This is a genomic window from Candidatus Nomurabacteria bacterium (genome assembly GCA_023898625.1).
Lineage (GTDB): Bacteria > Patescibacteriota > Saccharimonadia > Saccharimonadales > JAGQNJ01 > HK-STAS-PATE-36.
On sequence record CP060231.1, the window covers coordinates 519,043 to 576,713 of the forward strand.

57 protein-coding genes, 3 tRNA genes and 1 pseudogene (2 of these 61 only partly in view) are annotated in these 57,671 nt (G+C 41.3%); 35 read left to right on the forward strand and 26 right to left on the reverse strand.

Annotated features, from left to right (window positions below; genetic code table 11):
- Positions 1-1,138 carry the 3' portion of a serine hydroxymethyltransferase gene (locus H6793_02690; GenBank protein ID USN95219.1) on the forward strand. It extends 140 nt beyond the left edge of the window, so only the last 1,138 of its 1,278 coding nucleotides appear in the window; its start codon lies beyond the left edge, outside the window; it ends in the stop codon at positions 1,136-1,138.
- Here H6793_02690 and murB read toward each other — a convergent pair whose 3' ends face one another.
- Positions 1,139-2,167 carry a UDP-N-acetylmuramate dehydrogenase gene (murB, locus tag H6793_02695; GenBank protein ID USN95220.1) on the reverse strand — a complete coding sequence of 343 codons (1,029 nt, stop codon included), beginning with the start codon at positions 2,165-2,167 and terminating at the stop codon, positions 1,139-1,141. It lies immediately after the preceding gene.
- Positions 2,168-2,230: 63 nt separating this feature from the next.
- Here murB and H6793_02700 point away from each other — a divergent pair, with 63 nt between their 5' ends.
- From H6793_02700 to H6793_02710, 3 genes are all read left to right on the forward strand, one after another.
- Positions 2,231-2,797 carry a helix-turn-helix transcriptional regulator gene (locus H6793_02700; GenBank protein USN95221.1) on the forward strand — a complete coding sequence of 189 codons (567 nt, stop codon included), beginning with the start codon at positions 2,231-2,233 and terminating at the stop codon, positions 2,795-2,797.
- Positions 2,798-2,872: 75 nt separating this feature from the next.
- Positions 2,873-2,949, forward strand: a tRNA-Arg gene (locus H6793_02705).
- A gap of 94 nt (positions 2,950-3,043) precedes the next feature.
- Positions 3,044-3,397, forward strand: a complete 354-nt coding sequence (locus H6793_02710; GenBank protein ID USN95222.1) for a hypothetical protein — start codon at positions 3,044-3,046, stop codon at positions 3,395-3,397.
- A gap of 215 nt (positions 3,398-3,612) precedes the next feature.
- On the opposite strand, the gene H6793_02715 is transcribed toward H6793_02710, so the two are convergent.
- From H6793_02715 to H6793_02735, 5 genes are read right to left on the reverse strand one after another with little or no spacing between them, the layout of a single operon-like run.
- Positions 3,613-3,951, reverse strand: coding sequence for a hypothetical protein (locus H6793_02715; protein USN95223.1), 339 nt, complete (start codon positions 3,949-3,951; stop codon positions 3,613-3,615).
- Positions 3,952-3,996: 45 nt separating this feature from the next.
- Positions 3,997-4,365, reverse strand: coding sequence for a hypothetical protein (locus H6793_02720; protein USN95224.1), 369 nt, complete (start codon positions 4,363-4,365; stop codon positions 3,997-3,999).
- 3 nt (positions 4,366-4,368) lie between these two features.
- Positions 4,369-5,796: a hypothetical protein gene (locus H6793_02725; GenBank protein ID USN95225.1), complete on the reverse strand. Its 1,428-nt coding sequence runs from the start codon at positions 5,794-5,796 to the stop codon at positions 4,369-4,371.
- On the reverse strand, positions 5,789-6,448 hold the full coding sequence (locus tag H6793_02730; GenBank protein USN95226.1) for a prepilin-type N-terminal cleavage/methylation domain-containing protein: 660 nt from the start codon (positions 6,446-6,448) through the stop codon (positions 5,789-5,791). The genes H6793_02725 and H6793_02730 overlap by 8 nt, the downstream gene beginning before the upstream one ends.
- Positions 6,445-6,837, reverse strand: a complete 393-nt coding sequence (locus H6793_02735; GenBank protein ID USN95227.1) for a prepilin-type N-terminal cleavage/methylation domain-containing protein — start codon at positions 6,835-6,837, stop codon at positions 6,445-6,447. Before H6793_02735 ends, H6793_02730 begins: the two co-directional genes overlap by 4 nt.
- Before the next feature lie 110 nt (positions 6,838-6,947).
- On the opposite strand from H6793_02735, the gene H6793_02740 reads away from it, so the two are divergent.
- Complete coding sequence (locus tag H6793_02740) at positions 6,948-8,186, forward strand: Ig-like domain-containing protein (protein USN95228.1); 1,239 nt, start codon at positions 6,948-6,950, stop codon at positions 8,184-8,186.
- Between the two features lie 13 nt (positions 8,187-8,199).
- Positions 8,200-9,270, forward strand: coding sequence for a hypothetical protein (locus H6793_02745; protein ID USN95229.1), 1,071 nt, complete (start codon positions 8,200-8,202; stop codon positions 9,268-9,270).
- Positions 9,271-9,343: 73 nt separating this feature from the next.
- On the opposite strand, the gene H6793_02750 is transcribed toward H6793_02745, so the two are convergent.
- Positions 9,344-10,069: a histidine phosphatase family protein gene (locus H6793_02750; protein USN95230.1), complete on the reverse strand. Its 726-nt coding sequence runs from the start codon at positions 10,067-10,069 to the stop codon at positions 9,344-9,346.
- Between the two features lie 179 nt (positions 10,070-10,248).
- Here H6793_02750 and H6793_02755 point away from each other — a divergent pair, with 179 nt between their 5' ends.
- The 3 genes from H6793_02755 to cls all read left to right on the forward strand — a co-directional run bounded on the left by H6793_02755 (position 10,249) and on the right by cls (position 14,173).
- Positions 10,249-11,451: a hypothetical protein gene (locus H6793_02755; protein USN95231.1), complete on the forward strand. Its 1,203-nt coding sequence runs from the start codon at positions 10,249-10,251 to the stop codon at positions 11,449-11,451.
- 325 nt (positions 11,452-11,776) lie between these two features.
- Complete coding sequence (locus H6793_02760) at positions 11,777-12,673, forward strand: hypothetical protein (protein ID USN95232.1); 897 nt, start codon at positions 11,777-11,779, stop codon at positions 12,671-12,673.
- A 42-nt stretch (positions 12,674-12,715) separates the two neighbouring features.
- The gene (gene cls, locus H6793_02765) at positions 12,716-14,173 is read left to right on the forward strand and encodes a cardiolipin synthase (protein ID USN95233.1); all 1,458 of its coding nucleotides are present in this window, start codon (positions 12,716-12,718) and stop codon (positions 14,171-14,173) included.
- A gap of 104 nt (positions 14,174-14,277) precedes the next feature.
- Here the strand turns inward: cls and H6793_02770 are convergent, their stop codons facing one another.
- Entirely contained in the window at positions 14,278-14,898 is a 621-nt protein-coding gene (locus H6793_02770; protein USN95234.1) for a fibronectin type III domain-containing protein, read from the reverse strand.
- A gap of 653 nt (positions 14,899-15,551) precedes the next feature.
- Between H6793_02770 and H6793_02775 the strand changes: the two genes are divergently transcribed.
- Positions 15,552-15,992, forward strand: a complete 441-nt coding sequence (locus tag H6793_02775; protein ID USN95235.1) for an SRPBCC family protein — start codon at positions 15,552-15,554, stop codon at positions 15,990-15,992.
- Between the two features lie 64 nt (positions 15,993-16,056).
- Here the strand turns inward: H6793_02775 and H6793_02780 are convergent, their stop codons facing one another.
- The gene (locus tag H6793_02780) at positions 16,057-16,476 is read right to left on the reverse strand and encodes a hypothetical protein (protein ID USN95236.1); all 420 of its coding nucleotides are present in this window, start codon (positions 16,474-16,476) and stop codon (positions 16,057-16,059) included.
- A gap of 123 nt (positions 16,477-16,599) precedes the next feature.
- On the opposite strand from H6793_02780, the gene H6793_02785 reads away from it, so the two are divergent.
- On the forward strand, positions 16,600-17,046 hold the full coding sequence (locus H6793_02785) for a hypothetical protein (protein USN95237.1): 447 nt from the start codon (positions 16,600-16,602) through the stop codon (positions 17,044-17,046).
- A gap of 94 nt (positions 17,047-17,140) precedes the next feature.
- On the opposite strand, the gene H6793_02790 is transcribed toward H6793_02785, so the two are convergent.
- A tRNA-Lys gene (locus H6793_02790) sits at positions 17,141-17,217 on the reverse strand.
- 224 nt (positions 17,218-17,441) lie between these two features.
- Here H6793_02790 and H6793_02795 point away from each other — a divergent pair.
- The 3 genes and pseudogenes from H6793_02795 (at position 17,442) to murI (ending at position 19,434) form a co-directional block, all read left to right on the forward strand.
- Positions 17,442-17,789, forward strand: a pseudogene (locus tag H6793_02795) (hypothetical protein).
- A gap of 179 nt (positions 17,790-17,968) precedes the next feature.
- Positions 17,969-18,787, forward strand: a complete 819-nt coding sequence (locus tag H6793_02800) for a bifunctional 5,10-methylenetetrahydrofolate dehydrogenase/5,10-methenyltetrahydrofolate cyclohydrolase (protein ID USN95238.1) — start codon at positions 17,969-17,971, stop codon at positions 18,785-18,787.
- Positions 18,784-19,434: a glutamate racemase gene (gene murI, locus H6793_02805; protein USN95239.1), complete on the forward strand. Its 651-nt coding sequence runs from the start codon at positions 18,784-18,786 to the stop codon at positions 19,432-19,434. Before H6793_02800 ends, murI begins: the two co-directional genes overlap by 4 nt.
- Here murI and murD read toward each other — a convergent pair.
- The 5 genes from murD to H6793_02830 all read right to left on the reverse strand — a co-directional run bounded on the left by murD (position 19,412) and on the right by H6793_02830 (position 23,654).
- The gene (gene murD / locus H6793_02810) at positions 19,412-20,773 is read right to left on the reverse strand and encodes a UDP-N-acetylmuramoyl-L-alanine--D-glutamate ligase (GenBank protein USN95240.1); all 1,362 of its coding nucleotides are present in this window, start codon (positions 20,771-20,773) and stop codon (positions 19,412-19,414) included. The genes murI and murD overlap by 23 nt on opposite strands.
- A gap of 42 nt (positions 20,774-20,815) precedes the next feature.
- The gene (locus H6793_02815; protein USN95241.1) at positions 20,816-21,187 is read right to left on the reverse strand and encodes a response regulator; all 372 of its coding nucleotides are present in this window, start codon (positions 21,185-21,187) and stop codon (positions 20,816-20,818) included.
- Between the two features lie 67 nt (positions 21,188-21,254).
- Complete coding sequence (locus H6793_02820) at positions 21,255-21,647, reverse strand: response regulator (protein ID USN95242.1); 393 nt, start codon at positions 21,645-21,647, stop codon at positions 21,255-21,257.
- Between the two features lie 228 nt (positions 21,648-21,875).
- Complete coding sequence (locus tag H6793_02825; protein USN95243.1) at positions 21,876-23,279, reverse strand: hypothetical protein; 1,404 nt, start codon at positions 23,277-23,279, stop codon at positions 21,876-21,878.
- A gap of 12 nt (positions 23,280-23,291) precedes the next feature.
- Complete coding sequence (locus H6793_02830; protein USN95244.1) at positions 23,292-23,654, reverse strand: response regulator; 363 nt, start codon at positions 23,652-23,654, stop codon at positions 23,292-23,294.
- A gap of 258 nt (positions 23,655-23,912) precedes the next feature.
- Between H6793_02830 and H6793_02835 the strand changes: the two genes are divergently transcribed.
- Genes H6793_02835 through H6793_02845 form a run of 3 tightly spaced genes read left to right on the forward strand, consistent with a single transcriptional unit; the run spans position 23,913 to position 26,251 of the window.
- Positions 23,913-24,611: a hypothetical protein gene (locus tag H6793_02835; GenBank protein USN95245.1), complete on the forward strand. Its 699-nt coding sequence runs from the start codon at positions 23,913-23,915 to the stop codon at positions 24,609-24,611.
- Positions 24,611-25,096 carry a pyruvoyl-dependent arginine decarboxylase gene (locus H6793_02840; protein USN95246.1) on the forward strand — a complete coding sequence of 162 codons (486 nt, stop codon included), beginning with the start codon at positions 24,611-24,613 and terminating at the stop codon, positions 25,094-25,096. Before H6793_02835 ends, H6793_02840 begins: the two co-directional genes overlap by 1 nt.
- 3 nt (positions 25,097-25,099) lie before the next feature.
- Positions 25,100-26,251, forward strand: a complete 1,152-nt coding sequence (locus H6793_02845; GenBank protein ID USN95247.1) for a hypothetical protein — start codon at positions 25,100-25,102, stop codon at positions 26,249-26,251.
- On the opposite strand, the gene H6793_02850 is transcribed toward H6793_02845, so the two are convergent.
- Complete coding sequence (locus tag H6793_02850; GenBank protein USN95248.1) at positions 26,248-27,171, reverse strand: DUF2156 domain-containing protein; 924 nt, start codon at positions 27,169-27,171, stop codon at positions 26,248-26,250. The genes H6793_02845 and H6793_02850 overlap by 4 nt on opposite strands.
- Before the next feature lie 61 nt (positions 27,172-27,232).
- On the opposite strand from H6793_02850, the gene H6793_02855 reads away from it, so the two are divergent.
- The 5 genes from H6793_02855 to H6793_02875 all read left to right on the forward strand — a co-directional run bounded on the left by H6793_02855 (position 27,233) and on the right by H6793_02875 (position 35,561).
- Positions 27,233-29,431: a hypothetical protein gene (locus H6793_02855; GenBank protein USN95249.1), complete on the forward strand. Its 2,199-nt coding sequence runs from the start codon at positions 27,233-27,235 to the stop codon at positions 29,429-29,431.
- 26 nt (positions 29,432-29,457) lie between these two features.
- Positions 29,458-29,928 carry a hypothetical protein gene (locus H6793_02860; GenBank protein USN95982.1) on the forward strand — a complete coding sequence of 157 codons (471 nt, stop codon included), beginning with the start codon at positions 29,458-29,460 and terminating at the stop codon, positions 29,926-29,928.
- Between the two features lie 101 nt (positions 29,929-30,029).
- Positions 30,030-30,329 carry a hypothetical protein gene (locus tag H6793_02865; protein USN95250.1) on the forward strand — a complete coding sequence of 100 codons (300 nt, stop codon included), beginning with the start codon at positions 30,030-30,032 and terminating at the stop codon, positions 30,327-30,329.
- A gap of 6 nt (positions 30,330-30,335) precedes the next feature.
- The gene (locus H6793_02870; protein ID USN95251.1) at positions 30,336-35,204 is read left to right on the forward strand and encodes a hypothetical protein; all 4,869 of its coding nucleotides are present in this window, start codon (positions 30,336-30,338) and stop codon (positions 35,202-35,204) included.
- A 24-nt stretch (positions 35,205-35,228) separates the two neighbouring features.
- Positions 35,229-35,561 (forward strand): hypothetical protein, encoded by a 333-nt coding sequence (locus H6793_02875; GenBank protein ID USN95252.1) that lies wholly within the window; start codon positions 35,229-35,231, stop codon positions 35,559-35,561.
- A gap of 14 nt (positions 35,562-35,575) precedes the next feature.
- On the opposite strand, the gene H6793_02880 is transcribed toward H6793_02875, so the two are convergent.
- Positions 35,576-36,358, reverse strand: a complete 783-nt coding sequence (locus H6793_02880) for an IS1595 family transposase (protein USN95253.1) — start codon at positions 36,356-36,358, stop codon at positions 35,576-35,578.
- Positions 36,359-37,203: 845 nt separating this feature from the next.
- Between H6793_02880 and H6793_02885 the strand changes: the two genes are divergently transcribed.
- From H6793_02885 to H6793_02900, 4 genes are all read left to right on the forward strand, one after another.
- Positions 37,204-37,599, forward strand: coding sequence for a hypothetical protein (locus H6793_02885; GenBank protein USN95254.1), 396 nt, complete (start codon positions 37,204-37,206; stop codon positions 37,597-37,599).
- Between the two features lie 262 nt (positions 37,600-37,861).
- Complete coding sequence (locus H6793_02890; protein ID USN95255.1) at positions 37,862-39,001, forward strand: hypothetical protein; 1,140 nt, start codon at positions 37,862-37,864, stop codon at positions 38,999-39,001.
- 578 nt (positions 39,002-39,579) lie between these two features.
- Positions 39,580-41,145: a DUF11 domain-containing protein gene (locus H6793_02895; protein USN95256.1), complete on the forward strand. Its 1,566-nt coding sequence runs from the start codon at positions 39,580-39,582 to the stop codon at positions 41,143-41,145.
- A gap of 188 nt (positions 41,146-41,333) precedes the next feature.
- Positions 41,334-41,408, forward strand: a tRNA-Glu gene (locus H6793_02900).
- Here the strand turns inward: H6793_02900 and H6793_02905 are convergent.
- A complete protein-coding gene (locus tag H6793_02905) occupies positions 41,368-42,801 on the reverse strand; it encodes a recombinase family protein (protein USN95971.1) in 1,434 nt (477 codons plus the stop codon). The genes H6793_02900 and H6793_02905 overlap by 41 nt on opposite strands.
- Positions 42,802-43,369: 568 nt before the next feature.
- Here H6793_02905 and H6793_02910 point away from each other — a divergent pair.
- From H6793_02910 to H6793_02925, 4 genes are all read left to right on the forward strand, one after another.
- A complete protein-coding gene (locus H6793_02910; GenBank protein ID USN95257.1) occupies positions 43,370-44,104 on the forward strand; it encodes a replication-relaxation family protein in 735 nt (244 codons plus the stop codon).
- A 104-nt stretch (positions 44,105-44,208) separates the two neighbouring features.
- Positions 44,209-45,675: a hypothetical protein gene (locus H6793_02915; GenBank protein USN95258.1), complete on the forward strand. Its 1,467-nt coding sequence runs from the start codon at positions 44,209-44,211 to the stop codon at positions 45,673-45,675.
- 102 nt (positions 45,676-45,777) lie between these two features.
- Positions 45,778-46,878, forward strand: a complete 1,101-nt coding sequence (locus tag H6793_02920; protein ID USN95259.1) for a hypothetical protein — start codon at positions 45,778-45,780, stop codon at positions 46,876-46,878.
- 118 nt (positions 46,879-46,996) lie between these two features.
- Positions 46,997-47,287 (forward strand): hypothetical protein, encoded by a 291-nt coding sequence (locus H6793_02925; protein ID USN95260.1) that lies wholly within the window; start codon positions 46,997-46,999, stop codon positions 47,285-47,287.
- 37 nt (positions 47,288-47,324) lie between these two features.
- Here H6793_02925 and H6793_02930 read toward each other — a convergent pair whose 3' ends face one another.
- Together H6793_02930 and H6793_02935 are read right to left on the reverse strand one after the other, a co-directional pair.
- On the reverse strand, positions 47,325-49,355 hold the full coding sequence (locus tag H6793_02930; GenBank protein ID USN95261.1) for an ATP-binding protein: 2,031 nt from the start codon (positions 49,353-49,355) through the stop codon (positions 47,325-47,327).
- Positions 49,352-49,930: a hypothetical protein gene (locus tag H6793_02935; protein USN95262.1), complete on the reverse strand. Its 579-nt coding sequence runs from the start codon at positions 49,928-49,930 to the stop codon at positions 49,352-49,354. The genes H6793_02930 and H6793_02935 overlap by 4 nt, the downstream gene beginning before the upstream one ends.
- Before the next feature lie 295 nt (positions 49,931-50,225).
- Between H6793_02935 and H6793_02940 the strand changes: the two genes are divergently transcribed.
- On the forward strand, positions 50,226-50,858 hold the full coding sequence (locus H6793_02940) for an IS1595 family transposase (protein USN95263.1): 633 nt from the start codon (positions 50,226-50,228) through the stop codon (positions 50,856-50,858).
- 127 nt (positions 50,859-50,985) lie between these two features.
- Here H6793_02940 and H6793_02945 read toward each other — a convergent pair whose 3' ends face one another.
- Positions 50,986-51,630 (reverse strand): DUF3800 domain-containing protein, encoded by a 645-nt coding sequence (locus H6793_02945; protein USN95264.1) that lies wholly within the window; start codon positions 51,628-51,630, stop codon positions 50,986-50,988.
- Between the two features lie 290 nt (positions 51,631-51,920).
- Between H6793_02945 and H6793_02950 the strand changes: the two genes are divergently transcribed.
- Positions 51,921-52,136, forward strand: coding sequence for a helix-turn-helix transcriptional regulator (locus H6793_02950; protein USN95265.1), 216 nt, complete (start codon positions 51,921-51,923; stop codon positions 52,134-52,136).
- A gap of 2 nt (positions 52,137-52,138) precedes the next feature.
- On the opposite strand, the gene H6793_02955 is transcribed toward H6793_02950, so the two are convergent.
- The 5 genes from H6793_02955 to H6793_02975 form a co-directional block, all read right to left on the reverse strand.
- On the reverse strand, positions 52,139-52,336 hold the full coding sequence (locus tag H6793_02955; protein USN95266.1) for a hypothetical protein: 198 nt from the start codon (positions 52,334-52,336) through the stop codon (positions 52,139-52,141).
- 18 nt (positions 52,337-52,354) lie between these two features.
- The gene (locus H6793_02960; protein USN95267.1) at positions 52,355-52,750 is read right to left on the reverse strand and encodes a hypothetical protein; all 396 of its coding nucleotides are present in this window, start codon (positions 52,748-52,750) and stop codon (positions 52,355-52,357) included.
- A 76-nt stretch (positions 52,751-52,826) separates the two neighbouring features.
- The gene (locus H6793_02965; protein USN95268.1) at positions 52,827-54,113 is read right to left on the reverse strand and encodes a recombinase family protein; all 1,287 of its coding nucleotides are present in this window, start codon (positions 54,111-54,113) and stop codon (positions 52,827-52,829) included.
- A 123-nt stretch (positions 54,114-54,236) separates the two neighbouring features.
- Positions 54,237-54,593 carry a recombinase family protein gene (locus tag H6793_02970; GenBank protein USN95269.1) on the reverse strand — a complete coding sequence of 119 codons (357 nt, stop codon included), beginning with the start codon at positions 54,591-54,593 and terminating at the stop codon, positions 54,237-54,239.
- Positions 54,578-54,715, reverse strand: coding sequence for a hypothetical protein (locus tag H6793_02975; GenBank protein ID USN95270.1), 138 nt, complete (start codon positions 54,713-54,715; stop codon positions 54,578-54,580). Before H6793_02975 ends, H6793_02970 begins: the two co-directional genes overlap by 16 nt.
- A gap of 203 nt (positions 54,716-54,918) precedes the next feature.
- On the opposite strand from H6793_02975, the gene H6793_02980 reads away from it, so the two are divergent.
- The 3 genes from H6793_02980 to H6793_02990 all read left to right on the forward strand — a co-directional run.
- Positions 54,919-55,707: a replication-relaxation family protein gene (locus H6793_02980; protein ID USN95271.1), complete on the forward strand. Its 789-nt coding sequence runs from the start codon at positions 54,919-54,921 to the stop codon at positions 55,705-55,707.
- Between the two features lie 174 nt (positions 55,708-55,881).
- A complete protein-coding gene (locus H6793_02985) occupies positions 55,882-57,042 on the forward strand; it encodes a Fic family protein (GenBank protein USN95272.1) in 1,161 nt (386 codons plus the stop codon).
- Positions 57,043-57,671: the 5' end (the start) of a hypothetical protein gene (locus tag H6793_02990; protein USN95273.1), read on the forward strand. 3,328 nt of this gene lie beyond the right edge of the window; 629 of the gene's 3,957 nt are visible here — the first part of the coding sequence; its start codon is at positions 57,043-57,045; the stop codon falls past the right edge of the window.

The window sequence follows — 57,671 nt, forward strand, 5'->3', positions numbered from 1 at the left end:
TGAAGGTTATCCTGGTAAACGTTATTATGGTGGGCAAGAAAATACAGATATTGTTGAGCAACTAGCGATAGATCGAGCAAAAGATTTATTTAATTCTGATCATGCTAATGTTCAGCCACATAGTGGGGCCCCGGCTAATATCGCAGTTTATCAGGCATGGCTCGAGCCTGGCGACACGGTTATGGCTATGCGTTTAGATCACGGTGGCCACTTGACGCACGGCCATCCAATAACAAGTAGTTCAAAACTGTATAACTTCGTTAGATACGGAATAAAAGATATTGAAACTGGCGAGATTGATTATGAGGCGATGCGAGAAGTCGCGCTCCGGGAGAAGCCCAAAATTATTCTGGCTGGTTTTAGTGGATATCCTCGTAATTTAGATTACGCTAAATTTGCTGAAATAGGCAAAGAGGTGAACGCAATGCTAATGGCAGACATTGCTCATATTGCTGGATTAATCGCAGGTAAGGCCTTACCTAACCCATTTGACTTTGGATTTCATGTAATGACTAGCACGACACATAAAACTTTGCGAGGACCTCGAGGTGGCCTGATTTTAAGTCGGGGCAGGGTTGGTAATCCACTCAAGGCGCCAGAAAAAACTATTAAAAATCTACCAACACTGATTGATCGAGAGGTTTTTCCAGGATTTCAAGGTGGTCCCCACATGCATACGATTGCAGCAAAAGCTATCGCTTTTGGAGAAGCTCAACAAATAGAATTTCAGGAATATTCTAAACAAGTACTTTTAAATGCAAAAAGTTTAGCCAAAGAACTAATCAAACAAGGATTTAAACTAGTTACAAATGGTACAGACAATCATTTAATACAAATAGACATGATGACTAGCTATAAAATTGACGGGCGTGAAGCTCAAGATTTATTTGATTCTATTGGGCTAACTGCTAACTGCAATGCTATTCCTAACGATAAGCTACCACCTTATCGACCCAGTGGCTTGCGCATTGGAACACCAGCTATTACTACTCGTGGGTTAAAGGAGTCAGATATGGCGACAGTTGCTGAGTGGATGAAGCAAGCTATAGCCTCAAAAGATGACCCCAAGAGTTTATCTAATATTAAGCAAGAGGTTGCAGAATTCGCCATCCAGTTTCCATTACCTAGCGACAAATAGTTAGATTAGTTCTGGTTCTTGTTGAAGCTTAATGTTAAATTCGTGGTAAACGGCGTTCATAATCTTTTGCTTAAAGATTAGTAAATCATTGGTTGTTTTAGCTGTTTCGTTTACTAACACTAACGCTTGATTTTTCCATAATGCCATACCAGTTTCAAGGTCTTGGTGGCCTTTTTTATAGCCCGCTTGTTCGATTAACCAAGCAGAGGATAGTTTTATTCCACTGGCCATTTCCCAATGTGGTGCATCGGGGTATTTAGCTAAAATCTTTTGCGCTTGCGTTTTGTTTATGATTGGGTTAGCAAAGAAAGAACCATTATTGGCGATTTTATCTGGGTTGGGCAATTTACTCTCTCTAATGCTTATGATTGCCTTGCGAATATTTTTTGGAGTGTACGACGTTATCTTTTTGTCATTAAGATATTTTTGTAGGCTTTCGTAAAATGGGGGTTTTTGGTTTTGCTTATGAAGTTTACAAGTGATCGATACGATAACGTAACGACCTTTCTGTGATGACTTAAAACAACTGTCGCGATATGCAAATTCACATTGTTTGTTAGAGAGAGTTCTGAATAGATGTTGTTTTTTATCGTATACCCGAACCGAAACTAACGTATCCTTAAGCTCTGTACCGTACGCACCGATGTTTTGCACTGGACTTGCTCCAACCGTTCCTGGTATGAGAGATAAATTTTCCAGGCCACTATATCCTATTTCAACCGTCTTTCTGACAGAATCATCCCAATTCTCTCCTGCACCCATGGTAAAAAGAGCAGTGTTTGATCCGCCAATTTCTTGTACCTGCCATTGCCTTATTCTATTAACTATAACGAGACCACCAAATCCACTGTCGCGCCACACAATATTGCTACCGGCGCCGATTGTTATAGTATCTAGGATATGTTGTTCGGCCCAAGTAAGGGCTTCGGTTAGCTGATTAATGCTGTTTATTTGTACAAGGTAGCGCGCATCTCCGCCAAGACGCATAGAGCTAAAATTCTTAAGACTTACATTAGATTGAATATCCATACGGGTATATTATAGACGGTTTTGCTTGCATTTTGTACGATCAACAGCGTAACATAGTAGCGTATGGGAGAATCTACGCCTTATAAAGTTATTGGTCTGCGCCTTAAGAATCTGCGAGAACAAGCAAAAGAAAGTTTGCTAGAAGTTAGTGGTGCTGTTGAGGTCGACTTAGATCTACTCAAAGATATTGAGGCCGGAAAACGTTTACCAGATGAGGATGTGTTATTAATGTTGATTAATCACTTTAAAGTATCAGATCAAGAATCAATGAAGCTCTGGGAGTTGGCAGGATATGGAAAAGATGCTGACAAAGAACCATTGATTGATGAGCAACTCTTAAAACAGATAACTATGGTTATACCGATAGACAATAAAGTTGCTTTTACAGACTCTGCTAGAGTTAGCTCAAATATCAATGGCGTGACAATTGACTTTACTGTCATGGCAGGCAACACAAAACCACAAACAGTTTCAAGAGTGGGTATGAGTCTGGATCAGGCAATACAACTTTCAAAACTCATAGAAATGGCAGTAAAGGTAGCAAAACAGCCCAGAGCGCCACTACAATTACCACCTGGCGATAATAAACGCGAGCTTCATCAAAAAACAGATAAGAATAATCCTAAATAATCTGTTATAATATACATTGTTATTTTGCCATGTGCTAGATAACTTTAGGATTGCATTACGATTTTGCGCCAACTCGCACCGGTAGCTCAGCGGATTAGAGCACTTGTCTTCGGAACAAGGGGTCGGGGGTTCGAATCCCTCCCGGTGTACCACAACGAAATCTTTCAAGAAATGCCACCCTCTAGGGTGGTTTTTATGCTTTGATAAAACTTGAATCACACTTGGTCGTTCATTATACTGGCCAGTATGAGAAGAAAAAAATACCTAGAGATGGTGGTAATTCTGGTGGTATCCTTGGGGTTGTCGATTTTTCTATATCGGAGCGAAGTAAGCTACAACTCTAATCCATGCATTAGCCCTAGTGCTTGCGAAGAAACAATTCTAGGCACTAAGACAGAGAAATGGCTAGGCTTTCCGGCATATTATAAAATTCATGTAACATTTGTGCCAAACGAAGACACTAATCAAGGTTTTGAGAGCTTAGGAGGAGATACTCAATACAATATGATTTTAATCAATACTCTATTTTGGGCTTTTGCTATATACGGTAGTGCACAAATTGTATATTTCTTAGTTAAGAAAAATAAATCAAAGAAATAAGTTTGATAATTATTTCAAACTGTTGTTTTGTTTATTTAAGGCACAATATAGGGTTGAGTGCATAGCATACATTTGGTAGTTTTAAAAATTATGATCAATCAATTAAGAGTTTACCAAACTAAGCCAGATCTTAATCCATGGCATGGTATCAGCTTTCTTGATGATATAACATCATATGAACTGGGAGTATCAGACTCGAATATGTACTGAGATAATCATTGTAAAGGTGGATTCTCTGGAGGTTGTTGATTATTTGTGTGGTTTTCTCCTATTTGTGTTGGTGTATTTGACTGCTGTTGGTTTTGCGATAGAACATTTGATGCTGGGACTTGAGGCTGTGGTGCTGTTTGTGGGGTGGTAGTCTCATTGAACTGGGCTTTGACTTTCCTGTTCTTTTTCTTTTGCATAACAACTACAACAATAACGGCGATTAGAATACTTATTGTTCCTAGTATAGCTACTGATATAAGGGTGCTATTTGATTTTTGCTTAGTTGGAGGAGTATAAGGTATTGTTGTATCAATGGTATTGCTTGTTTGCGCTAATGTATCCATGTATCAAGAATAACATTCGTATATCATAAAGCTCAAGCGCAGAAACTATTCTTGGTCTTTGAGGTCTTGGACTTCTTTTGTGGTATCTATTAACTGTTTTACAGTATCATCGTTACTGGTCTTTTCTGCACCAGATCCACTCAATATAGACCTGGAAATAAATAAACCAATAATACTAACAATAAGTGATAGCACGATGTAAATTAATGTTTTTTTGGAAATGAAGTGTTTAATTTCTGGTTGTTGTTTCTCTTGCATCTTGGAGTCGAGTAACGCCATACTGGCAAGTGCCTGAGCGTATTTATCGTCCTTTTTGTTGTCATGAACGTTAGAAGTTTGCCCTAATGTACTGTTCTCGTTAATAGGAGCTGAAGAAGGGGTATCTGTTTTGTTGGTTGGGTAACTTGGCTCCATGATTTAATCCGGGAATGACTCTTGATAACTACTGATAGTCCAAGTTCGGTTTCCTGATGATAATTCAGTTCCAAAGGTGACGGTTCCAGCGCCGCTTAAGTCGATGGTTTGGCCAGCGGCTGCACCGATATTTCCACTACCGCCAATGGTAATTTTTCCCCAGTAAGATTGAAAAATCATGCCAGGCAAGTTAGCTGCACCACCTACTGAAACAGTTTGTAGGGTTTGACTATTCTTTAGATCGTTACCCGATAAGCTAGTACAGTTTGGGTTACAGCTAGCATTTGTCTTAAAACTAATAAAATGTGCTCCAGTACCCGAGGAGTTAGATATTATCTGCGCCGAACCACCTGTAGTTATGTTGCCATCAGTAATAATCATTGGTCGGGTTGTGCCAACTCCGTCGGCAATTCTTACCTTTGCGGCGCCATTGATTGTCAGGTTTCCAGTGATGTATACATTGCCATTAATGGTTACATCACAACTGCCTCCTATGGTTACGTTTCCTGTTAGCTCTAAATTAGCAGGCCAGGTTCGAGTGAACGGCCAATTTTTACAAACGTAAGTGTTGCTATTACCGGATCCTGTAGTTGTTACTGATGCAATTTGTCCCGCTCGGTCATAACTCGGTGGCTGTACTGGTGGTGCGGTACAGCCAGTTTTAAGGCCTTCACCGGTGCTTCCTGGCAAAATGTTTCCGCTAGGGTTTCCGCTAGGGTAATTATTACTAGTCTGGTTGGTTGCACAGACCGTTCCGTAGATAGCCGTACTCCAAGCTGTAGAGATTGGCTGACCAGAAGAACAAACCGTTGGATAGGTTGGTCCAGGGTTGTTTCCGGCAGGACAAGAATTATAGGCCACATTTACATTAACGGGTTGCGCATAAGTCCCAATTTTAGCAGATCCATTCATTGTTATGGTACCGTTAACGTAGACATCTGAGTTTGTGATATTTGCACTACCTCCAAGTATTAGCCCTCCTGGCCCAGAATGTACTGAATATCCGGTTGAGCTTGTCCCAACTATGGTTACTTTAACAATACGCGTTCCAATTGGGTTTGTTGTTTGATTGTAGCGATAAACTTTTCCTGTTGAAGTAATAATCTTAGCGTTAGTATCACCAGGATCGTCGGTCACCGTTGAGGTATAAACTCCTCGACCCTGGGTAGTGTTATTGAAGAAAACCTGTTCAGTTGTATCACCAGTAAAATTCTCATTTTGATTTAACTGAAGCATTGCTTGTTCTACTCCAGCTTCGGCTACCATCAAAGAGTTGGCGGTGTAAACTTTGTTGTTGCTGATGGTAAATTGACTAATAGATAGGCTAGCTATCGAAAATCCTATAATAATCAGAACGCCCGCAATAATCATAATACTAATGAGTAGCATTCCATTTTGGTTTTTGTTAAGGCTGTTTGCTTTCTTAATCATTTCTAAACACCATTCTTGTTGAATATTCTACTGATAGTGGTTGACCATAAGAAGTCTTTTGTAGTTTAACAAATAATTCGACAGACCGTGCTTCTGTGGGTGTCACTTCTGCGTTTTGGTCGTTATAGTATTTGACCTGGAATGTCTCAATATTACTTAACAATTTTCTGTCAGCGGGACATGTTTCGGTCGCCTGGGGTGGTGGGCAGGTAGTTTTTGTGGTATTTCCAGAAACGTCATTTGCTAAAGTGCGCTTATACAGAGTGCCGTTGTCTAGATAGTAAACATTGTTATCTTTTTCAGAAATATACAGTGCGGGGTCTGCAAAAATAATATCACCATTAGTATCTTCTACTGCTGTGGCTAAAATTAATGTATCAGAGTCTGAAAGCCAGCTTAGTTTATCATCAGGGGCTCCAGGTGCATTATCATCAGATATTCTGTTATTAAGATCGGCATTGCCCGATAGCCTTATATCATTGTTAATAACATCTAAACCTGCTTGAGCTTCGTTGAGCAGATCCGTTCTTACTTCAGTCTTAGCATATTGAACCAAGCTGTTCATAGCAAAAGTCAACACTACTCCCATAAGTAAGGCTGTCAGGCCGATCGTTATCATAAGCTCTACCAAGGTAAATCCGTTATCTTTCATTGCGCGATTCCGATTACTCCTATTAATGAGCTTAAGTTTACATTTTTAGTTTGTCCTTCATAACTATATGTAACGGTTACGTCGACTCTTTTTAGTCCCGGTGAAGGCTCAGTAACGGCTACACTTCCTGTGCTTCCGGTTGGCAGATCAACTAGCTGGTCACTAAAGTCAATGTTTTGACCAGCGGTTAAATTGTTATAGTTAATATTGCGTAATGATTCGATTTCTTTTTGCGCTGACCTAGTCGCACTTTCTAAATAGGCTGTTTTGACTTGTATACGCTGAATGCTGATGAAAATACTACTAAGCCCCATAAATACAATACCGATGACTACTATTGTCACTAAAAGCTCGGGTAGTGTAAAGCCATGTAAGTTTGCGCGAATCATGCTTAAGGTATAGTATAGGGCAAATATTTGAAAATTCAGAAAAAAACAAATATTGACAAATGAATATAAGCATATAAACTATGAAATAAGGTAAGATAAAGTTATCAAAGATGTATATAAAAATACTTAAATCAACAAAATTACAGATGATAGTACTACTCACGGCTCTTCTTTTGTCGGTGTCGCTAGTTTTATCATTACACAAGGCACAGGCAGCAACGGAGTGCTCAGACGAATCTTTAGGTAAAGTTACCCAACAATATACCGTACCATCAGGACAAGAGGGAGAGTATAAGCTTTGGGTTAGGATGAGTGCTGAAACAGCAGGAAACGATTCAGTATGGTTTAAAAATGACGACGGTGGCTGTGTTGCCATCGGGGACGTTAATGTGCCCGTGGGGTCATGGAAGTGGGTCGACTATCATAGCGGAAATGAAAGTTATAAAACAGTAGGCGTTAACCTTTCTGCACGAACCTATACTATGAGTTTGATAGGAAGGGAAAGTGGGGTCAAGGTAGATAAAGTACTGTTCGTAAAAGACACCGGATGTGTGCCTACAGATGCGCAAGGAAATCCTTGTTTAACGGTTATTGATACTACTCCACCACAAGTGTCGGTATCTGCACCCACATCACCATTAAGCGGAACCAAGCAATTAACTGCTCAGGCAAGTGATAATGACGCTATTAAGAGTGTTACATTTCTACTCAACGGAAGTCCACTTACTCCAGCAGATAGCATGTCGCCGTATACCTACGACTTAGACACTACTAAATATACAAATGGAACATATAAACTCACTGCGATGGCCGAAGATGTATCTGGAAATAAAAGAACAAGCACTGAAATCAGCATAACAATAAATAATGTTATACCAGATACTACAAAACCGAATGTTAGTATTACCAATCCACCAAACTCGAGTACTCCAATTCCCGAAGGATCATTTACCTTCTCAGCAAATGCATCCGATAATATAGCGATACAAAGAGTTGTATTCAAACTAGATGGACAAGAAATTGGCTCAGACAATTCTTCGCCATATTCCGCTACGACAACTGTAACTAAAGGTACCCATACATTAGAAGTAACGGCTGTGGATACATCCAACCTGGAGGCAAAACAAACCATGAGCTTCACAGTAACTGCGCCATCTTCTGGAGGTAAGGCATGTGACTTTGATTCAAGTGGTACAGTTGACTTGCCGGATCTGGCTAGATTGCTGGCAAATTGGAAGAAGTCAGTTACGAGCGGAAAGGATGGAGATTGCAATGGCGCGAATGGGCAACCCGATGGCATGGTAGGCATTGAAGATCTAGGTAAGTTATTAGCATTATGGAAGAAATAATATGAAAAATAATATGAAGAATATAAAGAATAGCACAAAACAAACTCACGGACGTCACTATCGCTCGTTTAAATTAACACCAATGAAACTAAGCTTTATTGTATTGATTAGTGCGTTTATGGCTTGGATTGTGTTTGCTACTTATGCAGCGACTGGCGATTTTAACCTATCTACGAACACTAAGACCGTTACACAAGGCTCTGATGTTTATGTAACTTTGTCATCAACTACTGATTCAGGTGTGACAGTTGCTCATGCAGTTGTGAACTATGACAGCACCAAGTTGTCTTATGGAGGTGCAGATTACACGGGATCTCCAATAAGTAATGATGTTCCTGAATCAACTTCTAGCCCAGGTTCAGTTACAATAAGTAGATATAATGTAGCCAATTATCCGAAAGGCACGGTATTTATTGCAAAGCTCAGGTTTACAGCAAAAACTAGTGGAGGGAATACAAATATTAGTGTATTGGCCAGTCCATCTTCAAAATTATTCACAGAAGCATCAAATGGTGATGTGGTGTCTGTGGGCGCAAAAACGCTAACATTATCACTAGTTCCACCTCAAGTTCCTGCGTCACCCACTCAGCCAACGGTATCTCCGAACCCAGCCACCCCCACACAACAACCGGTACAGAGCGTTACCAGGCCTACGCCTACTCAAACTCCAGCACCAACCACCCCACCGCAAAGTTCTAATACTACGACTCTAGTTCCTGATGCGACAACACCAGCGCCAGAAGTATATTATCCGCAAACAAGTATACCTAAGCCAGGGACGTCTTATGTATCTACAAAGCCATCTCTTTTTGCCAGATTGTCCAAGTTATTAAAGGTAATTATTCCGATTGTTGTAATTTCGGGAATTACGGGAGGCGCTGTTTGGTTTGTTATGTCGAGAACGAATCATAATTCCATGCATGGTTTCACGGGTGCAATGCACTCATCGCCTACGCCCGGTACAGTGACTTCTGTAACCCCTCCCTCAAATAACGGTTCATCTCCAAATAATTACGTTAATAAACCTAGCGTTGGCTCAAACAACATTAATGATAATACACCCAAGACATTTTCTGGCCTTTAATATTGCTGATATTGTAAAAATATAACAAATATTTCTCGATGACATTATAGTGAAGCCCTTTTTGATAGCTAACCTAACTGTGAAGTTTCCTCAACTCTGAGTCTGAGCTTTTCCAGGGTGTAGTAGTTTGTATCCATAACAACTCAGTCGATTCGACTTTTCTTGTATGTGGATTAACATTTGTACAATAAGTAATTTGGCTATTTTCAATTTTTTCGGTGTCCACGCTTTCTATATTTTCAACCGATGTGATCATTAAAGGCAGATAGGATGACCAAATCAAGTCACGATGTGTCATAAATATAGCTGAATTTGCATCACTTTCCATAAAACTATTTATCAATTCCCCAATACGCATTGAAACTCGTAGCAATGATTCACCATTTGGTGGGCGCCAATAGTATGGATGTTCTTTCATTTCTGTGAAACTGTTTGGATATTCTGCTTGATGTTCTGCTCTTGTCATTCCTTGAATCAAGCCCCTATCTCTCTCAAGTAGTTTAGGTTCTTCTATCCATGGTTTATTAAGTGAGAGCGATTCTGTAGATTGAATTGTGCGTATTAGTGGTGATGTCATTTGCCAATCAAAACACTCAATATTGTTTCTTTGTAGGATATGTTTTAAAATCCACCTACCCGTAATTAAAGATTGGCGATGCCCTAGTTCTGTTTGCTCCTCATCTCTAGGGTGTTTTTTCAGGACATTTCTTGTGGGTTGGTCCATCTTTGATCTTCTAACATCGCCTTCGCTTTCTCCATGCCTAACAAGTACTAGATGTTTTGGTCGGATATTATTCACTTGAAGTATTATACACAAGTATCGTACCCGTTAAGTTATATTTTCTTGAAACAAAAATATACAAGTTGGTGGTAATTAGAATTTCTTTTACTGGTTTAATATATTTAGGGTAGTTCTTAGTATGTGGTGTGGATCCGTATTTGTCGGTAGTTAACTAGCTTATGTTATGCTAGTGATAGATGAAAATATTAAGGACTAGAAATCTTAGACCTGGACGTGCAACTATTACAATAAGGCAATCTAGTATTTATGTTATTGGGCTTATTGCAGTTTTGGGTATCTCTATGCTTGTAATTTCTAAGGCCTCAACAATATCATTACAGATAGAAGCAGAGAATGGGGCAAGCGATGGTATAGCAAAAGTTGTTAATGATCAGACTGCTTCAGGAGGTAAAGCGATAATTTTTGGTAGTGTCAACAGTAAATGTCAACAAGGCGGGGCTTATTTATGGTCTCACCTAGAAGATTGTGGATGGGCAGGACCGAATAATACTGGCCCAAAATTAAGCGAATGTTCAGGTGGTGTTCTAATAAAGAATTCAGGGAGCCTATCAAGAGTTATTGATGTCAATAAAGATAATACAACAATAAGTTGTCAAGATATTTCTGGATGTATAAGGGCGACCGGTAACAATATTGTTATAAAAAACGTAAAGATTACATGTAATACTGGACTTGTTGGAACTGCAGCTAATGGTCGGGGCTCTATATATATCGAAAATGGCGCAAGTGCCACTATATCAAATGTGGAGATTAATGGATCTAAAGGCGTTCATGCTTGCATTTGGCATCAAGGTAAGAGTGTTAATATAGAGTCAATAAATTGTTACGGAGCCGATGATGGGGTGTTTAGTTGGGCAGATGTGGCATATTCGCAGACGACTGGCGATAATTTTACTATTAAAAATAGCTATTTCCATGATTTTACGAACAAAACATCCAATGGTCATATTGACGGATACCAGACGGAAGGTGCGAATAATGGCATGATTGATCATAATACATTTTATATGACATCAGATGACAGTAACTACACCGATTCTGCTATTGCAATATGGAACAGCTTACGGTCAAGTAATAACATTACAGTGCAAAATAATCTTTTTGCAGGTGGTGGCGCTACTATATATGCTGAAGATTATAGCCCTTCAGAGTCGAATAATTTAGGTGGGTTTAGTACTTCTAATATTATTTTCAAATACAATCGCTTCAGTACTATATTCAATCCTTGTGTGGGTTTTGGCCCTGGATGGGACGGCATGACATGGTTTAGGGTTGGTCCCACAGATGGCTGGAAACGAACTGGTAATACTGTAATCGAAACAGGAGAAAATATCGATAATGGTAATCCGCATCTATCTAATGGATCGGTTTGTGGTTAGCGCTTGAGGTAGAGTGGTATACTAATGTATATGCAAACAACAAAACTTAAAGACACGAAGAAAAGAAAAACTACTCTTATTGTCATAAGCTTGTTTGCGTTGGTGGGTACAATAGTGCTGGCGTTTTCTAAAGCATCGTCAATGTTGTATATCTCTAGAAGCTGAAAATGGTACCAGGACAGGAAATGTAACCATTGCTCACGATGATTCTGCATCAGGAACTGGCAATAATTTTGTAAAGTTTGGTAATGATGTTAGTGCTGAATGGACCTGGCCGGCCACCCTGCAAAACACTGGTCCAGCTAAGGGAACAAGTTTTACTACTATGGCACAGCGAGACTTTACTACTTCGGATAATGGCAAAACTTTTGATGGTATTCAAATTAACGCCACAGATCCCAGAGGTATTTATATAACTGCCAGTAATGTGACCTTTAAAAATTGTAAGATTTTATATACTGGTTCAGCCACTTCAGAGAACGGATTTTTGTTTATCGGTGATGGTTCAACTTCTCCAAAGAATGTAAATTTTGACCATTGTATCATTGATGATGGTAATAGATTTGAATACAATATCAGGGCGCGTTACGGGCAATTTAATCTTAAATATTCTCAGGTAAGAGGGGGGTCGCATAATATTGATGCATTCGGAGATACTGACCCTGGTGGAACGATCAATATTTACAGAAATTACATTTATGATTATGACGATAAGCCATTCCATTCAGATACTCGTTATGAAGGTCATGCAGCAGACGTATACTTTTCTAGCAATAACGGCACGGTTAATATAGAGGAAAATACAATTATAGGAAACCGATGGGAAGCATGCACAAATGGTGGTTTCTCTAACGGTCCGGGTGCAGGCTGTCGAGATAATTCAAGCTCGCCACCGTTTAACGGTACTGGATCAGTTGTGGTTTATGCTGACGAAGATAGCTATCCAGATAAGAATTATATTGTAAAACATAATCAAATATCAGGCGGTAGCTATTATCCAGTAAGATTTTATGGAGGATCATCTGGGATCGGATCAATCCAAATAATTGATAATGTATACACAGCCCAATCCGGATATCCAAAATTTAGCCTAGAGGGTGGTATTTATGCATTTGATACAGGTGCAAAAAATAAAACATTCTCTGGAAACTCTTGGGGAAAGGACACTGTTTGTTATTCAGCACCGTCATCATGTCCTGGCGACCCAAATTCAGCGAACTAGTAGCATTTTCTGATGGTTCCTGCATCTGATATAATCACCTCTATGATTGACAATTTAACGTGGACAGCAGTTGCATTATTTATTATTGATTGGATTATTCGGATTGGATTTATTATCTATATTCCCAGGAAGAGAAATCCAAATTCAGCTATTGCATGGCTACTACTATTATTTATATTGCCGGGCTTAGGGATACTTTTGTTTTTGATAATCGGTAACCCAAGGTTATCAAAAAACCGAAGAAATATGCAGAGGACTGCCGATAAGCTTATATCAAACATAACAGATAGCATGAAGGATGATATAGGGAGTTTATCTGAACAACAAAAGGCCCGAGCAAGGTCATTGATATCCTTAAACAGATCACTTGCTAAATTCCCGGCTAGTGGTGGCAACTCTGTGATAATACAGCCAGAATATAATGATTCGGTCAAGGATCTTATTAATGAAGTGAAAAAAGCTAAGGAATTCGTACATATAGAGTACTTTATTGTTGCATTAGATAAGACCACAAAACCTCTTTTTGATGCTATGAAGGAGGCAGTAGATAGAGGAGTAAGGGTTCGGTTACTTTTTGACGGTATGGGATACAGAGCATATCCAAAACGCAAAGAAATGAAAAAGCTTCTAACAGAAATTGGTGTTGAATGGCACGAAATGTTGCCAATTAAGTTTAGGCCAAGCCAGTATAATCGGCCTGACCTTAGAAACCACCGCAAGATTGTAGTTATAGATGACAAATATGCCTACATCGGTTCACTTAATATGATAGACAGGACATACCATAGAAAGGACGATATATATTACGATGAATTGGTTGTTAAGTTAAGTGGGCCAATAGTTAGACAATGCTCGGCGGTATTTGCATGTGATTGGTATTTTGAAAGTGGAGAACGACTGCAGAAAATCATTAGCCCTAAGTTTAGGAAAATGCCCAAAAAAGCAGGAGATGTAGTTGCTCAATTAGTACCAAGTGGGTCAGGGTTTGACAACTCAAATAACTCAAGATTGTTTGCGTCATTGATGTATAAAGCTCAAAGCAAGGTTGTAATAACAAATCCATATTTTGTGCCAAATGAGGCTATGTTGGAGGCGGTAACCTCTGCGTCTTTGAGAGGTGTTGATGTAAAGATAATTAACTCTATGGCAATGGATCAATGGATGGTTGGACATGCCCAGAGGTCATTTTACGACCAGTTAATGAAGGCAGGTGTGAAAATATACTTATATAAGTATCCAAAGTTATTGCATTCAAAACACATGACAATAGATGATGATATAGCAGTGATAGGCTCGAGTAATATGGATATTAGGTCGTTTGAGTTAAATCAAGAATGTGTTGTCGTGGCTTATGATAAAAAGGTGGTAAGCGATTTAGCTAAAGTTCAAAAACAAAATCTTAGCAACTCTAAAAGAGTGGATGTTAATGAATGGGATAGAAGAAAATTATTTGACAAGTTCTTAGATAGCCTTGCTCGTTTAACATCTGCTTTGCAGTAACTCCGTGTTCCTCACTCAGCAAACTCAACTAGAGTGTTAATATTTATCTAACCTTATGATCTAAGCAATGGCAACAAAATAATATATGATCTATTGTCAGAGTTCTATTTTACAGCCACAAAGCTTGCTACTGCGCTTTTCTGTGTTTCTCCATTAATCGTTGCTACCACGCGATAATAGTAGGTATTGCCGGGCTCTAATTCGGAATTACTAACAGCAACACTATATCCTTGTGTATACGTATCCGATCCCATTCCAAGTTCTTTTGTTAGTTTTGATGACGATTTATCAAGATTACTTGGGTCAGTTCCATACTCCATCCATACTTCAGTAGGTTTTAGGGATTGCTTCCAAACGAGAGTTATTAATGTTCTGCCATCGTCTCGGTGAGTATCAGCGTCTCCTGGAATTAGGTCAGGGTTTGGTGTGTTGCTAGTCTTGGGTTGATTAACAGTCGTTTGCGGTTTTTCTTTTTCGTTGGTTAACTCGGTTAGCTTTTGTTCCAACTGATTTATTTTTGATTGAGATTCGTTTAGCTTTACAACTGAAGCATTATTTTTTGATTTTTGCCAAAAATAAGTAGCACCAGAGGCAATTAAAGCAGTAGCTATTATTAACAAAACGATAAGTAAAATAGGTTTTTTTGATTCTTTGCTTGTATTCGTCGTGTTTAATTCTGGTATATTTGCTTGAGGTAAATTTTGATTTTGTTCTTGATAATCCATGTAATAAGCATAAACTAAATGCAGGAATAATGATAGTGCTATTTGCTAGTATAGCGAACTCGAAAGCTAACAACTGAAAACAAGTTTTAATCGGAAGATTTCCTTGCAAATTGCCTCTGACAATTCGCACCCCTCCACCACACGAGTGTCACGGGTTCTAGCCATTACTGTGTCAATTTAAAAGTCACACTTTGGTGGCTTCATGAACTTGATGGACATCGTGGATGCTACTACAACTATGTTTAGAGAAAATAAAGCGCATATTTAGTATTCATAGAGCAACTAACATTTGTAGGTGGTTCAACATCGCTATTTTTGATTTCTTGTATTGAATCCCTAAATATTAAATGAAGTCTTTTGGTAGGAGTCGGGTCGACAGGGCATCCTTTTGTAGTTGTATAACTTCCTAATGGCAAAAATAAACCAACAAGTATTAAAACAATTACGACACCGACTTTAATATTTTTCTGTTTTTCATTATTTTTTATTGTAGCAAAAACGTTAAAAAGAAACTCAGTGTACTAGAGAATTTGGATGGTATTAGCAGAGGCTATCGCAACCAAAATATGGCTATTTTATGGACTTAGATCAACAGTTTTGGCTCTTTAAAATATTTGGTTGGTTTTTTTGAAAAAATAGTTAAAATCAATACTATGATTAAATCTAGTGTTGAGATTAATCGAAAACCCGATGACGTGTTTGCGTACATAGCTCAGCTCGACAAACACGGCGAGTGGCAAGAAGCAATCATAAGTTCTAAAAAAGAACCTAAAGGCCCCACTAGAGTTGGTACGCGTAATACTGAACTCCGAAAAATGCCAGGTGGCCCTAGAGAAGTTACGTCGGAGGTGATTGAGTATAATCCACCGAAGAGAATTTCTGCTAAGGGAATAGACAATGGTCCAATGCAGGCTCTTATCTCAATAAGTGTCAAACCTGTGCAGGGTGGGTTACACTCGAAAGTTACATTTGAACTTGAACTCATAGGGCGTGGTATTGGTAAGTTATTTGTAGGATTTGCCAGACGTAAGAGCAAAAAGCAAGTTCCAAAAGATCTCTTTTCCCTCAAGCAAAAACTCGAAGACAAAGCTTAGAGCAAAGTATGTAGCCCACAGATTAAAATTCAGTACTAGAGGGCCATCGTGTATGATGCGGTAGCTATTTTTCAGAGTTCTTATAGGTCAACCAGTCGTTAATCGATTTAGTTTTGAGATAACCAATTTTCTTAGCAAAAGCAGTTGCATCAGCTTCAAGCTTATCGCCGTCATGCATTTGCCAATTTCTCCCCTGCATTACATGTCCTAGCTCGTGTGCAATAACCCATCTTAGAACATCGTTTGGTATGTCTTTTGGAATGTAAAGTTGCATAACTGCAAAGTTATCGTTTCTTGCCTCAAAGTGCATTACTTGACCAATCGTTCCTTCATGAAAAGCCATAATTATTAGATACTTACGCATTCTCTCGAATTGCTCTTTGGGTAACTTGCTTAGCACATCAATAAAAGCGTTTTGCAGTTCTTTATATAAATGCAGGCTCTTCTGCGACTCTATATAACTAACTACTTCTGCTTTATTCACTCTTGTATTGTAGCAAAAAGGAAGACTTTCATATATGCATCGGCGAGATAGAATTAGCTGACATAGCTGATCGTACTACAACTAAAATAATGTTAGATTCTGTGATTAATATATGCTTATAACATGAGCAAAGAATACACAATCTCAATTCCTATCTATACCTTTAACGATAAACTAGATCTGGAGAAAGTTGGTAAGTACATTGATGGAGCATTGCTCGCTAACTTTAAGGGCAAGGATTTAATAATACGTGGCATTCAGTCTGAAAAACATAAATTGCCCAAAAATGAACTAATCAATCAGATTATAGCCACAGGCACGGATCGTTACAGTCAGAACAGCAAAAATGAGGTAAGAGTAAGCGACAAGCATATTGATCTTTTTGGATATGCCCGCAAGATCGATGTTGCACCAATTGTACTGCCAATACTAGAAGGTTTTCATAAATGGAAACCAAAGTCACTGGAAAGACCTAGGTGTCGCGTAGACTTATGGATGGTCTATGATGTGAACCTTCTTGAAAATGTTGAATATACTCATATGAAGTACAAAGTAAAAAGTAAAAAGTAAAAATGGTTATAGATTTAGAATGACCGAGAACAAGACAGATGCTTTGCTTGGGTTAATAATCATAGAGTAGTAGATATAAAAACATAAACAATAATGGAGGGCCAGGAGGGGCTCGAACCCTCGACACCCTGCTTAAGAGGCAGGTGCTCTAACCAACTGAGCTACTGGCCCAACACGCTAGATATATTAACAGATATATAGTGGTTTGTAAAATGTTAGATTGCGCAAAAAAAGCATTTTATTTTTAGCAAAACAGGTATATAATTCGAGCATATTAATTAAGAGCATAGGAGGGGAATATGCTTGATGTTTTAGCACAAACATACAGTACTACATATAATTCAACGGCTAGTCCAGAGGCAACTGCTGGGTTGCTAATATTTTCAGGGTTTTTTATGATCATATGGCTTGTCTTTGTGGTCGTTGCTATTGTTGCATTATGGAAGGTATTCACAAAGGCCGGGGTAGAAGGCTGGAAAGCTATCATCCCAATTTACAACGGATGGGTGTTGGCCGAAATTGCTGGTAAGCCTGGATGGTGGGCAATTGTCGGTTTAGGGGGTGTTATCCCAATAATCGGATTTGTTTTTGGAATAGCTGCCTTAGTCTTGTATGTGTTAATAGCTTTAGAATTGGCTAAAAAATTTGGCAAAGATACTGTTTTTGCGGTGTTTGGATTGATAATATTTTCATTAATCGGATTATTGATTTTGGGCTTTGGCGACGCAAAGTATGAAGGGTCTGTTCCTGCAAAGGCAACTCCATCAACTAGCGGAGGAAACTCTCAGACGCCACCAGCGCAAAACAATAACACAACCACTCCACCAAGCGCATAGAAATTCAATATATAAGTATATCAGTTGATAACGACCTATTTAGAGGATGGGTCGTTATTCAATTATGCTAAAATAACAAATTAGATATGAAAGAATTAAATGGCGGTGAGTTGGCTGGATTTATTAAAGAACGTCAGGCAAAACAAGTTCGTACTTTGCGTCAATCACATAAAATTAGTCCCAAGTTGGCGATTATTCGAACCAACCCTGACCCTATTGTTGATAGCTATATGAGATTAAAGCAGAACTATGGTGCAGATATTGGAGTTGAAGTTGATGTTCATACTATTGATCAGTCAGAAGCGACCAGGCTTATAAATAGCCTAAACAAGAACAATGATGTTCACGGAGTTATCGTTCAAATCCCATTGCCTGATAAATCACAGACCTCAGAAGTTTTAGATTCTGTCACGCCAGTTAAGGATGTCGATGCTTTGGGCAAAAACGCCATCTATGACCCTGCTACACCAATGGCTATCAGTTGGTTGTTGGCTGGATATAACGTGAATTTTACAGATAAACAAGTAGTTATTGTTGGTCACGGCAGATTGGTTGGTAGGCCTTTGGCAAAGATGTGGCTACAGTCGGGATACAATATTCATGTTGTTAACAAAAAGGTCAACAACTTAACAGAAGAGGTACAAAAAGCTGATATTTTAATTTGCGCAACAGGGGTTCCAGGATTAATTACTAAAGATATGATAAAAGAAAAAGCAGTCGTAGTTGATGCGGGCGTCGCAACTGATAGTAATGGATTAGTTGGTGATGTAGCAGAAGAAGTTAGGAACTTGCCCAACATAACAATAACGCCCGTTAAGGGTGGGGTTGGTCCATTAACTGTGTGTGCATTGTTTGAGAATGTAATTAGAGCAACAAGGGCTCAGATGTCCACAAGCAATTTATGAAGATAGGGGTTTTTGATTCTGGTGTCGGTGGGTTGTCAGTTGCCAAGGCTATAGAAGAGGCTTTCCCGAAAGACAATATTGTTTTTATGAATGATCCCCAAAACGTACCTTACGGGACGAAGACAAAAGCAGAGTTGATAAAACTTGTGCTACCAATTCTAAAAAAAATGACTACCGATGGGTGTGATGTCATTGTGATAGCTTGCAATACGGTTACAACGACGTTAATAGATCGACTGCGGAGTGAAATAACAGTTCCTTTAATAGGCATGGAGCCAATGGTTAAGCCAGCTTGTGAGAGTACAAAATCTAACAAAATTGCTGTTTTGGCAACCCCATCAACTCTATCTAGCGATAGGTATCAAGGTCTAAAGAAGTCTTATGCGCAAAATATTGAGGTGATCGAGCCTGATTGTAGTGACTGGGCGAAAATGATCGAGGAAAGTAAAATTGACCAGGAAAAGATATCAATGATCACTAACGATGTTTGCAGTAAAGGAGTTGATGTAATTGTTCTCGGGTGCACACATTATCATTGGATTGAAAATCGAATAAAAACAGTATCAAACGGTAGAGCTAAAGTTTTACAACCAGAAGAACCAGTGATTAAACAACTACAAAGGGTTATGCAAGGTTTTGGGCGTTAACCTCTGCCTTAAACTGCTCGCCACGGTCTTTATAGTTTTTGAACATATCAAAGCTGGCGCAAGCTGTCGATAGTAATACTACATCTCCACTTTGAGCAAAGTGTATCGCGGTGGATACTATGTCCTTCATTGTTTGAGAGGAATTTATGATCGTATATGGTGTGTTTTTATTGTTAGGCGAGTTTTTCAACATTTCTATAATACGTGGGCCCATTTCGCCAATTGCCACAATGTGGCGAATGTTACTGTTATTGATGGTTTCTATTAGGTCGGTGAAGTCGTTATTTTTATCTGAACCACCAATAATTAATACTTTTGGTTGGTCATATGCTTTGATTGCTACTTCTGCGGTTGCTGGATTAGTGCCAAACGAGTCGTCCACAAAAGTTACTCCATTTAGAGTGCCGATTTCCTCAAGTCTATGTGGCAAGCCAACAAAACCGTCTAAAGCTTTTTTGATAATTTTTGGTCGTTTTCCAATCAAGTCCCAAGTCGCGCCAATCGAAGCGCAGACGTTTTGTAGATTATGACGACCCTTGAGGTGGATATCATGCAGACTGACAACATGCTTACCAAAGGCCTTGATATGGTTGCCGTCAACGTAAATTCCGTCAGTAGATTCAATCGGTTCATGTTCGTCTATGGGTGCATCGTAGCCTATCTTGTAGTGTGCTGGAGATGCCGTAGCTATCTCAGTGGAGTAAACATTTTTGGCGTTGTATACAGCAACATCGTTGACTGTCTGATGTGCAAAAATCTGTTTTTTTGCATTAATATACTCGTACATATCAGGGTGCCAATCAAGGTGCTCTTCTGTAATCATCAAACAGACTGCAATATGCGGACTGTATCTAAGGTCGATTAGTTGAAAGTTTGCTAGTTCAAGAACAACAATATCATTCTCGGATATATTGTTTTTTAATAGGTCAAGTGGGGGTGTGCCAATATTACCGCCAAGATGTACGTTTTTACCCGACTCTTCTAATATGCGTGTAATTAATGTTGAGGTGGTTCCTTTACCTTTACTACCAGTTACCCCAATTATCGGTGCTTTGCATACTTTAAAGAACTCTTCTGTATTCGAGGTGATTTTATCGATAATTTCAGGGTGATCTGGGTTTGCTTCAAGGATTGTTCTTGGATGTACTGCAGGACTCCTAACTATGAGATCAAATTCATGGAGATCATCCAGATAACTGTAACCAAGTTTATCGATAGCGCCCGCTGGAAGCTCTAGGTCACGTTTTTTATCACAAATAACCACTACGTCACCTTTACTAAACCAATAATTAAAAGATGAGCGACCTTGTTCGCCAAACCCAACAATTGCAATGTTCATAAGTATTATTATCAGTTAAATCAATGGTTAAAACAAATTTTTTTAAGAAGACAGGAGTTTTTTTACTAGATCGGCTACTTGTTTGGGCGTCATGTCTGCCTTAAGGATTACTGCTGAAACGTTCAGTTGTTTGATTTCTTCTGGTATTTCTTGTTCACCCATATTTGTAAGAACAACAACTTTGATATTTCTACCCCAGGAGGTTGCTCGGAGTTTGGCAAGCATTTCTGAGCCATTCATCTCAGGCATCATTAGATCAAGCAGAATAATATCAGGTTTCATGTTTTCGGCAAGCTCTAAACCGAGCAGACCATTTTCGGCCGTGTCAACGTCGTACCCTTCTGCTTCGAATTTTATTCTGTACATCTGGGCTATTGCTTGATCGTCTTCGACAATTGCGACCTTGTTCGCCATATATGTATGTTACGGCAAAAGCCTAAGTTGCACAAGCAAGAGCACAAATATTATCTAATAATAAGAGTTAGATAATCTCTTGAACAATTTCTAATACTTGTGACGGAGTATGATGCGCCTTAACTATGTATCGATCAATGTTTAAAAATTGCAGATTGCGTGGAGCTTCATCTCTACTAATGTTCGTCAAGACAATTACGCGAATCTCTGCACCCCACTCTGTTTCTCTAAGCTTAGCTAACATTTCGTCGCCACTCATAATAGGCATTTTCAAGTCGAGCAAAATGAGTTGTGGCCTAAAGTTGTTGAGTAATTCTAGCCCTTCTTGCCCGTTGTGAGCAGTTTCTACGGCGTAACCAGCAGAAGATAGCTTCATCTTGTACATATCACAAATACTAATTTCGTCTTCGATTACGGCAACTTTAACACTGCCTTTTTGTGGGGTCTTATCTGGATTCATATCTTAAACATGATAAAGTACGGGTGTGATTACTGCAATAGTCATTCACGGCTAATTACAAATTTGGTAATATATAAAAAGTGGCTATTTATCCAAAATGCAATAAATGTGGCAAGATCCTTGATGACTTCGGTGCTATACTGTTGAGTCCACCGGATTTGAATAGTAAAGTGGTTAAATTTCATATTTGTAAAGAGTGCTACTCTAAATACAAGTTAGACCTAGAGGTTAACGAGAACTAAGTTTTATTATATGGTCATGAAGATCACTAAGCATATACATCGAGCCAGTTATTAAAATTGTCTGGTTAGGCCTAGATTCTTTAAAGGCCATATCTAGTGCAGAGATGGGGTTATTGCATATAGTTACGTCGCCTCCGGATGTTATGATCTGCTGAGCAATATCTTCAGGGTTAGTTGATAATTTTTGAAGGTGATTAGGCTGGTTATCGAAAAATCGAGTCGCAAATACCTTAGCTGAGTGTTTACTGACAATTGAGGTTGATGATTGCCAATCCTTTGTGGATTTGGCGGAAAAAACCACCAGAGGTTTAATAGGTAGCTTAAGGGAAGTTATTAACCCAAACAGTGCTTCTAACTTTTGAGGGTTATGGGCGGAATCAATTATTACGGGGGTATTATTGATGCGCATTATTTCAGCGCGAGCAGGAATTTTAGCGTTCATAAAACCTTTTCTGATTTTTTGATAATCTAACCTGAAATTATCCCGTTTACTTAGGAATTCTAATGTTGCTATGGCAAGGCATGCGTTCTCAGCTTGATATTTGCCAAGTATCGGAATGAAGATGTTATTTATAGTTATGTTGTCGGATAGGTAATCAAATATTATTCCATTAATAGTTTGCTGAAGATTGAGTATACTTTTCTTTGGGTCAATAAATTGCAAAGTGGCGTTTTTCTTGCTCGCTTCTGACTCAATTGCAACTTGAGCAGATTTGTCATCTGGGAGCAGGGCAATAGCGTGTCCGTTTATGGGAATTATTCCTGCTTTTTGTTCGGCTATTTTGCTGATTGAGTCACCTAATATCTCTGTGTGGTCAAAGCCAAGTCTGGTAATAACAGCTAGTTTGTCTTCGCGGTTTATGGTATTTGTAGAATCAAACTTTCCTCCAATGCCGGTTTCAATGACTCCGTAGTCAATATTATGATTAGCAAAACATCTATGCGCTAGTCCAATCATAACTTCAAAATAGGTGGGACGGCCAAAATCAGATTGCTGTAGCTTGATAATTGGGTTAAATAGATCTGTAACTAGTTGAGTAAATTCATTTTCAGAAATGAATGCATTATTTAACATTAAGCGCTCCCGAATATCGTATACATGTGGTGAAGTAACCGTGCCGGTGTTTTTGTTATGTATAGTCAACAATGTGCTGGTCATATAAGCTGTTGAACCTTTACCTGATGTTCCAGCAATATGAATAGAAGGATAGTTTTCTTGAGGATTTCCTAGCTCTTTTAACAGTGTGTGGGTTCTTTGTAGTCCAATATTTGCGTTAAATAATCGGCTTCTGGTATCTGTTAGGTTGTGATATAAAAAATGAATAGCTGACTGAAAGTCAACAATCTTCAACCTATCGGAATAGTTAATTACCCTTGTTTTAACGGTCATTTTATAGGTATGTTAAACCAAGGTTCGTACCTTATCAACTAGACTAGCAGGGGTTAGCTGAGCTTTGGTTAGCAATTCTATCACGCCAAGTTCTTTAACTTTCTCTGCAATTTTTGCCTCGCTTACATTAGTTAAAACAACTACCTTCATATTTTTACCCCAATCTGTTTCGCGGAGTTTAGCGAGCATTTCATCACCACTTATAATTGGCATCATTAGGTCAAGCAAGACAATATCTGGATTCTTACGTTCGCATAGTAATAGTCCAGCTTCGCCATTTTCTGCCGTGTAAACACTAAAACCCTCTGCCTCAAATTTTAATCGATACATTTGTAAAATGGCGGGGTCATCTTCGATTATTGCTACTTTTATCATAATTTTCCTATCCTAAACTAAAATAGCGCGTCAACCCATAGTGTTGACACGCTGTTAATCATATAAAGTGCTATGTTTAGTTATAGTCCTGATAATATGGATTGTCAAGTTTCTAGGTTAGTTATAAGTATTTGACAAAAATATCTTGACATTTTTTAGTATTTTGATATTATAGGCACTAGTACTTTATAAGATTAAACGTCGTAAGAACTCCAATTAAGGAGCTACTTACGACGTTTTTTAATATGAAATTTGTATATGACAAGTCCAGAAGAATCAACGAACAACCTTAGCCAACCTGAGATTGAAATCGCTAACAATCATGCAAAAGTTAGTGATAAATCTAGCATTCTTCATAATTTTCGGAGAGCTGGAGAGATCGCCATGGTCGGCATAGAAGTTAGTCCACTGAATGAAGCTATTAGATTTGGAGCCATTGGTACAGCTATTGCTTATGGGGCAGATCCAGTTACTGTCGGTGCAGTTGCAGGTGGTATTACGATGGCGGTTGAATCTGGGGGGGCTGTTGCGGCGACTGGATTATTAACAAGCCACAACGGGGGTAGGGCTATTGACTGGATTAACGCAAAATTAGAGAATAATTTAAAAGTGTCTCCTGAAGCAAAATTTAGTCCGTTAACCAAAGCTGGCATAGCCTTTTTAGGCGGGTCTGCCGTTGTATCTGCAGTTAAATATCGAGAGAATCCAGAAATGACAGAGTCAGAAAGCCGTAATTATGGATTGATAAGCGCAACAGCGCTAGCTGGTTCTGCCTCTGTCATGGGTTATGCATTTAGTAAGGGGATTGAGTTGCCAGGGCCACAAATGGTGGGTGCTGGGCTTATTGCCACCGGAGTACTAACAGCTGTATGGAGAAGAATAACTACTCGAATTAGGCGTGAACAGGTTGAGGAAGGCATAGATATAGATAACATAAATAGGGAGGAAGCAGAATAATGGAAATTCAAATATCAACAGGTATAGGGATTGGCCCAACTCAGCTATCTGCTTTTGATTCTGCGCTAAATAATGCTGGCGTTGCAAACTATAATTTACTAAAACTTAGTTCTGTGATACCGCCAAAGTCAAAAATAGTTATCAATAAAACCGCACTTACAGAGTTGCCTGGCGAATGGGGTGATAGATTGTATGTGGTAATGGCTGAACAGCGTGCTCATGTACCAAATGAAGAAGCTTGGGCAGGAATTGGCTGGGTGCAAGACAAAAAGACAGGTCGAGGCTTGTTCGTGGAGCACGAAGGCAGTAGCGAAAAGGCAGTAAAAAATGATATAAAACAAAGTCTAGAGGCGTTAATGGCTACCAGAAATGTAGATTTTGGAAAAATTCATATGCAAGTTGTGGGTGCGACTTGTAAACATCTACCTGTCTGTGCGATGGTTGTGGCGGTATATCAAGCCGATGGATGGAAAATTAGGGTATAGTAAATGGTAGATTGTGAGAAACTTGCTACGCAACAAATTGACTTGCAATATCAACAATATGTAAGTCAATTACCTATTAATGATATTCCTCAAAAAATCGGGCTAAACAATGAAGATTATATACAATCAATTAGTCACGAGGATACTATATCCATTGATGTCGTAGACTCATCCAGTAGCAGATTAACCATTCCTGTTATTACGTCACTAGACATTTTTCCTTGGTATAACAGAGACCTTATATCTAAATCGCTTCCAGGCTATTCTGTTAAATATATCCCTACATTGCCCGAAGGATTAAGTCATAATGATCAAGAAAAAGTCAATGATACTATCATTTCATCACTTAATGCCGGCGATGCACTAGTGGTAGATGTTGATTTATCTAATCCTGATGATCGATTCAGGCCTCTGCAGACTGTTTCAGATATGGCCGGGATTAAAATTTGTATAGATAATTTGGGTGGTGGTGAGGATGAGAGATATCTTAACCAGTACATAGCTAGGGTCACTTTTCAGAATGAACACACCGATTCGAGAAGTTTGTTCGCTTGCTACGAAGATATGGTTCAAGAAGGAATATTAGAGAATAATAGCCAAAATGGGCCATCATTGGCATTAAGTATAAAAGAATCTGAGATAAATAGTATTTGGCGTATGTACAAAGATAGGTTTGATGTACTAAGCGAAAATCATCCCGTTAATGCTGGATATAATGAAATTGAATTTAAGAATATTCTTAGAGACCCTAGTGTCGTTAAGGTTGTAAATAGAGTTGACGGCGAAGTAACTACCGTTTGTTTATTTCTTACTGATTTATACCAGTGTACCTGGTTAAATCGACAATATTTTTATGAAAACTATAGTTCTACAATCCAAAAGAATAATCTATTAGTATTCTTAGGGATTGTTACTGATGAGAGAAAACAGGGTAATGCGTATGCGACTGATGTGGTTGATTTACTTGTAAGAGTGGCGGATGAGAAAAGTGAGCCAACGGTAATAACATTTGAGTGTAATGAAATATCTCAAAATGTAACTCCAATATTGGTCAAATCCGCAATAGAAAACAGTGGTCTTGGTATAGTAGAAGGTCTTGATAGGCAGGTATCTCAAATTGGTTTTTATGTAATCAGGAAAGCAACAAATAGTTAAATCAAGGAAATGCAATATTTTTTTAGGTACATAATGGGTTTTGCGTTTTGTTTGTTCTCTCGTAGCCCAGGAATGCCAAGGTCTTGCTCGTAATTAACATATTTCACTCCCTCTTTATTCAGATATCTAAGTAGTTCAACCATCATGAATTCGTACATTCCTTTATGGGTTTTTAAGGCTTTGCCGAAATGTGTTATTGCCCAATTTTGTTCGAGTAGTTCGTAAATACAATATGCTTCGAGCACAGAATTAACACGTATTCCAATACATCGTATTTGTAATGATTTTGACAAGTTTGAATAGTTGTCGAGTAGTTTATGTATTGCTTTTATATCACTTACATCAATAAACATATTAGAGTTTGATTCCTGTTTCCATCGCTGGTTAATATACTGAATTTCATCGATATGTTTTGCATTCTTGAGGTCTAGCTCGCATATTTTAATATCCTTGCCAATGCTAGACAACAACTTGTTTATCTTCTTACGTTTATTTGAATACTTCGCACCTTCTAATTTAATTGCCTCATCAGTCGATAGTATGTAGTCATTATTATCTATGTCTTCGTACACTCTATACGATGCGTATTGATTGATTTTATCAATCACGATGTCTGGAATGTATTTTAGTGTATCTGAGATACCAGTAGTTGATTGCGTATGTCGTGATAGTTCATGGATTGTTTCATCAATTTTTGTTGTACCTAATAGACTGAAAGTGACTTGGTCGGTATTATATTCTGGCATTTTTAGAATGAGATTATCGTTGTAAAAGGTGAATTCTGCTTGATCATCAGTGTTCCAACAATAGATACTAGTGAAGTTATAATCAGAATATGGTTTAAAATTAGAAGTGAATGATTTAATTTCGGGAAGAGAGTCAATGGTGATAGGCTCAAGATTGTAGGGAATTCTAAGCATTTATTCTTGATTATATAAGAAAAACTAGGATATTAATAGGAAAGTAATTACAATTATATTGATGATACAAGCATTAGCATACACTCCAGGAATCATAATGGTGCTCTTTGTTGTTTTGGGGTTAATTATTAGTAGTAAAAAAAATACCCTAAATCGAATATTTCTATATTTAGCAGGGTCGGTGCTTATTTGGCAATGCTTGCTATTTATCTCTGATACGACGCATTCAAAATTTATTGCTGAGCTTTCTCTTCGGTTGGCATTATTGGTTTCGATGTTTATGCCTTATACTTTCTTGCTCTTTTGCTATGCTTTTACCCAAAGATTAAATAAAGGGTTGGCGATTACTTTGTATATGCCCATTTTAATTACGCAATTGTTGGCGCTATCGAGTTTTGTCTTTTCGACCGTTGAACTTAGAAAATTTGGAGTCCATATCGTTGATCCAAAGTGGGGATATACGGTCATAGTGTTTGTAACAACAGGATATATACTATATGGTTTAGTTTTACTTCTGATTAAGCAAGGTGAATTTACTCTTCAGCAAAAAAAACAGAGTAGGTTAATTATAGGAGGCGTGGCGATATCTTTAGCTATTAGTTTAATAGCCAACTTCTTTTTAATAGACACATCATATTCCGATTATACAATTTTAGCAACGGGACCTTCTATTATATTTTTTGTTGGTGGCATCGGAATCGCAATCATTAAGCATAGAATGTTCGACATAAAGCTTATTGTTGCCCGAACTATGGGTTATGCTCTTTCGATTATCATGTTAGCGACACTGTATGGCGTATTAGCCTTTAATATAGTTGATATGTTTAGTTCTAGCCTGAGTAAGAGTGGTCAACAAGTTGTCTATACTTTACTTGCTGTTGTTTTGGCATTTACATTTCAGCCACTCAAAAAGTTTTTTGATAGGCTAACAAATAAATTATTCTATCGTGACGCGTATGACTCGCAGGAGTTACTTGATGGGCTTAATAAAATACTGGTTTCAACGCTAGACATCAATAAATTGCTCAAAAATAGTGCTGAAGAGATAAACAAATCTATACGGTCAGAATTTGTACTGTTTGGAATTAAGAAGATTGAGGGGTCGCCACAGCGCATTGTTGGCACAAACGAGCGTCAATTTAGTCAGCAAGAGATAGGGTTCGTACGAACCATTACTCCAAAAATACGACAGAAAAGTATTATTGTTGACGAGCTTGAAGACTCAGAACCAAAACTTCGTGAAGTTCTTCATAAAAACGGTATTGCATTATTGGTACGATTAACTGATACGCCAAATAAAGTTCAGGAAGGTCTGGGATACATTGTTTTGGGCGATAAAAAGAGTGGCGGTCAATATACCAAGCAAGATTTACAAGTGTTAGAAATTATTGCCGACGAGTTGGTGATTGCTATTCAAAACGCGTTAAGGTTTGAGGAAATCCAGAACTTTAACATTACTCTGCAAGAAAAGGTGGATGATGCTACTAAGAAATTACGTTCGGCTAATCATCGTTTGATAGAGTTAGATCAGACTAAAGATGATTTTATTAGCATGGCGTCTCATCAGTTACGCACACCACTAACTACCATTAAGGGGTATTTAAGTATGGTTATTGAGGGCGATGTTGGTAAGGTTAGTAATAAGCAAGCAGAATTATTAAGTAAGGCGTTTATCAGCTCGCAACAAATGGTTTATTTAATTGCAGACTTATTGAATGTTTCTAGGCTGAGAACAGGTAAGTTTGTGATTGAGCCAAAGGAAACGAACTTATCTGATGTTATTGGCGGAGAAATAGATCAACTAATCGAAACAGCAAAAGCTAAGGGGTTAGAGCTTAGATTTGAGAACCCAAAGAATTTCCCAACGCTGATGTTAGACGAAACAAAAATTCGCCAAGTTATCATGAACTTTATAGACAACGCTATTTACTATACTCCTGCCGGTGGGCATGTTACTGTAGCGATACAAGACAAGGGTGAAAGCATTGAGTTTACTGTAGTTGATGATGGAATAGGGGTTCCAAAAAATGAGCAACACCATTTATTTACAAAGTTTTATAGAGCTGGCAATGCCAAAAAAGCTCGTCCAGATGGTACGGGCTTAGGGTTGTTTATGGCTAAGAAAGTGATTATTGCCCAAGGGGGGTCAATAATTTTTAAATCACAAGAGGGAAAGGGTAGTGAGTTTGGGTTTTTGTTTGATAAAGCACAGTTACTACCAGAAAATTATAAAGGCGCATTACATAAGACTACATCATAAAATTGCTCGAAGTGTATAATAAAGATATGGTGAGCAAAAAAGACGCAACTAGTTTGGACGATATCGCAGAATCAATTGCTAGCTTGGCAGGAATGGTGAGTGATCAGTTTGATTTAGTTAGTGAACGCTTTGTGCAAGTAGACAAGCGCTTTGAGCAAGTAGATAAACGCTTTGAACAAGTAGACCGACGCTTTGAGCAAGTAGACAAACGCTTTGAACAAGTAGACCGACGCCTAGATGGTATAGAGAATCGGCTTTATCATCTAGAAAAACAACAGAGCGAAATGCGCGAGTGGATCGAAAGCATAGACAGCCGTTTGAGTGGTATTAAAAGCGACATCGCTGAGATATATGATCGCATTGTAGCGTTAGAAAAAAAGAGTGACCAAGGTCTGACTAAGCAAGATAAAAAAGAGTTAGAACAAAAGATAAACGACCTACTACATTGGGCCAAAGAAGTTAGCAAAAAAACTGGTGTTCCTCTGCCTAAAGTATAAAACCCGTCGACATGCTTATATAAAGGTCGTGTATTTTTATGTTGCAATAAAGCTCATGGCTATACTATTATATAGCTATAGTAATTATGTAGGATACAAATATGCAATCAGAAGAACTAAAGAAGTATGTGACGGAAATAATTGAGCAGAAAAAATTATCGGGCGTTGATCAAGACATTAAGGATAAACTTATCGACGACCTAACTAATCGTCTTCAAGAACAAATTAATCGAGCCTTAATTAACGCTTTAAATGATGAACAGTTTAAAGAGTTTGAAAAGTTGGTCGATGCTGAAGATGCTGAAAAGGTTAGTACTTTTTTTGCAGACAATAATATCCCAGTACAAGAAATCACTACTCAAGTGTTGGTGAAATTTAGGGTTGCATATCTAGGATCATAGGCAATTATGAGTGAAACAATTGATTCTCCGCCACCAGTTTCGACAATGGATGACGGAGTAGTCTCATTGACCGAAGAGGAATTAATGCAAAGGATTGCTGATGGCGCAAATCCTGGCGAGGACGTGTCAAAGCTAACAGAAGAAGAACTAATGGCTAGAATTGGCGACTCCATTACTGGCGAGTCTCAGAAAACCGAAGGCAGTGAATACAAGTTAAAGCCTGTCGAAGAGAAAGATTTTAAGGATATGATGGACAGGAATCCTGATATTTTGGATCCAGATAATCCCGATTCTCTGGGAGCTGGGGCGATAGGAACGATGGCGAATGAACCATGGATGTTTGATGACGATATGCCTGATAATGAGGTTAAAGAACCTCCAGTAGAACCTCCAGTAGAACCTCCAGTAGAACCTCCAGTAGAACCTCCAGTAGAACCTCCAGTAGAACCTCCAGTAGAACCTCCAGTAGAACCTCCAGTAGAACCTCCAGTAGAACCTCCAGTAGAACCTCCAGTAGAACCTCTAGTAGAACCTCCAGTAGAACCTCCAGTAGAACCTCCAGTAGAAGGCGAAGAACCCATTAGAATTGCCATTGGTAATTTAGATAAAAGTATTGATGCTGAATCGCGCGATGTGGCAGAAGCAGAAAATGATATGCGCACCCAAGGCAGGGGTTTTAGGGGATTTTTACGAAAACTATGGCGTGGAGGTAGCTTTAAAGAGGTTCATGTGCAACGCGAAAGACTCAGGGCTCGTGATGAAATTCTCGAGTCGGGTGAATTGTATATCCATCGTACAGATGGAGCTCCTTCACAAGATGAAATTGACAGATCAGTAATCGAAAAGCTAACCCATCAAAATATAGACCAGCTTCTTAGTGAGGAATCAGGAGAAACACATAGAAGAATTGATGATGAAACCGATCCAGAAGCTCAGGAGGTTAGAGGCGCTGTTAATGATTTAATTTCTAGATATGCTCGCGGAGAGCTTGATGATGAAAATTTTGAAGAAGAAAAAAACAGAGTACTACATGTATTGGCGCAAAACAACCCAGAACTATTAGGTGAAGGGAGGATGTTTGCGGATAATCTTTTGTTGGTTGCTCAGAATGTTAAATCTATGGTACGACACGATCGTGGAGTTGATGAGATTATGGCGAATGCAATAATAGATCTCGGACAAATTAGAACAGATGCGCGTACAGAAGCAAGATATAGTTCAGCAGATAAAGTCATTGAGCGTATTCAAAGCACTAGACTTGGTAAATGGTTGAACGAAACCACAATAGTGACAGCTGCGTCAATCGCAACATCTGTCGCAAGACTAACTGTTCAGTCTGGTGTTGCTAAGGCAGCGGCAGTTACAGGAGTTTTGGGGGTTGGCGGTGCTGTTATTGCGGGAGCGCGTCAATCTAAGGTAGTTAAAGATGAGAGACGACGACATTCTCGTGAAATGGCTAGTGGTGAACGTTTTGAACCTGGCGCAAAAAGAAGAGAACGCCTCGAGGGATCCCGTTATGAAACTATTTCGGCAGTTGATGCTACTCGCGCTCTTCAGCAGTTATTTGAAGAACCCGAAGATGGAACAAACTTGCGAAATCTACACGAGCTTACCAAAGAAGGTTTCATAGAAGCTAGCATGCTTGTTGCTCAACTAAGAACCCGAGATGCTATGTCTGACGAAGAGCAGATTGACCTATTTCATTATTCTTCGGCGGAAGGTATTTCTGATGAACGTCTTCAACTGCAATTAACTGCAATTTATGCACAGGATGCTTTAGATCGTTATTTAGAGGCTCACGGTGGTGTTGAGTGGTTGAGAGAAGTCGGAATCGTAGACGGGATAGATAATTTCCAACAATTACTAAGTGTTGGATCGCAGGCATACGAATCAATAATACGAGAAGATATGAGTGATAAAGATGCAGTTTTCAAGCGAATTCATCGCAGTGAAGTTTTGAAAGCAGCAATGATTGGCGGAACAATTGGAGTGGTAGTTGGCCTTTCTGTACAAGAGGCAATGGCTCATCTTCCTGGAATTGGCGATCGTGTGTATGGTATTGGCGAAGGCAAAGCAATGCCGGGTGGAAGAAATACACTACTGGGTGGAGTATTCAATAGTGATAAGCCTGGATTTAGTGGAAACTTGACAGAGGTAGGTGGGTCTGGAAGATTTGCAGATGTTGAGGGCTTCAGACCTCACAAAAATAGCTCAGGCAACTGGATTATAGAACGAACATTAGATGGAAAAAAGATAGAGTTAGCTTATGACGACAAAGGACTGTTAACACCTGGGTCTAAGCGTGGGTTATCAAGTATGGGATTTGATGTTCATAGTAAGGTTGAGGGTGTGCACTTATCTGGACAAACCCAAGATGTTGTTATTGGCAACAACAAAATAGTAATACCTTCAGAATTTAAGTTACAGCAATCGCCGACTGGTCAATGGGAGTTGCTGAACCCAGACGGCACTAAATCTCAAGATATTGGGCTGAATTTTGACGGTAGCTTAACAGATGCTTCTATTGCTCACATGCAAAGTCAAGGGGTTGGAGTTACGGCAACCCCGAATCTTGTTACTGAAACAATTAAAGTTGACGGAAGAGGCCCAATAGATATTATTCAGAATCATCTTGGTGATACAACAAGAATCCACAGAGGTTTGTGGTATGGAAACAACACACCTTCGCCAAACTTTGACCTAAATGAGTTACGCCCACATGCTGGTGGCGTTAATGGTAGCTGGTTTGATGATCATGATAACGTAGTGATCGATATAAGTAAGATGAAACCAAATTGGTCATTCCAGAATGGTCATTCGGTGAATCCTTTTCAGGCAACTAGTGAAGGAAGAATGTCCTTAGCGGTATCTTTGTCAAAAGATACTCAAGGAACAGTATTTGATTTTAAGTTTTCAACTCTTCCAGACGGACGGACCATAGCAACAATTCCTCCATCTAATCCTGCACATCAGTTATTCCAAATGGAGGGCGGAAAAAGAGTGTTCAAAGGTGGTTTCTTTGAGGTTGCCGAACATACTGGCCAACAATCTCCAAATGGCGCTCAAGGTGTTAATATTCTAGCAACCTACCCAGGACAGAATAATCCTGGCGCGTTAACGGACACTATTACAACCACTAAAACTGTTTATGACACGCTTATTACTCCCAAACCACCAACAGAAAATATTGAGGTGATTACGTATAACGGCTCAACTCCTGTCGAGGCTGCTCCGGTAATTCCTTTCTATGCACGTCGTGGCCTTGAAAGAACCGTACCAAGAAATTCTGAGGATAGATATAATTATTACATGTACGGCCTGCCCTCAAATGAGGAGCTTCGCGAACTTATGAGAGATACAATTCCAGTACTGCTTGATGACCCTAGATCTATGGTTGATACTGGCGAGGCTGTTAGATGGTATGAGGGTGTTTTGCGGAGAAGGCACGGAGATGCATATATTGACGAATTGAATAGCACTATAGATACAACTCCAGAGCTACATTCTCTTGATAGTGATACAAGAGCGATAATCGCAATACCTGTTGGTGGGTTTGAAGGAGAAAATATTTACGATACTCTTAGTTTGTATGGACAACAACCAGAGTCCGAAACTGCGCATACTCCCATAGTGCTTCATGTTAACTGGAGACAAAGTGATGTTCGTACTGTGGAGGGGCAGAATAAATTAAAAGATACACTTGATGCTATCGAGAGAGCAAGAACTAAGTATCCTGATTTGAATATCGCAGTTATACAATCTGCATGGACTGATGAGCAGGTGGAGCATGGAATAATTGGTTTTGCGACCAGAAAATTATACGACACCATAATTATGGCTACTAATAGAGCAGTAGAAGAGGATCGTGTTGGATCTGATCAGGAGATTGTATTAATTCGAAACGATGCTGACACTAAGGGGATGTCGTCTGGTTATATTGGTAAAATGGTAGAGTCAGTTACTAGCGATTCCGTAGATGCATCTGTGGGTAGATTAAAATGGGGTATAGAACAAACCCAAGATTTGCCTGGTTTTTCTGTTGTTATGCAATTTCTTGAGGGAATGCGTGGTTCTGCAAGAAGAGCTCGCGAACAAGGCATTGACGTAAATGTACAAACAGCAGGAGCAAATACCAGCGTTAGATTGTCGACATTAGCATCGGTTGGTAGCATTGGGTTTTCCGACTACACAGATGCTGGATCTGATGATATAGAAGTTGGTAGAAGAATAAGTTTAGTGCGTCGAACTAATTCTCCTCTACATACAGGCAGTAGCTATAGCCGGCGCACAAAAAGATTTCTTCGACGAGCCTTCTCTGATGATTCATTTAGAGAAAGTGATCGTGAATATATAGAAGGAGACGACACTGATAGCACAATAGTTATTGCTAGTGGAGCAACTATCGACACAAACTCCGCAAGACTTGAAGGGCAATATATAAATGGGGATTCAATTGGTCGAGCATGGGCAGGATTCAAAGGTACTTCTAGGGACGCAAAGGTGCCCACAACTAGATCTGGTGAAGATCTAGAGACAGACTTTGATTCGGTTGTAAAAAATATAGAAACCCAATTAGCAAGTGTTGTAGTGGACTGGGCATTTGATAGGCGTATAGTAGAAATGGAGCTGAGACGATCGTTCCCTCCTGAGCGTGGATCGACAGAGTCTATGTATGAAGCTACTTTTGAACCTGACGGCACCATGAAGTTTAATTTTACGGAAAGTGGAAAAAAGTTACTAAAAAGGAGGTTGACGCGCAATAATTCAGGTCAGTTTGACCCGATTGGTAGTAGAAGACTAAGAGTAAACTATGGGCGCTCAACAGGAAGACGAAGATTCCCCGAAGGAAGAACCCCAAGGTTAGTAGGAACATAAAATACTTAATAAGGAGATTTATATATGGTAGATTTACAAAATCTAAAAAATGAACTACTCGACGAGCTAATAAAAATAACTGACGAAACTGGTGTTGATCCCATTGATCGATTCGACATTGTGATGGGTCGTTATATGAATACCGGAGAAACAGATTTGCTAGCTCAGGCTACCTCAATAGCAAAGACAATCGAAGATCCTAAAGATCGAGGTAATGCTATGATGCAGTTACTTGATGAAATAGACTTAGCACAGTCAGATGATGCTGGAAGGCAAAATGAAATCTCGAATAGTGCGAGTAAAGCTGAAGTCTCTGAAGAGCAGGTTTCCAATAATAATTCAACCCCAGATAAGTAGGTTCATAGAACGAATCAAGAACAAAGCGTTGCAGATAAGTAGTTATCTACAGTATAGAACAATTCAGGATTGTTTTGTCTTTGTTCCCACTCCCTAAGGATATTTCTTAGATCAGTAAGTGTTAGCTTGCCGTATAAACGACGTAAGGAGCGTTTCAGTACACCCCAGAAGTTCTCGATCATGTTGGTTGGACCAAAGTGTCCATTGCTATGGTTACATCTCTCATGAGAGTAGCCATAGAACTCTAGGTCATGGTAGCCACTGAAGGCGTCTGTCGTCAGATGAGAGTTCCTAGCTACCGTCTTAGTCAAAAACAGTTCCAGGCTGTCTTGAGCTCTGTCAGGGACAATCTGTAGTCTAACTCGTCTGGTATCTCGTTCAATGGCTCCAACAACAATGGTTTGACTACCATACTTCTGTTTACCAAAGAAACTTTCATCTACTTCAACAATACCAGAGAGCTGTAAGGTACTTTGTGGAACTAATGCCCTAAAGCGCCTAAACCACCTACGAACAGTTGGATAGCTAACACCCACAATATCCACAGTCGTACCAACACTTTTTTGTTTCTGCCAGCACCAGATGAGTAGCCATAGCTTCTGTAGTGATAGATTACTACCTCGAAACCAGGTAACAGCTCTAACTGAGTGTTTAGCTCTACAGTACCGACACCAAGCATAACTACGACGAAATAATAGTCTCCCGTTACACCGGGGACAGGCGCTAGACCCATATATTATCTTAAATAGCTGTATATGACACTGCCGTTCACGTGGCAAACTTGCTAGAATGTTCATTGGAACAAGCCCTCCTTCCGTAAGTTAGTTGACACTACTTACTTTAACGGCTTGTTCCGTTTTAGTTCAGTGAACCGATAAGTAACTAAGTTTATTCAAGATAGTACATAAGACTAGGCAGGTAAGCATAAGCATTGACGGATTGTAAAGAATAACGTAAACAATATTGACTTTATATCTGTATTATGGTAATATTTAAGCATCCTGTTACAGATGTGAGGTGAGAGCATCATCCGTAAAGGGAAGTAATTTTTACAGAGGTGGAAGCGACAACAGATAAGTATATCTGTTGTTTTTTGCCGTCTTTAGATTAATTCTCTAGTTTATTAACAGGGGCAACCTTAACAAGTCATATCATTACAGTTCATACCCTGCTTTATTTGTCGTAAGAACCCGCTTCTGACAGAGTCAGAACACCGTTCTTACTTCTTGGATACTGCTTCGTTGCTTTGCTGTGAGGGGTTTCTCTCCGTACTATCTGTACGGTTCGATCCGCTTCTCGCAAGACGCCTTGCATTATCTTAAGACATAAAAAGCAGGCTAATCTGTTCTATTGGGATAGATCTGAGGGCAGACCATTTAATACTAGTGGCAAGCGCTAGTAGTAGGTGGTCTGTCCTCGTGGTTGAGATATTGAGGTTATTTGTTGATCTCTATTTCCCAGAAGAGAACAGAATGACTACGAAACACTACATATTTTGCTTTTACCGACTTTCTTGGCAAGGGGTAGCATATCAGTAATTAACTATTTGATTATTGTTATGCTGCTCCTTCACCGGGGAGATCAGCCACGTGCACGGAAGTTCCGTGTCGTGCCTATCCCCTCGTGGGAAAGGAGGTGCCCAATGTTGCGCCGCAGCTTGGGTTTCGTTCTGACCGTCATCTGCGTGCTTTTCGCCGGCTACCAGCTGGCATGGCACTGGAAGCAGATTGACGAGCTGGGCGGGCTTTCGGGCTTGCTCGGTGCCGTCAGTCTGGTGGCCTTCGGGTTGCTCGCCGTCTTCTGGCGAGACGCCTGGGGTGCTACGGGTCGTCGGTGGGTGACCGCCTTGGCGCTGGTGAGCTTCCTCTTCGGGGGAGGGTTCATCAGGAACGCTCTCAGGGAGGCACCTCTCGCGACGCTGGCTTGGGTCGTGGGGATCGCCGTGGTCTTGGGAGTCTTGTACTTCCTGACCGTGGTCGACACCACGCCCGCGTGGGTCAACCGTCTTCGGACGCGTTTGGCTCCGTCAACGCCCTGACCGGTCAAGAACGTACCACAGTGAGTCTGTTGGACTAGCCTGGCAACAGGTGGCTTGGTAGCCTTAATGAATCCTCTACCCTCCAGTGTCGAGCACTGCATCTCTTCGCACGACTTGGGGAAGTCGCGGTAACCAATCCGACAGTCGGTTCTGCCGATAGTAAACCCTCTAGTGTACGCGCACTACATCAATGCGTGAGGTACCGGCGCTCAGCCTCGGATCGTCCGAAATGAGCAAATAGTCGCCACGAGGAGGTATTCTCATGAAGCGACTGTTGGTTACCCTGGCCGCCCTCCTCCTGGCGGCAACTGTTTTGGCGTCGTGCGGAAGCGCGGATGCCAAGGCTGAGGAGGTCTCCTGCAACGGCAACGTTGCGGAGAGGCTCTCCAAGACGGAGGCCGAGCTGGCTGACGCGCAGAAGGACGCAACGGAAGCGGAGGGTACGCCCGCCGAATCCGAAGCGACCGAGCGTGTCGCCCAGCTGGAGGCTCGAGTCGGCGCACTGAGCAAGTGTGGAGGCGAGGCAGCCAGCCCCGCAACCACCGCTCCGACGTGCCCGAACTCATGGGCCCGTGTCGACTCCGACAAGGCTGGGAACCGCTGGTTCGCTGGGGGAATCCCGGCCATCCAGTCGGCGACCACGCCGGAGGAGGCACGTGTGGCTGCCAGCGAGTGGATGGTCGGCGTCCGTCAGGACCCGGTCTTGCTTGCTGGCGGGGCGAAGTTCCTGGTTGGCAGAGATGTCAATCAGGCAGGGTTGTTCGACGCGTCGGGCTGCGCCACGCAGACCGCCGTCGTCCTCGTTGGCGAGATGGAGGTTGCGCTTGCGCTGTCTCTCATCAAGCCAGATGAGGCACCCAGTGATGGGTACAACTCCGGGACTCACGACGGCAACGTGGTGGGTTCTGCTCGTCCGGGGGTTTCGGGAAACCGGAAGGCCATCCTGATCGAGACGCCCAAGGGTGTCAAGATCTGGGTTATGGCCCGGTGCGGCAATCCGGTTACCACCGGCAAGCCACCGGTCCCATCAGGACCGACGGATGAGAATCCGGCACCGACCCCGCCTCCCAAGAAGCCGTCGCCGACGACGACAGTTCTGACGCCGAAGGACCCGTCGAAGAATATCGACAGGAATCCCGAAGTGCCGGAGCAGGTCCGCAAGGATCGTCCGTCGCCGGACAACCAATCGCGTATCGACGCGGGTCCGACGACCCCAATCGACTCGCCGAGCGGTTGTAACGGGCCTTGCCCGACGACAGCCCCCAAGCCGACGGCTCCGCCGAAGGTGACGGTTCCCGAATCCCACGGTGGCAACACCGGGGTGACGGCACCACCAACGTCGGCGCCTCCGCCGGCACCGCCCGTGACGTCGTCTCCGACGACGCCCGTCACGTCACCGTGACGAGGGATTTCTGAGCTTCGGCTTTGAGGATCAATCCAGTTGAGATCCAATCTCGCCTAATACAACGGCGAAATACTGGCGGTTGCTGGTGTGCTGTTGCTTGCCCTCCAGGCAAGTGTACAGACACTGGCAATCAGTGAAATATGTTTGGGTAACCAAACTTGGTGTTGTGAGCGCTTGTTGCTCCACCAATGTTAGTGTTCGTGATTTCGTAGTCACAAGCAGGGGAACCGATAAGATTCGAGTTTGATCTTTCTTGATCCTCACTTATCTACCCCTGCTATACCCATGTTTTAGTTTGCAATTAATGTGAATTGTAATGGTTTGACTTTTGCTTCTACTAATTGGTAGCAGTGATAACCAGGTACATTAACAGACGGTGAAAATCGAATATAGCATAACCATAATGTTGACAATACGTAATAGTTGTGGTAATATAAGACCGACTGGGAGGTGGGTGTCTATTTTATTATAGAACTCCTTGCAGTTTTGGTCTTTAACAGTTTAGAGCGATAAGTTAGCGAACAAGTTTTTACTTGCTTAGTTATTGTTTAAGATCTACAAAGTAAGGAGGAGATATGAAGCGATTTATTCCTCGTATGTCTAAAAAGGTATTAGCTGGAGTTGCAGTTGCCTTGACTACACTTGGTGTAGTTGGAGCTGTAAAGGCTTGGTACCCTGAACGACCTACGTATACGATTGAGAATCCGGCGCCACACGTGACGTTTAACTCAATCACTAATAACCCTGATGAGGGTGATGAACGTGCATTTTTTGAAGTAAAAGACGCTGCTAATACTCAAATGAATGGTTTTAGTGGCAAGGCAGAAGTAGAAGAAGGTCAAGAGTTGTTGCTACGTGTTTACGTACACAACAACGCAGCTGACAATCTAAATGGAAGTAATTTTGATGGCCCTGGTGTTGCAAAGAATACTAAGGTGCGAATTCATCTTCCTACTGACACTGCTCAAGCGTTACGAGCTAACGCTTATATTAGTGCCGATAATGCTCAACCACAAACTGTGGCTGACACAATTGATCTTATGGGTCAAAATGGTGCTAATTTTAAAGTTGAGTATGTACCTGGCTCAGCTGTACAGTATACCAATGCTGTACCTAAAGGTATAAAACTAAGCGATAGTATTGTTACGTCTGGTGCGCCAATAGGTTATGGTGCTGCAGATGGTATTGTTCCTGGATGTTTCCAGTATTCTAGCATTGTAACCATTAAGGTTAAGGTTAAGATGCCAAGCTATTCAATCCAAAAATCAGCCCGATTAGAAGGTCAAACTTCTGCCGACTGGAAGGAATCTGTAAAAGCAGAGCCTGGCAAGAATACCGAATGGAGAATTGAATTCAAGAACATCGGCGGTACTGAACTTAAGCAGGTTAAGGTTGTTGACCAAGTTCCTGCAGGTTTAACTGTTGTTCCTGGTAGCGTAAAGCTTTACAACGGTAATTACCCAAGTGGTTATACCTATCCAGATACAGCAATCCAAAACGGTGGCAAGCAAGTAAACGTCAATATCGGTAACTATAATCCTGGTATTAATGCATTTGTATTGTTTAAAACTAAGGTTCCAGAACTTAAGGATCTTGAGTGTGGAGTTAATAAGTTTGATAACATTGCATACGCTACCCCAGAAGGTTATGGTGCTGTAAACGACGGTGCAGACATTACTGTTGATGGTAATGAATGTAAGCCAGAAAACCCTTCATATAGTTGTGATCTAGTTACTCTAGAACAACTTGGTGGACGAAAGGTTAAGGCAACTGTTAAGGCTACAGCTATTAACGGTGCAAAAGTAAACAACTATGTTTACGACTTTGGCGACAAATCCGAGAAACTAGTTACAGATAAAACTTCTGCTGAACATACATACGCTAATGATGGTAGTTATGTTGTTCGTGTAGCGGTTAATGTAACAGTGAACGGTAAAAATCAGTTAGTTGAAAGTGACAAGTGTGCGGCTCCAGTCAAGTTTGAATCTGGCAAGCCAGTAACACCAGTTACTCCAACTACGCCTACTACACCAAGCGCACTACCTAACACTGGTGCAGGTGATATAGCTGGCATTTTCGTAGCAGTTACTGTTGCGGGTGCAGTGGCACACCGATTGGTGCTTAGCCGTCAAGAAAGCTAGCAGTCATGTTAAAAACTGTGGATAACCACTAGCATAAATGAATAATTTGTGGTAGGGTTAGACATAAGTAGATGCATTGACTGGCCGCTCTAACTCTTAATAAAACCCCTAAGGATTTCCAAAGGGGTTTTATTTTTGAGCGTAAACTGGTAAAATACATCGGTACAATTTGCGTAAATCAAAGATACGGTCCCATCGTCTAATGGTTAGGACATCAGGTTTTCATCCTGGCAATAGGAGTTCGATTCTCCTTGGGATCACCATAGGAAAATTATCGCCAAGCAAGGCTTGGAAGACTGGATTCACCCCTGTAATATGGGGTGATTTTTGGTTTCGGAAAGCTAAATCATTGTAGGTTGGTAATTTCTTGAATATGACCCCGAAAAGTTGAGCTTTTTTGGTATCGTTACTCTGTTGATTGATAACCTGTCCGATGTTTTCGGAAAACTTCTTGACTCTGGTTATAACCTTGTCTATATCCATAGGTTTTTTAGTTTCCATGTTCATCCTTTCTAGTGCTAGGCGCTTAATCTGTTGATCGATATTCTCTAGCTCTTCATTGACATACTTCTGAGCTGAGGAAGCAATAGTGGTAAAACTTTTGGTGAGCTCTCTGGCTTGAGCTTCAAGCCGAGTAATCTGTGAATCAGTGGCCGCCGTCTTAGCTTCATAAAGGGCTAGATGTTGCTCATACTTTTCGCGTACAACCGCAAAGACCTCATCCACTCGTTCTTTAGAAAAGACTAAGTCATTAATGAAATCATAGACCTTAGTCTCAAGATCTTCTTTCGTGACTCTGAATTTGTGACCTCGTTTATCACAGTGGTAGTACGAGTAGTATTTGCCTGTTTTGCCCCGTGAGGTGCTGCCCGACAGAGGTTTGTTGCATTGTGGGCACATAACATAGTGCTTGAACGCAAAGTCATTGTTGCGCGTGCCTCGTACGGTGGCATTGCGCGGGGCGATGTTATCGTGGATGGCTATTTTGTTTCCAGGGATTTCAATAATGGTTCGTTTGCCTTTATTGGCACGGTTGAACAGCTCAACTGACACCAGACCATCGAACATACATTTCACTGGCTGGTATTTTGTCCACTTTTCAACATTCACGCCTGCATAGATTGGATTGCGTACCATTTTCCAGAGCTTTTTATGGTCAAGCAGGCTACCTTCAGCTTTGCCGACCACACGATTTCGGTTTTCTTTAGAACGCCGGTACTGTGGTCGGCCACGATAACCCAAGTCATTGAGCTTGCTGGCAATTTCTTTATCTGAGAACTGTCCACTGGCTCTGAGCTCAAACAGTTTAACAATAAACCTGGCTTCTTCAGGATGCGGCTTCAATATAGTGCGTTTACCGTGTTGAGTCTCGACTTTTTCTCCCAAAAAGCCGTAAGGTGGTTTACGCATCCAATATCCCATTTGGGTATAGCGTATCTCAGCACCAATGACGCGACTTAAGATATCTCTAACTTCGTCTTTCGATCGTTCGGCTTCCAGCATCTCTGACTTGCGACTGGGTGAGTAGGTGCTCCATTTATAGCTATGGCCGAGATGCTCTAGGGTGTTAACTTTCTCCTGACTAATAACACCGTAGGTATCAATTAGGGTCACACCGTGGCTATCGAGCTGGGTTTTGAGCGAATCATATAACATGGAGCCACCACGGGTAAAACGGTCAATTGACTTAACAATGAATAAGTCGATATCGTTTTCCTTATCCTTGCAGTAGTCAACTGCTTCTTGCATAGGCTGTTGTTCTTTGCTGGCCGATTCCATAAAGACAAAGAACTTTTTAATTACAATACCTTTGTTTTGGGCAAAGCGTTCGATTTGCTCCTTCTGAGCCTCGGGTGAGTCACCGTCACGACCTTGCTTGGTGGTAGAGACTCGGATAGCGGCAACAGCGTTTTGGCTACGAGCTGACATCATCCTGACTCTCCTCAAGTACCAGCTCAAGCAAAATATCCGCTAGTAGATTGATCTGCTCGTCTCTTTCTACTTGACTAGTCGATATTTCATTCGCCATGATACCCTCGTAAACTATTGATTATAGCTATAGTTTACTATAGAATATAGCGTTAGTTCAATAGTATAGCCACAGTAATATTTACAATTGTGGATATCTTATCGTTAAGATACCTATATAATCATTTCTAATCAGTTATATTTGTACGTTATTGTTATATAATTACCTATACTGCGTATAGGAGTAGATAGTACAGTGAAAGAGCCAAAATACCGACGACCATTAAACCCTCAGCAAATTACTATTCTTAATACTCTCTATAAGTTTAGATTTACTAATATTGCTTTACTTGCACAGAACCAACAAGCCAACCCTAGAGTTATATCAAGCAGACTAAAGATATTAGTAGATCAAGGCTATATCGGTATGAACTATGATAGTAGCTATAAGATAGCTAGAAGACCAGCTACATACTATCTAGCTACTAAAGGTGTCCGATTCTTACGAACACAACCATACACAAGCGAATCAGCTCTTAGAAGCATCTACCACGACAAGCGAGTTGAAGATCATAGAATTAATCACCGACTCAATGTCTTTAAAGCCTATATACAGCTCAAACATAGCTATCCAGATAGATATAAGTTCTACAGCAAAACTGAGCTTATGGACAAAGATTACGTACCTAAAACTAAGCCAGACGCATACATAGTAGATAAAGAAGCCGACAATTCCTACTTCCTGGAGTGTCTAGAGGACAATATGACCTACTGGACGCTACGCAAAACCATACGGAAATACATAACTTTCACTGAGATGGAGATATGGAGACAATATAAAACCAATCAATCACATCCGGAAGTGCTACTTATATGTGAGTCGGAGAGGCTTGAGAGGACAGTAAAAAAGCTGGTCGAGAAAGAATTAGATCGTAGCTATGTTGAGCTAGGGGTCAAGGTGGTTGATCCAGACGAAGAATTTCTGGTTTGAATTTTAGAGCAACCAATGTACTATATACGTAAGCGTTTCTATATTTTATGATCAAACATATGCATACAAATAAACTAACAACAAAGGACACCTAATAAAACATCATGGACAGCCAAACCGTAACTCAAACCATCAATCTCCTGGTTGGACCCGGTGTACCTAACACTGGTCTTGGTCCTACTCAATCATCGCCACTCCTCCCACTGGCCATCGGTACAACCCTAACCCTCCTGATTGCATGTTTGCTCACCTGGTATTTCCTTGTCCATCGCTCTCGTAATTCACATAACTCCCATTCTCATTCAATCTCTAAGCTACCAAAACTTAGCTCTCGTAGCTTCAGTATCCTTGTCCTGCTTGCCCTGACTGCAGCGCTCCTCGCTACCAATCTCCCAATTGTCTCTGCAGCTCCCACTCTCTCCCTCGGTACAGACCAAGGCACCATTCAAGTCACTGTTCCTCAGGGTGGTGGTACCACTACGGCTACCACAACCCTCACCAGTGGCACCGCCAACGCTCACGGCTATACCTTGACCGCCAGTCTGACTGAACCAGAACCAGGTATTGGCATCAAGCTCACAGGTGGAGACATCACCACCAGTACCACTCTCAACCCAGGCGGTAACCCCCTGACTCTCAAAACTACCAGTGTAGCCTCATCGGGTGACGCCACAGATGTAACCCTAACCTTCAATATAGATAGTACTGTCGTATCCGGGAAGAAAGAACTCAAGCTCAACTATGCCGTAGCAGACAATGAGTCTACAACACCACCAGCTGCCACTCTCCAAAGCTTCACCACAAGCCAATGTAGTGCTCTACCTACCTACACTGGCAGCAATGAAGAAGCTGTCATAACCCTAACTGACACCAGAGGAGACAACCAAGAATACCAAGTAGCCAAACTAGCTGATGGCAACTGCTGGATGCTCAATAACCTCAAGCTTGGTAGTACCACAAGCACCATAACCCTCACACCAAGTGATACCAACATAGCTAGTAACTTTACGTTACCACAACTGACCACCGCCGGCACGGCCGACTACGATAATCCTGGAGCTTACGGCCCAATCCCTGGTGACACGGGAGCAGGACAGACTAACTACGGCTACCTCTACAACTGGAGTGCGGCTACAGCCGGTGAATCCCGAACCTCCCACACCGAAACTGATGGTGATGCACCGTACTCCATCTGCCCTAGCGGTTGGAGACTACCAACCGTTGGCTTCACCGAAGAATACGATGAGATAGAAGACGAGTATAGCTACATTGCTTCTGGCGACTACTCTAACCTCGACATTTCCTTTGGTGGTACTGGCCAATACGCTGATAGCGGTGCCAACATTGCCAAGTGGCAACATGACGGTCCCTTTAGAGGGGTTCTTGCTGGCTACTGGGGCGAGGGCTTCGGCGACCAGGGTGGCAGCGGCTACCTGTGGTCTCGGTCAGCCAACTCGGACTATGTCGACCTCGCAGGCGGCGCGGGCTTCCATGCTGGCGAAGTTTATCCGGGCGGCTACGCTCCTCGGGGCTACGGGTTAGCTGTGCGCTGTCTCTTACAGCAGCCTTAAGGCTGCTCTGGGGTGCCCACAAAGCGAGGCCTGGCGGTTAGGGGTGGTCACCCCTAACCCCGCCGAGTCGACTGGGTATCCCAGCAAAAAATAGAAATCACCATGCCTACCAATAGCTTGAACGACAGAAATACGCGTCTTGACTGGCTCACCAGGGAGCTAAAAAAGGCCTACGTTGATGCCCGACGCGGTAAAACAAAAAAGTCAGAAGTGGAAAAGTTCGACAAAATTGCTAAATCAGAACTGGCGGCACTGGCGCACGAAATACATACGCGTACCTATACACCACGACCGTCAACCGCGTTCATCGTGAATAAACCCATCCAGCGGGAGATATTTGCAGCTGCCTTTCGTGATCGGGTAGTGCATCACTTTTTGTTCAACCAAGTAAGTAGTTGGTGGGATGCCCGGTTCATTGAAGATAACTACAGCTGCCGGCTCGGCAAGGGTACACTGTATGGTATTCGTCGGCTTGACCACCACATTCGTTCAGTCAGTCGTAACTACACTCGTCCAGCCTACATACTAAAGCTTGATTTTCAGGGCTACTTCATGAGCTTAGAGCGTAGAAAGCTCTACGTGCGAGCCATGTGGGGACTGGATCGACAATTTCCGAGTAAAGGCTATGTATACCAATTGTGTAGGTTTTTGTGGAAGGTCATCATATTTAACGACCCACTGAAAGAGGCAATATTCAACTGTCCCCGTAGTGCCTGGAAAGGTCTGCCGCCCAGCAAGAGTTTGTTCCACCAGCCCAAAGGCCGTGGTATTGCGATTGGTAATCTAACCTCACAACTACTGAGTAATATCTATCTTGACCAACTAGATCGATTTGTAACACTGGAATTAGGCTTCAAACACTATGGACGCTACGTCGATGACTTCTATATCGTCTCTAATGATAAAAATGAACTGGTTGAAGCCACCAGGACAATAGAGCGCTATGTAGAAGATCAGCTAGCACTAAAACTACACCCACACAAGCGACACCTGCAGGAATGTCATAGAGGTGTGGCCTTCCTTGGGGCGGTTGTTTACCCATTTCGCTTGCAGTCAGGTAAACGCCTAAAACGTAACTTACTGGCGGCACTGTCGAACCCGGATTGCTCAAAAGAAACCGAAGCATCGTATCGGGGGCTGGTGAAGCATTACAAACATAAGAAACTTCTTGGTGGTTTAAAACTTCGGGGGGGGGTACAATAACAGTATGCTTTGCTTGGTGGCAACCGGGTAATGCTTGGTGGCAACTATTGCTTGTTACCCAGCGAGTAGCCAGGCAGATAAGCATATGTAAGAGACAATACTCACTAGTCTTGATGTGATGAAGACTAGTTCTGTGGGAGTAGTGCCACCAAGACTTGCTTGTGCTTGGTACGCTGAGTGCAGGATAATGAGTAGTATTGCAAAAACGGTTGTGCCGCAGTGGCGCGCGTTTGGAGTTCTTGCTGGCAACTGGGACGAGGGCTTCGACGACCAGGGTGACAACGGCAACCTGTGGTCTCGGTCAGCCAACTCGGACAATGTCGACAACGCAGACAACGCGAACTTCAATGCTGGCGAAGTTAATCCGGGCAACAACGCTCCTCGGGGCAACGGGTTAGCTGTGCGCTGACTCTTACGGTATATTTTTGTGGTAGCCCTATGACTTGCTACACCTCAATCGGCTCATCTTCCGAGTCACTATCTTTAACGTCTTGTGTTTCATGAGACTCGGTCTTATCTGCTTTTTTCTTTTTCGTTCCATCTTCGTATTCATACGCATACAAATCCCGTGAAGACTCTATAACTTTCTGAGCAATAGCCTTATCTCCCTCGTCTTCCAAAAGTATCGTCTCCCCAGACATCGGTTCTTGGGACCGTATAGCACTTAGCCGTGCATAGAAGTTGTAACTTGGTAGGTTGGCTATCTCGCCTTCATCAATAAATGGTTTAAACAACGGCAATACTAGTTGTTCATCCACCGGGCTACCAGTCCTAAAGCTAATAACTGTACCGACGTTTGCCAGGATTATCTGTACGAGTCTTTGTTCGTCTTGTTGGGCTGTAGATTGCTCAGCCATAGTCAGGAACAGCTTGTACTTCCGAGCTTCAGATAGCATCTGGACAAACGGCATGGTCGCAAAGTTCTGGAACTCATCAACGTAGAGGTAGAATGGCTCACGCTCATCTTGAGCAAGTCGAGAACGCCTCAATGCAGCTAATTGAAGCTTAGCCAGCACCGCAGTGCCGAATAGTTCCGAAGTATCCTCGCCTAGATTCCCCTTACTAAAGTTACAGATCAGGATCTTGCCCGAAGACAAGATATCATCAAAGTCGATGGTTGATTTTGGTCGGCCCATAACTCGTTTGGTGCTTGGCGAAAACTCAAAGCGTCCAATCTTACTGGTCACGCCATGGCTCATCTTAACTCGTTGCATGGCACCAGCCTTGCCAAGTTCGTTCTGCCAGAAGTTCTTTAAGGTTCCGGCTGGCAAGGCATTCGTTATCTTCTTTCGGTAGGTATCGTTAGTGAGCAGTTCAAAGATAGTAAAAATAGTCGGACTATCAGTTGTTAGAGCAGTTTGAATCGCATTTCTAAGCACATATTCAATTCTATGGCCACCCGAGTCATCATCAGAGAAAATTTTACGTAGTACCGAGATAACTGATTCAGTGACTCGATCTTTTTCTCGCTCTAAGGCACTGCCAGTCAGTCCGTCAGGTATTTCTAGCAGGTTCATAGCCAGTGGATGGTCGATATCGTCAGGGTTAAAGTAGATGACGTCTTTAATGCGATCTTTCGGAATATATTTCAGTAGCGTCAGTGCCATATCCCCATGTGGGTCAATCACAGCCAGGCCTTTACCGTCCCTAATATCTTGAACGATACCGTACTGGAGCATGGTGGTTTTACCGTTTCCGGTTCCGCCGATGATATAAACATGGCGTTCGCGTTCAGCTTCGGCGAGGCCTATTAAGGTTTCACTGCCAAGATGACTGTTCTTGCCTAAGGTCACATCAAGATATTTAGCACTCTTAAGTGAAGTTGGGGCTGGCAGGGTTTTACTGAGTGACTTTGAGACGTTTTCTGTTCGAGCAGACGAACTATGAGGAAAATGGTACATGCTGCTTAGTTCAGTTGAGCTTAAAACATTACTATTTCTATGAATCAGTGACGGCAAGCGGTGATCTAGCACCCATATCCGATGTCGTACACCAAGCCATGGTATCCAGACCACGGTAGTTCGTAGTCTTTGCCAAGTTGGCGTAGCATAGGTAGCCATCGAGTTCGCCAGTGATTGGGCTCTAGATTTAGCTCGAGCTTTGTCTGTAGTTATGATCTGAGTCCGTATATCGACGTAAAAGAGATCTTGAGTGAGCTTGTCATGCATTCGGTCCAAAAGCTCTTGTTCGGCCGGAGGTATATGTGTATTAGTCGGTAAATTGTTAGTGGCCTTAGAACTAGCCGGTATATCGTGATAGAGAAAACCATAGATCATACTCCAGACAATGACGAATGGTAGTTTTAGAATGGCAAAGATAATCCGAAAGATGCTTTTATGGCCAAACTTTTTCTCAAGGCTTGATCCAGACCAATAGCCCTGGCGTATCTTACGATCAATCGCAAAGGCTTCAGAGATAACGGCCGGCGTAACGACGAGTTGCAAGCTAACTTGTTCATTATCTTCTAGTTTTGTCATCGAGCTCTTAAATAAGCCACCGGGTCGTGCTCATGCAGTGACTTTGAGGTATCCAGTGGCATGGCGTAATGTTCAGTCTGCTTGTAGGTTTGCAGAGCCGTAAATCCTTTGGTTTCACGACTATCTTTAACAACCCGAACTTTTACATCGGGACTGTAGGCAGCTACTGCCTGGCGGATAAGCTCTTCGTTTGTCTTACTTGACCGAATGAGGTACCGAATGCCTTTGTCTTTGGTTGATACTATCTCCAGAGAAAATGATTGTACATAGCGTAAAATTGCGTCCTTGAAACTGCGTGATTTAAGCAGACCATGCAGTACTGAGAATAGCTGAGTGGTAGCCAGCGGAGCTTTGTTGCTAAAAGCCGGTGGTGTTAGCTCAAGCAAGACTGCTTCCTGGTTGTACTTTCGGTAGTAATTGTAGAGTCTGAGGATAAGGCCAATAACGAAAGCCAGAATAGTGATTGATGCAACAAGGAGTCCTAACCACGGTAAAATGGTTTGTAGTCTTTCAACTATCTGCCCACCAGAATTATCAGTCATGGTCAGCTCCTGTAGTTTCCAATCTGATTGCATAAAGAGTAACAGAGGTGGCCTAAGGAGGCAATACGTAAATGTAATTGAAGGGGATACGAAAAACGGTTTAGTGAACGAACAAGGAACAACCCGCTAAAGTAAGTAGTGTCAAAACTATTTAACTAAAGAAAGGGTTGTTCCAATGAACAGTCTAGCAGGACTGCCACGAGAGTGGCAGTGCCACAAACAAATATTTAAAATGGTCTACGGAACTACTTGTTGTCCCTCGTGTAACAACAGATTGCTGTTTCGACCTAGTTATGCCTGGTGTAGACTTTGTCGAACTAAGCACTCAGTGAAGTCTGTAACCTGGCTGAGGCAATCTAATCTGCCGTTCCAGAGTATCTGGCTACTCCTGTGGTGTTGGCAAAAGCAGAAGAGTACAGGTACTACTGTAGATATCTCAGGTGTTAGCTACCCAACCGTCCGACGCTGGTTTAGAAGATTCCGGGAACAAATTCCAGCCAGTACTCTCCAGCTGTCTGGTATTGTCGAAGTAGATGAGAGTTTCTTTGGCAGACAGAAGTTTGGTAGCCAGACAATTGTCGTGGGTGCCATTGAGCGAGATACCAGACGAGTACGTCTCCAGGTTATTCCAGACAGAGCCCAAGACAGTTTAGAAATGTTTCTTAGCACTACAGTGAACCGTGGCTCACATATTACGACAGATGCTCACAGTGGCTACAACGACCTAGAGTTCTACGGTTTCTCCCACGAAAGATGCAACCACAGTAACGGACACTTTGGTCCAACCAACATGATTGAGAACTTCTGGGGTGTACTGAAGAGATCTCTCAGAAGACTATATGGCAAGCTAACGCTTGCTGACTTACCAAATATATTAAAAGAGTGGGAACAAAGACAAAACCAACCAGAAATGTTTTACACTGTAACTAACTACTTACAAGCTACGCTTGTTCTGAGTTAGTTCTGTGAACCACGAAAACAGGTATTGACATAAGCGCAATGCTTATGCTAGAATAACAGTGGTAGTAATTCCTCTGTTGTGGGGCTCCGTATGGTTCCTCGTAAATAGCAACAGAGGTTTTCCATTTCTATGGAAACAGCGAGTTCTCTTCTACAACCCTTTCTTTCAGTATTTCGGCATATGATGCATCATCGTGTTCATATTTTCTAAAGAAACTCCATACGACACAATCAACGACCTGTAGTCCTTTTTCTTGTGCAGGTGTTTTAATATCGATATGAATATCTAGTTTGTGATTATCTTTTGTTTGCTTCTTTAGATAGGCTGCAAAGTTCTCATTGAGAAACCTGTTTGTTTCCCGTTTTGAGGCCACGAAACAAATCTCATGATCAAGAGGAACCAACTTTTTGCTTATCATACGATCGAGTAGTATGTTGACGACATAGTTATAGAGCACGTGCTTTTCGTCTTGCAAGCGGGTATAAACTTTCTGCTTATTAAGGCGGATTGTCAGTATATGTACATCTTTTTCGGCCAAATTACGCAAAAGACGTATACGGGTCACTGGCTTTTCCTTATACGCGTGCAACGTACCAGGATGTCCTTTGAGTTCCTTCTTGGAAAATCCCTTGTATAGTTTCTTGACAATTTTATCTATGGGTTTTTTGTCGTGAGTAAAGACAAAACTTACGACAAAGTGTTTACTTGTCTTTGATTTAGTGAAATCAAAACCTAAATCTCCGCTTTCATCCATGTAGATATAGCTGCGCATGTATCTATTATATATCGTATATAGCAATAGTCCATCTCTGTTCATAAAGTATCTGCAGATCAAAAGATAAATGATACGCTTTGTAACCAGGGCCACCCGTTACATGTAACCAAAAAACAAATTCTAATCTGTTATTTATATAAATATTTCGTGAAACATGTAACCATTTGCACTATGCTTATGTAACAAGGCATAGAAAATTATGTAACCAAACTGATGACCGAAACTAGATATACTACACAATATATGATACAGTTTGTATACGATATTTTTAATAAGTCTACAGGAACATGAACGAAGTTAAACTGAGAAAAGCAATTGGGACTAATCTGCAAAAAGCTCGCAAGGCAAGGCGTTACACTCAGCGGGAGATTGCTGAAAAAGTAGGATTGTCTACTAATTACTACGCAACCTTGGAACAGGGGGCTGCTATTGCATCGGTCGAAACACTGTATGAAATATTTACCGTCTTAGGCGTTAAAGCATCGGATGTCTTTCCAAATTAGTTCTAACTTTTCTTCTGGGTGTACTTCCTGATGGCTTCAGCCAAAGCTTCATCTGATCTGGCTATTTCATTACTGCTTATCTGTATTGACTCAATAAGCTGAATTGCATGTTCACGGTTAGCATTATCAGGATCTTCAAACTCAAGATACTTTATGATCTTTGCTATGTCTTCTTCATTGATACGGTATTCATCATGCATACTTGAGCCTCTAGTATATCACCAGAACCTGTTATTCATCTTGGTAAACTGAATCATCTGATGTGCTAGCTCAGTCGAATTGGTACGACGCATGACTTCTCGACTCAGTGCTTGCGACAAAATGTTCAGTGAGCCCTCCCATAATATCTGCCCGTCAATAATTGCAAGCTTGCGGTGACGCATATCATTAAAGAAATAGGCTTTAACACCGTTATCTCTAAGAATTCGGATGGATTTCCAGGCTTGTATCTCTAGTAGCTTATCATGGTGACGTGGATTTCGGGTATTTACTCGAATCTTCACACCTTTTCTGGTTAGTTGATTAAATAGCCCTGCAAAGTACAGCGCTCTTTTTTCGGTCAAGAACGGGCTTTCAATAACTACCACTGATTGTGCTCTTTTCACATCTCGCACAAATGCGTTATAGAAGGAGTGCTCACTGTATAGCGAGGTATTTGTTAGCACGGCCTTTGGCGTCCTACGAAGCAACCTAAACATTGTTATTCTCCTGAACCGTGAGTTTATTCGCTAGTTCCTCCAGTTCACGATAAAAGATTTCGGAATGAGTACCCTTTAGGTTCACCACAAGGGACTCAAGACTTTCTTGGGTCTTTTTTGTTGCTTCAAAACAGAGGTCAAGTGGCAATAAGGAAGGTGTTCCAGAATTTATTTCCGAGTATCTTGGGATCCGGTCAAAAAGTACACCAAAGAACTGAGCTTTTTTGACTGGATCAATCTGTTTAAGCATCAATTTGTCCATATTTTCCAGAAAGAATTTCACCCTCGAAACAATTCGTTCTATTTTACTCATGTCTACACCTGCTATGGCTTTCTTGTCGGACTCTAGCTGCTGTATCTGTGTTTCGATATGCATTAAATCTTCCTCCATATATTTTATTGCTGTCGCCGATGTTAGTGACTTCATGCTTTGGAGTGTTTGTCGCAGCTCGGCTTTTAGGTCGACGATACGCTCATTATAGTTTTCAAGTACTTTCTCAGTATGTTGCTGACGCTTTTCCCACTCGGCTAGAACTGCATCGGTAAGCATAGTGATTTGCTCCTGAGAGGGTTTTATGAGACTAATAAACTCAGTTACCGTAGCTTCAAGCTCATCTTTTGGCACTCGAAAGTAGTGGCCATGATTGCTACAGTGATATGCTGGGTAGTATTTGCCGTTCTTGCCACGCGATGCACTGCCGAGTAATGGTCGACCACATTTTGAACAGCCCACAAAACGCTTATACGGAAAGTCCGGGCTGCGCACTCCGGCATTAACGATCACTCGTTCTGAATCTTTAGTCAAGAACTCAATATCGTCACCATTTTCTACCAAGGTCACTTTACCCTTGTTGGCTCGATTGAAAAGCTCAATACTCACCAGCCCCTCGAAGGCACATTTAACCGGCTTACCCTCCGTCCACTTCTCTACATTTATACCAGCGTATATCGGATGACGAATTATCTTCCATAACGCTTTCGGACCGAGAGGATCGCCACCGGTTTTAGAGATAATCCGTGTACGATCATGCTTGCTTCGTTTGTAGCGTGTACGGGTCTTGAATCCAAGCGCGTTTAATTGTGCACATATCTCGGTATCTGTATACGCACCAAGCGCTCGTATCTCGAACAGCTTACGAAGTAGCGGCGCCTCCTTGGGGTGTGGCTTTAAGATAGTTCGCTTGCCGTTACGAGTTTCGACTTTTTCGCTGATATAGCCGTAGGGTGCTTGACGCATCCAGTAGCCGAGGCGTGTGTAGCGAACTTCGGCACCAATCATACGGCTTAGAATGTCGCGCAGCTCATCTTTGGCTCGTTCAGCCTCAAGATACTCAGTCTTCTGACTAGGGGAGTATTTACTCCAGCTATACTCGACGCCGAGGTGCTCAAGGGTGTTTACCTTTTATGAGCTGATCACGCCATAGATATCCACCAGAGATATGTCGAGTTTTTCGAGTTGTAGTTTCAATTGGTCATAAGGCGAACCGCCACCACGTGTGAACCGGTCAATCGATTTGATTATGAAATACTGAATATTGTTCTTTCGGTCTTTGCAGTAGTTGATGGCTTGTTGCATTGGCTGCTTTTCTTTTGAGCCAGACTCCAGAAAGACAAACTGTTCCTTGACATGGATATTATGTGTTTCGGCGTAACGAAGAAGCTGCTCGCGCTGTGCCTCGGGGGAGTCACCATCCGTACCTTGCCTAGTTGTACTAACGCGAATAGCAATAACAGCGTTTGGCTTCAGTCTTGGTTGCATAATTCCTCGCATATTATGTCTGTGAGTAGGATTGCCAGTACCTCGATCCGCTCATCAGGCGTCATTTCAAAGACTTCTGGAAGCTTGATTTCTTTATTGCTTGACCCTACTGTTCTAGCCATAATTTTTTACCCCCGGTACTAGTTTAAACTATCCTTCATAGGTATAGTATAGCACCTATATAAGGATAGTTGCAATAGTTTTTATGCTTAAAATTGTCTATTAAAATCCCCACTAAGGACAGTGCGGTATATTTACTTATTTAATCTGTTAACTATTTACTTTTATATTCTCTTCTTTTATATATACATATAGGAGAAAAAACATGAGACGCGTCGAAGTGAAGACTAGGTACACAATTAGTAAATCGCAGGAGTCTATATTACGGGCTTTATACAAATATCGATTCTTAACCAGTGATCTATTAGCAGCATTACTGAAAAAAGATAGATCAACTATTTATGAGAGATTGGCAGTATTAGTAGATCAGGGTTATGTAGCAAGGAAGTATAATAGTACCTATAGAATAGACAGACGACCAGCCGCCTATTACTTAGCACCTGCTGGGATACGCCACTTAAAGAAGGCTGGCTTTAGTCGTACACAGATACATTACAAAAGCAAAGACTTTACTGAATCACAGATCGATGAATACTACCGCTATCCCAAGCTTAGTATGGCTGTGCAGAGAAACTACCCTCAGACATTCTATACAATTACAAAATATCAGCTAGATCCAGAAGAATATATCAAGCCCCTGCCTTGGATACTGCTAGAGTCATATAATGAAGGTATACCGTCCTTCTTCATGGAATATATACCAGCTGGTGAACAGAGCTGGATTATTCGGAAACGTATCAATGCTCACATAGACTACGCCGATGAGGAGGCTGAATATACCTATCCATATTTATTATTGGTGGCTGGCAACGAAAATACTGAGAAACGGATTATTAAGATGTCGACAGACCTTATATGGGACTCCGAGCTATACACCACAACAGAGGAGAGACTACTGAGTGGCAAGAAAGAGGTTTGGCTACTGCCGCAGGAGGTAGACTTGGATGAAGATCTGGTGTACCACTCCTTGCCAATGGAATACGAGGAAGACTAAACGCCTAGCAGCTTACAGCGGATACTAGCTGGTATGTTATCTAAATGTACAATATCATATCTGTAAAAGTGAGATGTATTTTAAATGTTAAGTTAGATACAACCCCTGTTAATTATATAATTTTGTTAGATAATATAAGTCTTACAGGTGAGATATTGTGTTACAATATAAGTTATGATTAAGATGCCAGCACCAAACTATAACTCCAAGCTTACGGATATTATTATTCAGCTAGAGCATTTGCGTGGTCGTAGTATCTCTAGCACTACGAGTCAACAGGTATTCGTGCAGCTTAAGAGCTTATTTCACATTATTGAGGCATTGTCATCAGCCCGTATAGAGGGCAATCACACTACGCTGGCTGGATTCGTAGAAAAACGTGTTCAAAAAGATAAAAGTAGCCAAGCGAAAGATGAAAGCATGAAAGAGATTATCAATCTCATGCAGGCTTTAGACTTTATTGATGAGCATATTGCCGATACTGAGATAGATAAAGGCTTTACGCTAGAACTTCACAGAATTGTTGTAGACGGTCTTACCCGTGAGGGAGATTCTAACGCTGGTAACTATCGCAGTAGTGAACGCAGTATTGCAGGATCAGACCATGTTTTGCCAAGTCACTACGATATCCCTGATTTAATGGAGGAACTATTCGACTATATCAACGATGAGGCGAATAGCCGTGACGAATTACTCAAGATCGCTCTCACGCATCACCGATTTGTCTGGATTCATCCATTTGGCAATGGTAACGGCCGTACTGTTCGTTTACTTACCTATGCCATGCTATGCAAAAAAGGCTATATTGAGCCAAATGTACTGCGTTTATTCAATCCTACAGCGGTTTTTGCTGGTGATCGCCAGAAATATTATGACATGCTAGAGCGTGCCGATAAGGGCACGGATAAAGGTCTTCTCGGCTGGTGTGAATACTTCTTAAGTGGTATCAAAGACGAAACTGAAAAAACACTGCGTCTAGCTGATAGTAACTTCGTTAATAGCAAATTACTGCTACCAGCTGTATCTCGCTTAAATTCCGCTGGTGTACTCACGAAACTTGAAACAAGTATCTTAGAGAGAGCTATCCGTAAAAAAACTATCCGAGCGTCAGATATTGCTGATTTGTGGGATAAAGATGTTACATCTGGTGCAATTGCCAACCAAATCAGGCGTATGCGCGAAGCTGGCTATCTAAAGGCTGAAAAAGAAGGTGGCCGTGAATACAGCATAAACTTCATAGACAACCAACTAACCCGCCTTGTTCTTGATCAGATGGAAAACGAAAGACTACTACCGATTCGAGTAGACGAAATGGTGAGCGGAGAAAATAAATAGATGGGACTAAGGGTATATAAAGGTCGTGCGGCTAAAAGTACTGAGAACACATTTTTTAGAGAATTCGCAGAGAAGCTATCTTTGTTGTTCGACCAAAAAGAAATAACCGGTGTTCTGATAGGATTTCCTGAGTGCAAGGCAGATGCCACCCTGGCTCCAGACGTCCTATTGATGACGGGGCACGCAGTATTACTAATAGATCTAAAAAATTATTCAGACGGCGGAACTGTAATGTTACCATCTGAAGATTATTTTGATAATGGATCATGGTTATTTAAGAATAACAGCGAAGAAGTTATCATCAAGGGCGGTTCATATTCAAATCCATTCAAACAGGTAGGTCGGCAGCGATTCAAGATGATCGATTTGATACAAGAATCAGTACAGGGATTTAACCCGAGACATTTGACCACTGGCGTGATATTCCAAAATGACGTTAAGATTCAAGGCTCGGTAGTTCGTAAGTGGCGAAATATGTTCTTCGTTGGCGACGTTAAATCGTACACAAATGATATTTACGATTTCATAAATGTCATTGATGATGAAATATCCCTTACGCCAGAGACGATGAGTCAAATAAGAGATTATTTTGATGCTGAAGAATACGAAATCAATATAGATACCTCTTC

Excerpts from the sequence above, each read along its gene's own strand:
- murB (USN95220.1), bottom strand. The coding sequence starts at position 2,167 with ATGGATATTCAATCTAATGTAAGTCTTAAGAATTTTAGCTCTATGCGT.
- H6793_02700 (USN95221.1), top strand. The coding sequence starts at position 2,231 with ATGGGAGAATCTACGCCTTATAAAGTTATTGGTCTGCGCCTTAAGAAT.
- H6793_02710 (USN95222.1), top strand. The coding sequence starts at position 3,044 with ATGAGAAGAAAAAAATACCTAGAGATGGTGGTAATTCTGGTGGTATCC.
- H6793_02715 (USN95223.1), bottom strand. The coding sequence starts at position 3,951 with ATGGATACATTAGCGCAAACAAGCAATACCATTGATACAACAATACCT.
- H6793_02720 (USN95224.1), bottom strand. The coding sequence starts at position 4,365 with ATGGAGCCAAGTTACCCAACCAACAAAACAGATACCCCTTCTTCAGCT.
- H6793_02725 (USN95225.1), bottom strand. The coding sequence starts at position 5,796 with ATGATTAAGAAAGCAAACAGCCTTAACAAAAACCAAAATGGAATGCTA.
- H6793_02730 (USN95226.1), bottom strand. The coding sequence starts at position 6,448 with ATGAAAGATAACGGATTTACCTTGGTAGAGCTTATGATAACGATCGGC.
- H6793_02735 (USN95227.1), bottom strand. The coding sequence starts at position 6,837 with ATGATTCGCGCAAACTTACATGGCTTTACACTACCCGAGCTTTTAGTG.
- H6793_02740 (USN95228.1), top strand. The coding sequence starts at position 6,948 with ATGTATATAAAAATACTTAAATCAACAAAATTACAGATGATAGTACTA.
- H6793_02745 (USN95229.1), top strand. The coding sequence starts at position 8,200 with ATGAAGAATATAAAGAATAGCACAAAACAAACTCACGGACGTCACTAT.
- H6793_02755 (USN95231.1), top strand. The coding sequence starts at position 10,249 with ATGAAAATATTAAGGACTAGAAATCTTAGACCTGGACGTGCAACTATT.
- H6793_02760 (USN95232.1), top strand. The coding sequence starts at position 11,777 with ATGGCACAGCGAGACTTTACTACTTCGGATAATGGCAAAACTTTTGAT.
- cls (USN95233.1), top strand. The coding sequence starts at position 12,716 with ATGATTGACAATTTAACGTGGACAGCAGTTGCATTATTTATTATTGAT.
- H6793_02770 (USN95234.1), bottom strand. The coding sequence starts at position 14,898 with ATGGATTATCAAGAACAAAATCAAAATTTACCTCAAGCAAATATACCA.
- H6793_02775 (USN95235.1), top strand. The coding sequence starts at position 15,552 with ATGATTAAATCTAGTGTTGAGATTAATCGAAAACCCGATGACGTGTTT.
- H6793_02785 (USN95237.1), top strand. The coding sequence starts at position 16,600 with ATGAGCAAAGAATACACAATCTCAATTCCTATCTATACCTTTAACGAT.
- H6793_02800 (USN95238.1), top strand. The coding sequence starts at position 17,969 with ATGAAAGAATTAAATGGCGGTGAGTTGGCTGGATTTATTAAAGAACGT.
- murI (USN95239.1), top strand. The coding sequence starts at position 18,784 with ATGAAGATAGGGGTTTTTGATTCTGGTGTCGGTGGGTTGTCAGTTGCC.
- murD (USN95240.1), bottom strand. The coding sequence starts at position 20,773 with ATGAACATTGCAATTGTTGGGTTTGGCGAACAAGGTCGCTCATCTTTT.
- H6793_02815 (USN95241.1), bottom strand. The coding sequence starts at position 21,187 with ATGGCGAACAAGGTCGCAATTGTCGAAGACGATCAAGCAATAGCCCAG.
- H6793_02820 (USN95242.1), bottom strand. The coding sequence starts at position 21,647 with ATGAATCCAGATAAGACCCCACAAAAAGGCAGTGTTAAAGTTGCCGTA.
- H6793_02825 (USN95243.1), bottom strand. The coding sequence starts at position 23,279 with ATGACCGTTAAAACAAGGGTAATTAACTATTCCGATAGGTTGAAGATT.
- H6793_02830 (USN95244.1), bottom strand. The coding sequence starts at position 23,654 with ATGATAAAAGTAGCAATAATCGAAGATGACCCCGCCATTTTACAAATG.
- H6793_02835 (USN95245.1), top strand. The coding sequence starts at position 23,913 with ATGACAAGTCCAGAAGAATCAACGAACAACCTTAGCCAACCTGAGATT.
- H6793_02840 (USN95246.1), top strand. The coding sequence starts at position 24,611 with ATGGAAATTCAAATATCAACAGGTATAGGGATTGGCCCAACTCAGCTA.
- H6793_02845 (USN95247.1), top strand. The coding sequence starts at position 25,100 with ATGGTAGATTGTGAGAAACTTGCTACGCAACAAATTGACTTGCAATAT.
- H6793_02850 (USN95248.1), bottom strand. The coding sequence starts at position 27,171 with ATGCTTAGAATTCCCTACAATCTTGAGCCTATCACCATTGACTCTCTT.
- H6793_02855 (USN95249.1), top strand. The coding sequence starts at position 27,233 with ATGATACAAGCATTAGCATACACTCCAGGAATCATAATGGTGCTCTTT.
- H6793_02860 (USN95982.1), top strand. The coding sequence starts at position 29,458 with ATGGTGAGCAAAAAAGACGCAACTAGTTTGGACGATATCGCAGAATCA.
- H6793_02865 (USN95250.1), top strand. The coding sequence starts at position 30,030 with ATGCAATCAGAAGAACTAAAGAAGTATGTGACGGAAATAATTGAGCAG.
- H6793_02870 (USN95251.1), top strand. The coding sequence starts at position 30,336 with ATGAGTGAAACAATTGATTCTCCGCCACCAGTTTCGACAATGGATGAC.
- H6793_02875 (USN95252.1), top strand. The coding sequence starts at position 35,229 with ATGGTAGATTTACAAAATCTAAAAAATGAACTACTCGACGAGCTAATA.
- H6793_02880 (USN95253.1), bottom strand. The coding sequence starts at position 36,358 with ATGAACATTCTAGCAAGTTTGCCACGTGAACGGCAGTGTCATATACAG.
- H6793_02885 (USN95254.1), top strand. The coding sequence starts at position 37,204 with ATGTTGCGCCGCAGCTTGGGTTTCGTTCTGACCGTCATCTGCGTGCTT.
- H6793_02890 (USN95255.1), top strand. The coding sequence starts at position 37,862 with ATGAAGCGACTGTTGGTTACCCTGGCCGCCCTCCTCCTGGCGGCAACT.
- H6793_02895 (USN95256.1), top strand. The coding sequence starts at position 39,580 with ATGAAGCGATTTATTCCTCGTATGTCTAAAAAGGTATTAGCTGGAGTT.
- H6793_02905 (USN95971.1), bottom strand. The coding sequence starts at position 42,801 with ATGTTATATGATTCGCTCAAAACCCAGCTCGATAGCCACGGTGTGACC.
- H6793_02915 (USN95258.1), top strand. The coding sequence starts at position 44,209 with ATGGACAGCCAAACCGTAACTCAAACCATCAATCTCCTGGTTGGACCC.
- H6793_02920 (USN95259.1), top strand. The coding sequence starts at position 45,778 with ATGCCTACCAATAGCTTGAACGACAGAAATACGCGTCTTGACTGGCTC.
- H6793_02925 (USN95260.1), top strand. The coding sequence starts at position 46,997 with ATGAAGACTAGTTCTGTGGGAGTAGTGCCACCAAGACTTGCTTGTGCT.
- H6793_02930 (USN95261.1), bottom strand. The coding sequence starts at position 49,355 with ATGACAAAACTAGAAGATAATGAACAAGTTAGCTTGCAACTCGTCGTT.
- H6793_02935 (USN95262.1), bottom strand. The coding sequence starts at position 49,930 with ATGCAATCAGATTGGAAACTACAGGAGCTGACCATGACTGATAATTCT.
- H6793_02945 (USN95264.1), bottom strand. The coding sequence starts at position 51,630 with ATGCGCAGCTATATCTACATGGATGAAAGCGGAGATTTAGGTTTTGAT.
- H6793_02950 (USN95265.1), top strand. The coding sequence starts at position 51,921 with ATGAACGAAGTTAAACTGAGAAAAGCAATTGGGACTAATCTGCAAAAA.
- H6793_02955 (USN95266.1), bottom strand. The coding sequence starts at position 52,336 with ATGCATGATGAATACCGTATCAATGAAGAAGACATAGCAAAGATCATA.
- H6793_02965 (USN95268.1), bottom strand. The coding sequence starts at position 54,113 with ATGATTGGTGCCGAAGTTCGCTACACACGCCTCGGCTACTGGATGCGT.
- H6793_02970 (USN95269.1), bottom strand. The coding sequence starts at position 54,593 with ATGCAACCAAGACTGAAGCCAAACGCTGTTATTGCTATTCGCGTTAGT.
- H6793_02975 (USN95270.1), bottom strand. The coding sequence starts at position 54,715 with ATGGCTAGAACAGTAGGGTCAAGCAATAAAGAAATCAAGCTTCCAGAA.
- H6793_02980 (USN95271.1), top strand. The coding sequence starts at position 54,919 with ATGAGACGCGTCGAAGTGAAGACTAGGTACACAATTAGTAAATCGCAG.
- H6793_02985 (USN95272.1), top strand. The coding sequence starts at position 55,882 with ATGATTAAGATGCCAGCACCAAACTATAACTCCAAGCTTACGGATATT.